Source organism: Streptomyces sp. SDr-06 (assembly GCF_003324565.1).
Classification (GTDB): domain Bacteria; phylum Actinomycetota; class Actinomycetes; order Streptomycetales; family Streptomycetaceae; genus Streptomyces.
Genome location: NZ_QOLA01000004.1, coordinates 285,003 through 342,359 on the forward strand (window position 1 = coordinate 285,003; position 57,357 = coordinate 342,359).

The 57,357-nt window shown below is 72.7% G+C and carries 49 protein-coding genes and 1 tRNA gene (2 of these 50 running past the window's edge); 21 read left to right on the forward strand and 29 right to left on the reverse strand.

What is annotated here, in order from left to right; all coding sequences use genetic code 11:
• The 9 genes from DT019_RS12165 to DT019_RS12205 all read left to right on the forward strand — a co-directional run.
• On the forward strand, positions 1-318 hold the final stretch of the coding sequence (locus tag DT019_RS12165; RefSeq protein ID WP_114036913.1) for a 5-dehydro-2-deoxygluconokinase. Its footprint begins 684 nt before the window's first position; only the last 318 of its 1,002 coding nucleotides appear in the window; its start codon lies beyond the left edge, outside the window; it ends in the stop codon at positions 316-318.
• Positions 315-1,202 carry a deoxyribose-phosphate aldolase gene (locus DT019_RS12170; protein ID WP_114036770.1) on the forward strand — a complete coding sequence of 296 codons (888 nt, stop codon included), beginning with the start codon at positions 315-317 and terminating at the stop codon, positions 1,200-1,202. The genes DT019_RS12165 and DT019_RS12170 overlap by 4 nt, the downstream gene beginning before the upstream one ends.
• A gap of 16 nt (positions 1,203-1,218) precedes the next feature.
• The gene (gene iolB, locus DT019_RS12175) at positions 1,219-2,034 is read left to right on the forward strand and encodes a 5-deoxy-glucuronate isomerase (RefSeq protein WP_114036771.1); all 816 of its coding nucleotides are present in this window, start codon (positions 1,219-1,221) and stop codon (positions 2,032-2,034) included.
• On the forward strand, positions 2,031-3,914 hold the full coding sequence (gene iolD / locus DT019_RS12180; RefSeq protein WP_223279430.1) for a 3D-(3,5/4)-trihydroxycyclohexane-1,2-dione acylhydrolase (decyclizing): 1,884 nt from the start codon (positions 2,031-2,033) through the stop codon (positions 3,912-3,914). Before iolB ends, iolD begins: the two co-directional genes overlap by 4 nt.
• Positions 3,915-3,928: 14 nt before the next feature.
• Entirely contained in the window at positions 3,929-5,440 is a 1,512-nt protein-coding gene (locus DT019_RS12185; RefSeq protein WP_114036773.1) for a CoA-acylating methylmalonate-semialdehyde dehydrogenase, read from the forward strand.
• A 365-nt stretch (positions 5,441-5,805) separates the two neighbouring features.
• Positions 5,806-7,203 (forward strand): APC family permease, encoded by a 1,398-nt coding sequence (locus DT019_RS12190; RefSeq protein ID WP_114036914.1) that lies wholly within the window; start codon positions 5,806-5,808, stop codon positions 7,201-7,203.
• Between the two features lie 21 nt (positions 7,204-7,224).
• Complete coding sequence (locus DT019_RS12195; RefSeq protein ID WP_114036774.1) at positions 7,225-8,004, forward strand: maleylpyruvate isomerase family mycothiol-dependent enzyme; 780 nt, start codon at positions 7,225-7,227, stop codon at positions 8,002-8,004.
• A 139-nt stretch (positions 8,005-8,143) separates the two neighbouring features.
• Entirely contained in the window at positions 8,144-10,756 is a 2,613-nt protein-coding gene (locus DT019_RS12200; RefSeq protein WP_223279432.1) for an alpha/beta fold hydrolase, read from the forward strand.
• Positions 10,753-11,622 (forward strand): ABC transporter permease, encoded by an 870-nt coding sequence (locus tag DT019_RS12205; protein ID WP_114036776.1) that lies wholly within the window; start codon positions 10,753-10,755, stop codon positions 11,620-11,622. Before DT019_RS12200 ends, DT019_RS12205 begins: the two co-directional genes overlap by 4 nt.
• A 96-nt stretch (positions 11,623-11,718) precedes the next feature.
• Here the strand turns inward: DT019_RS12205 and DT019_RS12210 are convergent, their stop codons facing one another.
• Positions 11,719-12,990: an aminotransferase class I/II-fold pyridoxal phosphate-dependent enzyme gene (locus DT019_RS12210; RefSeq protein WP_114036777.1), complete on the reverse strand. Its 1,272-nt coding sequence runs from the start codon at positions 12,988-12,990 to the stop codon at positions 11,719-11,721.
• Positions 12,991-13,275: 285 nt separating this feature from the next.
• On the opposite strand from DT019_RS12210, the gene DT019_RS12215 reads away from it, so the two are divergent.
• From DT019_RS12215 to DT019_RS12225, 3 genes are all read left to right on the forward strand, one after another.
• A complete protein-coding gene (locus DT019_RS12215; protein ID WP_223279433.1) occupies positions 13,276-14,835 on the forward strand; it encodes a cytochrome b in 1,560 nt (519 codons plus the stop codon).
• Between the two features lie 14 nt (positions 14,836-14,849).
• Positions 14,850-15,278, forward strand: a complete 429-nt coding sequence (locus DT019_RS12220) for a hypothetical protein (protein ID WP_147267302.1) — start codon at positions 14,850-14,852, stop codon at positions 15,276-15,278.
• 119 nt (positions 15,279-15,397) lie between these two features.
• Complete coding sequence (locus DT019_RS12225) at positions 15,398-16,069, forward strand: TetR/AcrR family transcriptional regulator (RefSeq protein ID WP_114036779.1); 672 nt, start codon at positions 15,398-15,400, stop codon at positions 16,067-16,069.
• A 71-nt stretch (positions 16,070-16,140) separates the two neighbouring features.
• On the opposite strand, the gene DT019_RS12230 is transcribed toward DT019_RS12225, so the two are convergent.
• Positions 16,141-16,213: transfer RNA gene (locus DT019_RS12230), tRNA-Arg, on the reverse strand.
• Positions 16,214-16,576: 363 nt separating this feature from the next.
• Here DT019_RS12230 and DT019_RS12235 point away from each other — a divergent pair.
• The 4 genes from DT019_RS12235 (at position 16,577) to DT019_RS12250 (ending at position 22,379) form a co-directional block, all read left to right on the forward strand.
• Positions 16,577-18,181, forward strand: coding sequence for a dynamin family protein (locus DT019_RS12235; RefSeq protein WP_114036780.1), 1,605 nt, complete (start codon positions 16,577-16,579; stop codon positions 18,179-18,181).
• Positions 18,178-19,893, forward strand: a complete 1,716-nt coding sequence (locus tag DT019_RS12240) for a GTPase (RefSeq protein ID WP_114036781.1) — start codon at positions 18,178-18,180, stop codon at positions 19,891-19,893. Before DT019_RS12235 ends, DT019_RS12240 begins: the two co-directional genes overlap by 4 nt.
• Before the next feature lie 236 nt (positions 19,894-20,129).
• The gene (locus DT019_RS12245; protein WP_114036782.1) at positions 20,130-20,642 is read left to right on the forward strand and encodes a single-stranded DNA-binding protein; all 513 of its coding nucleotides are present in this window, start codon (positions 20,130-20,132) and stop codon (positions 20,640-20,642) included.
• 327 nt (positions 20,643-20,969) lie between these two features.
• Positions 20,970-22,379 carry a thioester domain-containing protein gene (locus DT019_RS12250; RefSeq protein WP_114036783.1) on the forward strand — a complete coding sequence of 470 codons (1,410 nt, stop codon included), beginning with the start codon at positions 20,970-20,972 and terminating at the stop codon, positions 22,377-22,379.
• 206 nt (positions 22,380-22,585) lie between these two features.
• Here DT019_RS12250 and DT019_RS12255 read toward each other — a convergent pair whose 3' ends face one another.
• From DT019_RS12255 to DT019_RS12325, 16 genes are all read right to left on the reverse strand, one after another.
• Complete coding sequence (locus tag DT019_RS12255; RefSeq protein ID WP_114036784.1) at positions 22,586-23,848, reverse strand: tyrosine-type recombinase/integrase; 1,263 nt, start codon at positions 23,846-23,848, stop codon at positions 22,586-22,588.
• Positions 23,849-23,916: 68 nt separating this feature from the next.
• A complete protein-coding gene (locus DT019_RS12260) occupies positions 23,917-24,153 on the reverse strand; it encodes a helix-turn-helix transcriptional regulator (protein WP_114036785.1) in 237 nt (78 codons plus the stop codon).
• A gap of 470 nt (positions 24,154-24,623) precedes the next feature.
• Positions 24,624-26,099 (reverse strand): ATP-binding protein, encoded by a 1,476-nt coding sequence (locus DT019_RS12265; protein WP_114036916.1) that lies wholly within the window; start codon positions 26,097-26,099, stop codon positions 24,624-24,626.
• A 5-nt stretch (positions 26,100-26,104) separates the two neighbouring features.
• The gene (locus DT019_RS12270; RefSeq protein ID WP_223279435.1) at positions 26,105-26,995 is read right to left on the reverse strand and encodes a bifunctional DNA primase/polymerase; all 891 of its coding nucleotides are present in this window, start codon (positions 26,993-26,995) and stop codon (positions 26,105-26,107) included.
• 92 nt (positions 26,996-27,087) lie between these two features.
• On the reverse strand, positions 27,088-27,555 hold the full coding sequence (locus tag DT019_RS12275; RefSeq protein WP_114036786.1) for a hypothetical protein: 468 nt from the start codon (positions 27,553-27,555) through the stop codon (positions 27,088-27,090).
• Between the two features lie 206 nt (positions 27,556-27,761).
• Complete coding sequence (locus DT019_RS12280; RefSeq protein ID WP_114036787.1) at positions 27,762-29,861, reverse strand: FtsK/SpoIIIE domain-containing protein; 2,100 nt, start codon at positions 29,859-29,861, stop codon at positions 27,762-27,764.
• A gap of 94 nt (positions 29,862-29,955) precedes the next feature.
• Positions 29,956-30,132: a hypothetical protein gene (locus tag DT019_RS39515; protein WP_189389469.1), complete on the reverse strand. Its 177-nt coding sequence runs from the start codon at positions 30,130-30,132 to the stop codon at positions 29,956-29,958.
• 64 nt (positions 30,133-30,196) lie between these two features.
• Entirely contained in the window at positions 30,197-30,367 is a 171-nt protein-coding gene (locus DT019_RS12285; protein ID WP_189389471.1) for a pRL2-8, read from the reverse strand.
• A gap of 2 nt (positions 30,368-30,369) precedes the next feature.
• Positions 30,370-30,687, reverse strand: coding sequence for a hypothetical protein (locus DT019_RS12290; protein WP_114036788.1), 318 nt, complete (start codon positions 30,685-30,687; stop codon positions 30,370-30,372).
• Entirely contained in the window at positions 30,687-31,076 is a 390-nt protein-coding gene (locus DT019_RS12295; protein ID WP_114036919.1) for an RRQRL motif-containing zinc-binding protein, read from the reverse strand. The genes DT019_RS12290 and DT019_RS12295 overlap by 1 nt, the downstream gene beginning before the upstream one ends.
• Positions 31,076-31,933, reverse strand: a complete 858-nt coding sequence (locus DT019_RS12300; RefSeq protein WP_114036789.1) for a DUF2637 domain-containing protein — start codon at positions 31,931-31,933, stop codon at positions 31,076-31,078. The genes DT019_RS12295 and DT019_RS12300 overlap by 1 nt, the downstream gene beginning before the upstream one ends.
• Positions 31,930-32,253 (reverse strand): hypothetical protein, encoded by a 324-nt coding sequence (locus DT019_RS12305; protein WP_223279437.1) that lies wholly within the window; start codon positions 32,251-32,253, stop codon positions 31,930-31,932. Before DT019_RS12305 ends, DT019_RS12300 begins: the two co-directional genes overlap by 4 nt.
• On the reverse strand, positions 32,250-32,516 hold the full coding sequence (locus DT019_RS12310) for a DUF6284 family protein (protein ID WP_114036790.1): 267 nt from the start codon (positions 32,514-32,516) through the stop codon (positions 32,250-32,252). The genes DT019_RS12305 and DT019_RS12310 overlap by 4 nt, the downstream gene beginning before the upstream one ends.
• 87 nt (positions 32,517-32,603) lie before the next feature.
• Positions 32,604-33,053 carry a DUF3307 domain-containing protein gene (locus DT019_RS12315; protein ID WP_114036791.1) on the reverse strand — a complete coding sequence of 150 codons (450 nt, stop codon included), beginning with the start codon at positions 33,051-33,053 and terminating at the stop codon, positions 32,604-32,606.
• Between the two features lie 98 nt (positions 33,054-33,151).
• Positions 33,152-33,349 (reverse strand): hypothetical protein, encoded by a 198-nt coding sequence (locus tag DT019_RS12320; protein WP_114036792.1) that lies wholly within the window; start codon positions 33,347-33,349, stop codon positions 33,152-33,154.
• 404 nt (positions 33,350-33,753) lie between these two features.
• Positions 33,754-34,533, reverse strand: coding sequence for a GntR family transcriptional regulator (locus DT019_RS12325; protein ID WP_114036793.1), 780 nt, complete (start codon positions 34,531-34,533; stop codon positions 33,754-33,756).
• A gap of 29 nt (positions 34,534-34,562) precedes the next feature.
• On the opposite strand from DT019_RS12325, the gene DT019_RS12330 reads away from it, so the two are divergent.
• From DT019_RS12330 to DT019_RS12345, 4 genes are all read left to right on the forward strand, one after another.
• The gene (locus DT019_RS12330; protein ID WP_114036794.1) at positions 34,563-35,018 is read left to right on the forward strand and encodes an NUDIX hydrolase; all 456 of its coding nucleotides are present in this window, start codon (positions 34,563-34,565) and stop codon (positions 35,016-35,018) included.
• A 203-nt stretch (positions 35,019-35,221) separates the two neighbouring features.
• The gene (ettA, locus tag DT019_RS12335) at positions 35,222-36,886 is read left to right on the forward strand and encodes an energy-dependent translational throttle protein EttA (protein ID WP_114036795.1); all 1,665 of its coding nucleotides are present in this window, start codon (positions 35,222-35,224) and stop codon (positions 36,884-36,886) included.
• A gap of 6 nt (positions 36,887-36,892) precedes the next feature.
• Complete coding sequence (locus DT019_RS12340) at positions 36,893-37,345, forward strand: acyl-CoA thioesterase (RefSeq protein ID WP_114036796.1); 453 nt, start codon at positions 36,893-36,895, stop codon at positions 37,343-37,345.
• The gene (locus DT019_RS12345; protein ID WP_114036797.1) at positions 37,342-38,034 is read left to right on the forward strand and encodes a hypothetical protein; all 693 of its coding nucleotides are present in this window, start codon (positions 37,342-37,344) and stop codon (positions 38,032-38,034) included. The genes DT019_RS12340 and DT019_RS12345 overlap by 4 nt, the downstream gene beginning before the upstream one ends.
• 73 nt (positions 38,035-38,107) lie before the next feature.
• Here the strand turns inward: DT019_RS12345 and DT019_RS12350 are convergent, their stop codons facing one another.
• The 4 genes from DT019_RS12350 to DT019_RS12365 form a co-directional block, all read right to left on the reverse strand.
• On the reverse strand, positions 38,108-39,046 hold the full coding sequence (locus DT019_RS12350) for an ABC transporter ATP-binding protein (protein WP_114036798.1): 939 nt from the start codon (positions 39,044-39,046) through the stop codon (positions 38,108-38,110).
• Complete coding sequence (locus tag DT019_RS12355) at positions 39,043-41,763, reverse strand: FtsX-like permease family protein (RefSeq protein WP_114036799.1); 2,721 nt, start codon at positions 41,761-41,763, stop codon at positions 39,043-39,045. Before DT019_RS12355 ends, DT019_RS12350 begins: the two co-directional genes overlap by 4 nt.
• Before the next feature lies 1 nt (position 41,764).
• On the reverse strand, positions 41,765-45,079 hold the full coding sequence (locus DT019_RS12360) for an FtsX-like permease family protein (protein WP_114036800.1): 3,315 nt from the start codon (positions 45,077-45,079) through the stop codon (positions 41,765-41,767).
• A 193-nt stretch (positions 45,080-45,272) separates the two neighbouring features.
• On the reverse strand, positions 45,273-45,677 hold the full coding sequence (locus DT019_RS12365) for a globin (protein WP_114036921.1): 405 nt from the start codon (positions 45,675-45,677) through the stop codon (positions 45,273-45,275).
• Between the two features lie 168 nt (positions 45,678-45,845).
• Between DT019_RS12365 and DT019_RS12370 the strand changes: the two genes are divergently transcribed.
• Entirely contained in the window at positions 45,846-46,820 is a 975-nt protein-coding gene (locus DT019_RS12370; protein WP_114036801.1) for a methyltransferase domain-containing protein, read from the forward strand.
• On the opposite strand, the gene DT019_RS12375 is transcribed toward DT019_RS12370, so the two are convergent.
• From DT019_RS12375 to DT019_RS12405, 7 genes are all read right to left on the reverse strand, one after another.
• The gene (locus tag DT019_RS12375) at positions 46,801-48,036 is read right to left on the reverse strand and encodes an FHA domain-containing protein (RefSeq protein ID WP_114036802.1); all 1,236 of its coding nucleotides are present in this window, start codon (positions 48,034-48,036) and stop codon (positions 46,801-46,803) included. The genes DT019_RS12370 and DT019_RS12375 overlap by 20 nt on opposite strands.
• Positions 48,037-48,190: 154 nt before the next feature.
• Positions 48,191-49,549, reverse strand: coding sequence for a vWA domain-containing protein (locus DT019_RS12380; protein ID WP_114036803.1), 1,359 nt, complete (start codon positions 49,547-49,549; stop codon positions 48,191-48,193).
• Positions 49,550-49,623: 74 nt separating this feature from the next.
• Positions 49,624-50,856, reverse strand: a complete 1,233-nt coding sequence (locus tag DT019_RS12385; protein ID WP_114036804.1) for a protein phosphatase 2C domain-containing protein — start codon at positions 50,854-50,856, stop codon at positions 49,624-49,626.
• Positions 50,853-53,405, reverse strand: a complete 2,553-nt coding sequence (locus DT019_RS12390) for a serine/threonine-protein kinase (RefSeq protein WP_114036922.1) — start codon at positions 53,403-53,405, stop codon at positions 50,853-50,855. The genes DT019_RS12385 and DT019_RS12390 overlap by 4 nt, the downstream gene beginning before the upstream one ends.
• Before the next feature lie 50 nt (positions 53,406-53,455).
• Entirely contained in the window at positions 53,456-54,793 is a 1,338-nt protein-coding gene (locus tag DT019_RS12395) for a hypothetical protein (protein ID WP_189389475.1), read from the reverse strand.
• Positions 54,794-54,837: 44 nt separating this feature from the next.
• Positions 54,838-55,899 (reverse strand): glutamate ABC transporter substrate-binding protein, encoded by a 1,062-nt coding sequence (locus DT019_RS12400; RefSeq protein WP_114036923.1) that lies wholly within the window; start codon positions 55,897-55,899, stop codon positions 54,838-54,840.
• 59 nt (positions 55,900-55,958) lie between these two features.
• Positions 55,959-57,357 carry the 3' portion of a hypothetical protein gene (locus tag DT019_RS12405; RefSeq protein ID WP_411292702.1) on the reverse strand. The gene runs 20 nt beyond the window's last position, so only the last 1,399 of its 1,419 coding nucleotides appear in the window; the start codon falls outside the window, past its right edge; the stop codon is at positions 55,959-55,961.

Genomic DNA, 57,357 nt, shown 5'->3' on the forward strand with positions numbered 1-57,357 from the left:
GCCGCCGCCGAGGCGCTGATCGGGGGTGGGGTCGAGCTCGCCGTCGTCAAGCAGGGGCCCAAGGGGGTGCTCGCCGTGCACCGGGACGGCACCGTCGCCGAGGTGGCGCCGGTGCCGGTCGAGGTGGTCAACGGGCTCGGCGCGGGCGACGCGTTCGGCGGGGCGCTCTGTCACGGGCTGCTCGCCGGGTGGGAGCTCGAACGCGTCATGCGGTACGCCAACGCCGCCGGAGCCATCGTCGCCTCCCGGCTCGCGTGCTCCTCCGCCATGCCGTTCCCCGCCGAGGTCGAGCGCGTCCTGGAAGGCGGCCGGGCGTGAGCACCGACTCCGGTCCCGCCGGGCTCGCGCGGATCCGGGCCCGCCACCCCGAGGCCGTCGCCGAGGCCGCCCGGCGCCGGGTGCGCAGACCGCTCCTGCGCGGCGACGGCGGGCGGCTCATGGTGATCGCCGCTGACCACCCGGCCCGGGGCGCGCTCGGCGTCGGCGCCCATGCCCTCGCCATGGCCGACCGGGGCGACCTGCTCGACCGGCTCCGCCTCGCCCTGTCGCGGCCCGGCGTCGACGGGGTGCTCGCCAGCGCCGACATCCTGGAGGACCTGCTGCTGCTCGGCGCCCTCGACGACAAGGTGGTCGTCGGCTCCATGAACCGCGGCGGCCTCGCCGGAGCCGCCTTCGAACTCGACGACCGGTTCACCGGCCACCGCGCGAAGGACCTGGCCCGGCTCGGCTTCGACGCGGGCAAGCTGCTGCTCAGGATCGACTACCAGGACCCGGGCTCGCTCGACACCCTGCACGCCGCGGCCCGTGCCATCGATGAGATGGCCGAACATCAACTCCCGGTATTTGTCGAGCCGTTCATCTGCCGCAGAATTCATGGCCGCGTCCACAACGACCTGTCGGCCGAGGCGGTCATCCGCTCCATCGCCATCGCCTCGGGCCTGGCCGGGACCTCGGCGTACACCTGGCTGAAGGTGCCGGTGACCGAGAACGCCGACGACATGGCCGAGGTCATGGCCACCAGCACGCTGCCCGCCGTGCTGCTCGGCGGGGACATAGGGGACGACCAGGAGGCCGCCTTCGAGAAGTGGCGCGGCGCGCTGCGACTGCCCACCGTGCAGGGCCTGGTCGCCGGGCGCTCGCTGCTCTATCCGGCCGACGGCGACGTGGCGGCGGCCGTCGACACCGCCGTCGGACTGCTGTAGGGGGTAGGACTCGCCCATGGACCACCAAGGACTGCTCGTACGGGCCGGGGAGAGTGCCCGGGACGCGTACGCGCTCGACATCGACCCGGAGCGGGCCGGCTGGGGCTACTCGGCTCTGCGGGTGCTCGACCTGCCGCCCGGCGGTTCGCATCCGCTGGCCGCAGGGGACAGCGAGTGGCTCGTCGTGCCGCTCGGCGGCGGCTGCACGGTACGCACCGAGGGGCTCGACCTCGAACTGCGCGGCCGCGCCGACGTGTTCGAGGGGCCCACCGACTTCGCCTACGTTCCGCGTGACGCGGATGCCCTGATCACCTCCGGCGCGGGAGGCCGCTTCGCCCTGGCAGGAGCGCGGTGCGAGCGACGACTCCCCGCTCGCCGCGGCCCCGCGCCGGAGGTACCCGTCGAGGCGCGGGGATCGGGAACCTGTGCGCGGACGGTGCGCAACTTCGCCGCCGCCGACGCCTTCGCCTGCGACCGGCTGATCGCCGTGGAGGTGATCACCCCCGGCGGCAACTGGTCCTCCTACCCGCCGCACAAGCACGACGAGCACCTCCCGGGCCGCGAGAGCGAGCTGGAGGAGATCTACTACTTCGCGTTCGAGCGCCCGGGCGGCTACGGCTACCAGCGGATCTCGCCGTCGCGCGACGGCGGCGCCGACCTCCTCGCCGAGGTGCGCGACGGCGACGCGGTCCTCGTGCCGGACGGCTGGCACGGACCGTCCATCGCCCAGCCCGGCAACGCCATGTACTACCTGAACGTGATGGCGGGCCCGGGCCGGGAACGGGAGTGGAAGATCTCCTTCCATCCCGGCCATCGGGAGGGATACCAGTGACCGGTACGACGCGTCGACTCACCACCGCCCAGGCGCTGATCGCCTTCCTGGCCCGCCAGTACACCGCCCGCGACGGGGTCAACCACCGCTTGATCGCGGCCACTTGGGGCATCTTCGGGCACGGCAACGTCGCCGGTATCGGTCAGGCGCTCCTCGAATCGGGTCCGGACGCCATGCCCTTCCACCAGGGCCGCAACGAGCAGGCCATGGTGCACGCCGCCGTCGGCTACGCCCGCCAGTCGGGCCGGCTCTCCGCGCACGCCGTCACCACCTCCATCGGGCCGGGCGCGACCAACCTGGTCACGGGCGCGGCGCTGGCCACCGTCAACCACCTGCCGGTGCTCCTGCTGCCCGGCGACACCTTCGCCTCCCGCCCCGCCGACCCGGTGCTCCAGCAGCTCGAAGTCCCGTACGCGGGCGATGTGTCGGTCAACGACTGCCTGCGCCCGGTCTCGCGCCACTTCGACCGGATCGCCCGGCCCGAGGCGCTGATCCCGGCCGCCCTCAACGCGATGAGCGTCCTCGCCGACCCGGCGAACACGGGCGCGGTCACCCTCGCGCTGCCCCAGGACGTCCAGGCCGAGGCGTACGACTGGCCCGAGGAGTTCTTCCGGGAGCGGGTGTGGCAGGTGCGGGCCCCGGCCGTCGACCCGGACGAACTGGACGGCGCGGTGGGGGAGTTGAGGCAGGCGCGGCGGCCGCTGATCGTCGTGGGCGGCGGGGTGCGCCACGCCGGGGCCCAGGACGTGCTCGCCCGGTTCGCCGAGGACACCGGCATCCCGGTCGCGAGCACCCAGGCGGGCAAGGGCGCGCTGGTGCACGACGACCCCCGCGACGTCGGGGGCATCGGCCACACCGGTACGGCCGCCGCCGACGCGCTGGCCCGCACCGCCGACGTGGTGCTCGGCGTCGGCACCCGCTGGACCGACTTCACCACCGCCTCCGCCACGCTCTTCCAGCATCCCGGCGTCCGCTTCGTCAACCTCAACGTCCGGCCCGCCGACGCCCACAAGATGGGCGGGCGCCAGCTGGTCGGCGACGCCCGCACGGGCCTGGCCGCGCTGCACGAGGCGCTGAAGGGGCATCGCGTACCGGCCGGATACGAGGCCGAGTACACCCGGCTCAAGGCGGACTGGGAGCGCCGGGTCACCGCCGCGTACACCCCGGCCTCCGACGGGCTGCGCCCCACCCAGGCCCAAGTCCTCGGCGCGCTCGACACGTTGGTCACCGGGGACGACATCCTGATCAACGCGGCGGGCTCGCTCCCCGGCGACCTGCACCAGCTGTGGCGGACCCGCTCGCACGACCAGTACCACGTCGAATACGGCTACTCCTGCATGGGCTACGAGATCCCCGCCGCCATCGGTGTGGCCCTCGCGGCGCCCGGGCGGCCGGTCTGGGCGCTGGTCGGCGACGGTACGTATCTGATGAACCCGACCGAAATCGTCACCGCGGTGCAGGAGAACATCCCCATCAAGGTGGTGATCCTCCAGAACCATGGGTACGCCTCGATCGGCGGTCTCTCGGACGCGGTGGGGGGTGAGCGGTTCGGCACGGCGTACCGGTTCCGCGCACCGGACGGGACGTACGGCGGCGAGGTGCTGCCGGTCGACCTGGCGGCCAACGCGGCCTCGCTCGGGATGCGGGTGCTTCGCGCCGAAACCGTTCGTGACCTGCGGGAAGCCCTCGCCGAAGCACGCCGGTCCGACGTTCCCACATGTGTCTACGTGGAGACCGAAAGGCCCGACACAGTGTCGGGCCCGCCCCCGGCCCAGGCGTGGTGGGATGTGCCCGTGGCCGAGACCGCGACCCGCACGTCGGCGGTCACGGCCCGCGAGGAGTACGAACGGCACGTCACCGCCCGACGCCGTCATCTGTGAAGGAGCACTTGGACATGACGAAGACCGTCCACCACTGGATCGGTGGCAAGCCCTTCGAAGGGACCGCGGGCACGTCGGGCAGCTTCGGCCCGGTGACCGACCCGGCGACCGGCGCGGTGACCACCCGGGTCGCCTTCGCGTCGGTGGCGGAGGTCGACCAGGCGGTGGCCGCGGCCAAGGCGGCGTACGCGACCTGGGGCACGTCCTCGCTCGCCCAGCGCACCACCGTCCTTTTCAAGTTCCGGGCGCTGCTCGACGCCAACCGGGACACCATCGCCGAGCTGATCACCGCCGAACACGGCAAGGTGCACTCGGACGCGCTCGGCGAGGTCGCCCGCGGCCTGGAGATCGTCGACCTGGCCTGCGGCATCACCACCCAGCTCAAGGGCGAGCTGTCCACGCAGGTCTCCAGCCGGGTGGACGTGGCCTCCATCCGCCAGCCGCTCGGCGTCGTCGCGGGCATCACGCCGTTCAACTTCCCGGCGATGGTGCCGATGTGGATGTTCCCGCTCGCCATCGCGTGCGGCAACACCTTCGTCCTCAAGCCCTCGGAGAAGGACCCCTCGGCGTCGATGAAGATCGCCGAACTGCTCGCGGAGGCCGGTCTGCCCGACGGCGTCTTCAACGTGGTGCACGGTGACAAGGTCGCCGTCGACGCGCTGCTCGCGCACCCCGACGTGGCCGCCGTCTCCTTCGTCGGCTCCACCCCCATCGCCCGGTACATCCACACCACGGCCGCCGCCAACGGCAAGCGGGTGCAGGCGCTCGGTGGCGCCAAGAACCACATGCTGGTCCTGCCGGACGCGGACCTGGACGCGGCGGCCGACGCCGCGGTCTCGGCGGCCTACGGCTCGGCGGGCGAGCGCTGCATGGCGATCTCCGCGGTCGTCGCGGTGGGCTCGATCGGCGACGAGCTGGTGGAGAAGATCCGCGAGCGCGCCGAGAAGATCAAGATCGGCCCCGGCAACGACCCGGCCTCCGAGATGGGCCCGCTGATCACCGCGGCCCACCGCGACAAGGTCGCCTCGTACGTGAAGGGTGCCGCGGCCCAGGGCTCCACCGTCGTCCTGGACGGCACCGGCTACACCGTGCCCGGCTTCGAGGACGGCCACTGGATCGGCCTGTCCCTCCTGGACCACGTGCCGACCTCGTCCGACGCCTACCGCGACGAGATCTTCGGCCCGGTCCTGTGCGTGCTGCGCGCCGAGACGTACGAGGAGGGCCTGGCGCTGATCAACGCCTCGCCCTTCGGCAACGGCACCGCGATCTTCACCCGCGACGGCGGCGCGGCCCGCCGCTTCCAGCTGGAGGTCGAGGCCGGCATGGTCGGCGTGAACGTGCCGATCCCGGTGCCGGTGGGCTACCACTCCTTCGGTGGCTGGAAGGACTCGCTCTTCGGCGACCACCACATCTACGGCAACGACGGCACGCACTTCTACACCCGCGGCAAGGTCGTCACCACCCGCTGGCCGGACCCGTCCGAGGCCCCCGCGGGCGTCGACCTGGGCTTCCCCCGCAACCACTGAGCCGCCCCGCTCCGCGACGGCCGCCGCCCGCCCCCGACCCGGGGAGCGGGCGGCGGCCGTCGTCCGTGGGCCGCGCGGCGGGCCCGAGGTGTCCGTACCGCGGAAAGTTGGGGACGAACTTCGGCGCGGGCGCTGCGGTTCCCGCACCGGGCGATCGTGCTGCCTTGACACGTTCTTAACGCCGGAAACCGGTGTCCAGCCGTGTCGGATCTTCGGATTCCGCAGGTAACCAGCTATTGACCTGCGGTTCTCCGAAGGATTGCATGTCGGCAACCCGGGAGCCGACGAACCACTTCACCACCCCGCCCATGGAGGCGATACCGCTCCCGCGCATCAAAGCCGCCCCAGTCGATCGGAACCGCACGATGACGGAAACGCTCAGCGCCCCCCAGGCGCTCGCCCCCGCGACCGGCCCCACCCCGCACAAGCTCAAGCGGTCCATCGGCGTCGTGGGCGGCACGCTGCTCACGCTGTCCTGCGTGACACCCGCCTCCACTCTGTTCGTCGTCGTGCCCGACCTGTTCGCCACGCTCGGCACCTACACCGCCCTCACCATCGCGATCGGCTCGCTGCTCTGTATCGCCGTCGCCTTCTGCTACTCGGAGCTGGGCACCCTCATCCCGAGCGCGGGCGGCGAGTACGCCATGGTGTCGACGATGGCGGGACGGCTCGCGGGCTGGCTGGTGTTCGTGCTCTCGCTGCTCGTCGTGATGATCGTGCCGCCCGTGATCGCGATGGGCACCGCCGACTACCTCGCGCCGATCGTCCACATACCGGCCCCCGTGGCGGGCGCCGGGGTCATGCTGCTCGCCACCCTGGCCGGCCTGCTGGACCTGCGCGCCAACGCCTGGATCACCGGCATCTTCCTCGTCCTCGAGGTCATCGCGGCCGGACTGGTCGCGGTGCTCGGCTTCGCCCACAGCGAGCGCGGCGCCTCGGCCCTGGTCCACGGCTCGGTCGCGGGCGACGGGGGCGCGCCTTCGACGGTCACCGCGATGATGGTGATCTCCGGCCTGGCCATCGCCCTCTTCATCACCCAGGGCTTCTCCACCGCCGTATACCTGTCGGAGGAGCTGGAGCACCCGCGGCGCAACGTGGCCCGCACCGTGCTCGCCACCCTCGCCATCTCCACCGCCGTGATCCTGGTGCCCGTCGTGGCCATCACGCTCGGCGCACCCGACCTCGCGGCCCTCACCAGCGGCAACCTCAGCGAGATGGTCACCGCCTGGTCGAACTCCGCGGTCGGCACCTTCGTCAGCCTCTGCGTCGCGCTCGCCATCATCAACGCGGGCATCGTCATGGTCATCCAGAACTCCCGCGTCCTGTTCGCCTCAGCCCGCGACAAGGCCTGGCCCGAGCCCGTCAACCGGGGCCTGTCCCGGCTCGGCCGGTTCGGCTCCCCGTGGGTGGCCACCCTCCTCGTCGGCGTCCCCGGCGCGGCCCTGTGCTTCGTCAAGCTCGACACCCTCTACGGCGTCACCGGGGTCTCCGTCACCGGCATGTACCTCTTGGTCGCCGTCGCCGCCCTGCTGTGCCGGCGCGGTTCGCACAAGGACGTCCCGGCCTGGCGGATGCCGCTGTGGCCCGCGGTGCCGGTGCTGCTCATCGCCGTCCTCGCCTACATCCTGACCCAGCAGGAGACCGAGTACCTGCTGTGGACGGGCGGCATCACCGCGGTCGCCACCCTGTACTGGGCGCTGTACCTGCGGCCCCGCCGCGAGACCCGCTGGCTCGTCAGCATCCCTGAGGACGCCCAGGTCTGAGGCCCTGCCTAGGGTGGGCGCATGACTCTTGAGCACGCGAGATACTGCGACGAACTCATCCGCCAGACCGCCGAGTTGAGGTCCCACCTGAGCGGTGCGGACCTCTCGGCGAAGGTGCCGACCTGTCCCGACTGGACCCTGCGCGACCTCGTCGTGCACGTGGGCGGGGCGCACCGCTGGGTCCACCACATCGTGAGCACCCGGTCCCTCGAACCCGTCCCGCCGAAGCGGGTGGACGGGCACGGCGGACCCGCGAGCGACGACGCGGCCGCCCTGGACGCGTGGCTGGCCGAGGGCGCCGAACTCTGCGCCGCGGCGCTGCGGGACGCCGGGGCCGACACGAGGATCTGGTCCTGGGTGGGGGAGACCACCACCGCGTTCTGGTCGCGCCGGATGACCCACGAGACCCTGGTGCACCGCGCGGACGCGGCCGGGGCGGTGGGCGCCGCGTACACGCTGCCCGCCGACGTGGCGGCCGACGCCCTCGACGAATGGCTCGACATCGTCACCTTCTTCATCCAGCGGGTCCGGCCCGACGACGAGGGCACGCTCGGCGAGCCCGGCCGGACCCTGCACCTGCACGCGACGGACGCGCCCGGCGCCGAGTGGCTGATCGAGATCGGCGACAAGGGCTTCACCTGGCGCCGCGCCCACGACAAGGCGACGGTCGCGGTGCGCGGCCCCCTCGCGGACGTCCTGCGCGTCTTCTACCGCCGCCTCCCCACCGACACCCCGGGCATCGAGGTCCTCGGCGAGGCGGCCGTGCTCGACCGCTGGCTGAGCGCCGCGTCCTTCGGCTGACCCCTCGCCCGCGACGGCGCGTACTCCCGCCGCGGTAGGGGACGGCGCGGCCGTACTCCCCGGGCAGAGCAGGGACTTCCACCCAGGGGCAGCTTCGGTTGTCGGTGCGGGCGCATACCGTGGAGGGATGGAGATCAGCATGCGCAGACGCCGATGGCGGGTGGCCGCGGGCGCGGCCGCCCTCGTCGCCCTGGCCGGGGCCGGCGTCTGGAGCGCCGCCGGCGCCTCGGGCGCCCCCGCCGTGCACCGGCAGGACCAGGTGCTCGACCTGCCCGGAGCGAAGATCGACACCTCGTTCTTCACGGCGGGCGCCGCCCGGGACAAGCGGCCCGCCGTGCTGATCGGGCACGGCTTCGGCGGCAGCAAGGCCGAGGTGAGGAGCCAGGCCGAACAGCTCGCGCGCGACGGGTACGCGGTCATGACCTGGTCCGCGCGCGGCTTCGGCGCCTCCACCGGCCAGATCGGGCTCAACGACCCGCAGTTCGAGGTCAAGGACGTCTCGCGGCTCATCGACTGGCTCGCCGAGCGCCCCGAGGTGCGGCTCGACGGGCCGGGTGATCCGCGCGTCGGCGTGACCGGGGTGTCCTACGGCGGCGCGATCTCGCTGCTCGCCGCCGGGTACGACCAGCGGGTCGACGCCATCGCCCCGGAGATGACGTACTGGAACCTGTCGGACGTCTTCTTCCCGCAGGGCGTCTACAAGAAGCTCTGGGCGGGGATCTTCGTCTCCACGGCGGGCGGCTGCCAGAAGTTCGAGCCGCGGGTGTGCGCCATGTACAACCGGGTCGCGACCGCCGGCAAGCCGGACGAGGAGGCCCAGAAACTCCTGGAGTCCAAGAGCCCCTCCGCGGTCGGCGACCGGATCAAGGTGCCCGCGCTGATCATGCAGGGCCAGACCGACTCGCTGTTCCCGCTCGGCCAGGCCGACGCCATGGCGAAGCGGATCGCCGCCAACGGCGCCCCGGTCTCCGTCGACTGGGTCGCGGGCGGCCACGACGGCGGCGACCGCGAGACCGGCCGCACCCAGGCCCGCGTCACCCAGTGGTTCGACCGGTATCTGAAGGGCGACCAGGGTGCCGACACCGGCCCCGCCTTCCGCGTCACCCGCACCGGGGGCCTCAACACCACCGACGGCGCGGCCCAGTTGAGGGGTGCGAGCAGCGAAAGCTACCCCGGCCTGGAGAGCGGGCGGCAGACGATCGCGCTCACCGGCCGCGAGCAGAGCTTCGACAATCCGCCGGGCGGCGCCCCGCCCGCGATCTCGGCGGTGCCCGGCCTCGGCGGCGCGGGCCTGTCGGGCCTGTCCTCGCTCGGCGTCGGCCTCTCCCTCGACTTCCCCGGCCAGTACGCGCGGTTCGACTCGGCGCCCCTGAGCACCGGCGTCCACGTCACCGGCTCACCCACCGTCAAGCTCAAGGTCAGATCGAGCGGCGACGACGCGGTGCTCTTCGGGAAGGTCTACGACGTCGGCCCCGACGGCAAGCAGCAGGTGCTGCCCGCCCAGCTCGTCGCCCCGGTCCGGGTCGACGGCGCGAAGGACGGCAGGACCGTCGAGCTGACGCTGCCCGCCGTCGACCACAACATCGAGGCGGGGCACCGGCTGCGCCTGGTGGTGGCCGCCACCGACCTCGGCTTCGCCTCACCGGCGACGCCCGCCACGTACACCGTGTCGCTGGCGGGCGGCGGGCTGAGCGTCCCCACCGTGCCCGCCGCGCGCACCGCGTCGGCGGGGCTGTCCTGGTGGGTGTGGGGCCTGCCGCTCGCCGGTGCGCTCGTCGGCGCGGCGCTGCTCGTCACCCGCCGCACCCACACCCCGGACCCGGACCCGGAGCTGGCCGAAGTGCCGCTCCAGATCACCGGCTTGACGAAGAAGTACGCCAGGTCCAGCGACCGGTACGCGGTCCGCGAGCTCTCCTTCCGGGTGGAGAAGGGCCAGGTGCTCGGTCTGCTCGGGCCCAACGGCGCGGGCAAGACCACCACCCTGCGCATGCTCATGGGCCTCATCCGGCCCGACGGCGGCGAGATCCGCGTGTTCGGCCACGCCATCCGGCCGGGTTCGCCCGTCCTGTCGCGGGTCGGCGCGTTCGTCGAGGGCGCGGGCTTCCTGCCGCACCTGTCGGGCCGCGAGAACCTGGAGCTGTACTGGGCGGCGACCGGCCGCCCCGCCGGGGACTCCCGCATCGAGGAGGCCCTGGAGATCGCGGGCCTGGGCGACGCCCTGCAACGCGCGGTGCGCACCTACTCGCAGGGCATGCGCCAGCGGCTCGCCATCGCCCAGGCCATGCTCGGCATGCCGGACCTGCTGATCCTCGACGAGCCGACCAACGGGCTCGACCCGCCCCAGATCCGCGAGATGCGGGACGTGATGATCCGGTACGCGGAGGGCGGCCGCACCGTGATCGTCTCCAGCCACCTCCTGTCGGAGGTCGAGCAGTCCTGCACGCACCTGGTCGTGATGGACCGGGGTCGGCTCGTCCAGGCGGGCCCCGTCGCGGAGATCACCGGGGCGAGCGACACGCTGCTCGTCACGACCGCCGAACCGGTCGCCGACGCCGTCGTCGACAAGGTGGCCGCGCTGCCCGGCATCGGCTCGGCGCTGCGCACCGACGAGGGCCTCCTGATCCGCCTCGAAGGGGCGAGCACCACCGCGCTCCTCACCGAACTGCTGCGCCTGGACGTGCCGGTGACGGGCGTCGGCCCGCACCGCCGCCTGGAGGACGCGTTCCTCACCCTCATCGGAGGTTCCGCATGACCACGCTGATGGAGCCGTCGGCGGGCGGGACGGCGCCGGGCTACCGGGCCCGGCGCACCCTGCCGCTGCGTGTCGAGGCCGTACGGCAGCTGAAGCGCCGGCGCACCCTGGTCATGGGGGCGGTGCTCGGGGCGCTGCCCTTCGTGCTGATCGTCGCCTTCGCCATCGGCGGCAGCCCGAGCAGCCGCAACGGCCGCATCACGCTGATGGACACGGCGACGGCCTCCGGCGCCAACTTCGCCGCGACCTGCCTGTTCGTGTCGGCGGGCTTCCTGCTCGTGGTGCCCGTCGCGCTGTTCTGCGGGGACACGGTGGCCTCCGAGGCGAGCTGGTCCTCGCTGCGCTATCTGCTCGCGGCGCCGGTGCCCCGGGCGCGGCTGCTGTGGTCCAAGCTGGCGGTGGCGCTCGCCTTCAGCGCGGCGGCGATCGTGCTGCTGCCCGTGGTGGCCCTCGCGGCGGGCACGGCGGTGTACGGCTGGGGGCCGCTCCAGATCCCGACCGGCGGCTCGCTGGGCTCGGGCGAGGCCCTGCCTCGGCTGGCCGTCGCGGTGGCCTTCGTCTTCGTGTCCCAACTGGTCACCGCGGCGCTCGCGTTCTGGCTCTCCACGAGGACGGACGCGCCGCTCGGCGCGGTCGGCGGCGCCGTGGGCCTGACCATCGTGGGCAACGTCCTGGACGCGGTGACGGCGCTCGGCGACTGGCGGGACTTCCTGCCCGCGCACTGGCAGTTCGCCTGGGCCGACGCGCTCCAGCCGCACCTGGAGTGGAGCGGCATGGTGAAGGGCTCGGCGGTCTCGGTCGCCTACGCGCTGGTGCTGTTCGCGCTGGCCTTCCGCGGGTTCGCCCGCAAGGACATCGTGTCGTAGCGCCCCGAGCCGGGGCGGTACGCGAAGTGGCCGCCTTCGGACCCCCGGACACGGGAGGTTCGAAGGCGGCCACCGCCATGCGGGGCGCGGCCCGGATCAGGCCGCGAGGAGCTTCTCGTACCCGACCAGGCGCACACAGGCCGTCAGGCCGAGGATCGCCTGCTCCAGCTCGGCCGGGCCCGGGTAGCTGGGCGCGATCCGGATGGTGGCGTCCTGGGGGTCGTTGCCGTACGGGTGCGTCGCACCGGCCGGGGTCAGCACGACGCCCGCCTGACCGGCCCGCGCCACGACCTCCTTCGCACAGCCCTGAGGCACTTCGAGGGTGACGAAGTAGCCGCCCTTGGGGACCGTCCAGCTCGCGAGGCCGGTGCCGCCGAGCTCGCGCTCCAGAATCCGCTGCACGGTCTCGAACTTCGGCTGGAGCAGGGCGCGCTGGCGCTCCATGTGGGCCGCGACGCCCTCCGCGTCCCGCAGGAACAGGACGTGGCGCAGCTGGTTGACCTTGTCGGGGCCGATCGAGCGCTTGGAGTTGTTGGCGAGCAGCCACTGCACGTTGGCGGGCGAGGAGCCGAAGAAGGCGACGCCCGCGCCCGCGGCGGTGATCTTGGAGGTGGAGCCGAAGACGAAGGCGCGGTCCGCGTGACCGGCGTCCGCGCAGGCGCCCAGCAGGTCGGCGATCTCGACGGGCTCGTCGGTCAGGTGGTGGGCCGCGTACGCGTTGTCCCAGAAGATCCGGAAGTCGGGGGCCGCGGTCTCCATCCGGGCGAGGCGCGCCACCGTCTCGTCGCTGTAGCTGACGCCGCTCGGGTTGCTGTACTTCGGCACGCACCAGATGCCCTTGATGCCCGCGTCCTCGGCGACCAGGCGCTCCACCACGTCCATGTCCGGACCGGCGTCGGTCATCGGCACCGGGATCATCTCGATGCCGAACCGCTCGCACAGCGCGAAGTGCCGGTCGTAGCCGGGCACCGGGCACAGGAACGCGAGGCGCTCCTGGTCGACCCAGTGGGACTCGGCGCCCGGGACGACGCTCAGCATCGCGTGCACCAGGCAGTCGTGCATGAGCTCCAGGCTGGAGTTGCCCGCGGCGAGCAGCTGCCCGGCCGGGACCTGGAGCACCTCGGCGAAGATCTCCCGGAGTTCGAGCAGGCCCTGGAGGCCGCCGTAGTTGCGCACGTCCGTGCCGTCGGCGGAGGTGTAGCGGCCGCCGGGCAGGCTGAGCAGCTCCTCGGAGAGGTCGAGCTGCTCGGGTGCGGGCTTGCCCCGGGTGAGGTCGAGCTTGAGGCCGCGAGCCGCCAGCGCCGCGTAGTCCTGCCGGGCCTGGTCGAGCAGCCCGGCCAGGGCGTCGGAGCTCAACTCGGTGGTCATGGTGTTTCCTCTCGCGGGGCCGCGCGTGTCTGGAACGGCATGGGTGGGTGCGCCCTGTCGAGCTTACAAAGACCCCCCTGAGGACCGGACGACCGGCTTCCCCGCCCGGCGCCGACGCCCCGCGCGGCCGGGCGGAGTGCGGCGTGGACCAGCGGGAGGAGCGGGGGCGTCACTAAGTGGGGAGTACTCCCCAGTTAGTATGCGGAGGTCGGCAGGGAGTGGTCCTCCGCTGCCGTTCCGACGCGCGCGCCGTCCCGACGGCGTGCTGGAGCGAGGGGGTAAGCGGTGGCTGGGCGTGGAGAGCGCGTCGCCGACTGGGGGGACGGGCGGGTGGGCCTCTACCGGCTCGCCAGGAGCAACATGCGGAAGATCTTTCCGGACCACTGGTCGTTCATGCTGGGCGAGATCTGCCTGTACAGCTTCGTGATCATCATCCTGACCGGCGTCTATCTGACGCTGTTCTTCAAACCGAGCATGGCCGAGGTCGTCTACGACGGCTCGTACGTCCCGCTCGACGGCCAGAAGGTCTCCGAGGCCTTCGACTCCACCATGCACATCAGCTTCGAGGTGCGCGGCGGGCTGCTGATCCGGCAGATCCACCACTGGGCCGCGCTGATCTTCATCGCGGCGATGTTCGTGCACATGATGCGGGTGTTCTTCACCGGCGCCTTCCGCAAGCCCCGCGAGGTCAACTGGCTGTTCGGCTTCTGTCTGCTGTTCCTCGGCATGCTGGACGGCTTCTTCGGCTACTCGCTCCCCGACGACCTGCTCTCGGGCACCGGAATCCGCTTCCTGGAGGGCGTCATCCTGTCCGTGCCCGTGGTCGGGACGTACCTCCAGATGTTCCTGTTCGGCGGCGAGTTCCCGGGCACGGACATCATTCCGCGCTTCTACAGCCTCCATGTGCTGCTCATCCCGGGCGTCATGCTCGGCCTGCTGGTGGCCCACCTCATCCTGGTCTTCTTCCACAAGCACACCCAGTTCGCGGGTCCGGGGCGTACGAACGAGAACGTCGTCGGCATGCCGCTCCTGCCGGTCTACCTGGCGAAGGCGGGCGGGTTCTTCTTCCTGGTCTTCGGGGTCACGGCGGTCGTCGCCGCGGTCGCCTCGATCAACCCGATGTGGGCGTTCGGCCCGTACCGGCCCGACCACGTCTCGACCGGCGCCCAGCCCGACTGGTACATGGGCTTCGCCGAGGGTCTGGTGCGGGTGATGCCCGGCTGGGAGATCAACGTCTGGGGCCACACCCTGGTCCTCGGGGTGCTCATCCCCATCCTGCTCTTCCCCGCCGTCCTCGGGCTGATCGCGCTCTATCCCTTCGTCGAGGGGTGGATCACCAGGGACCGGCGCGAGCACCACCTCCTGGACCGGCCGCGCAACGCCCCGGTGCGCACCGCGCTCGGCGCCGCCTGGATCAGCCTGTACCTGACCAGCCTGGCGGGCGGCGGCAACGACCTGATCGCCACCCACTTCCACCTCTCGCTCAACGCGATCACCTGGACGGTGCGGATCGGCTTCTTCGTGGTGCCGGTGCTGGTCTTCGAGGTCACCCGGCGCTGGTGCCTGGGCCTCCAGCGGCGCGACCGTGACCTGGTGCTGCACGGCCGGGAGACCGGCCGCGTCAAGAAGCTGCCGCACGGGGAGTACGTCGAGGTGCACGAGCCGCTGCCCGCGGAGCGGCTGCACACCCTCACCGCGCACGAGCAGCCCCGGCCGGCCGCCGGGGGCACCTCGCTGCGGGCCCGGCTCTCGCGCGCGTACTTCGGCGAGGGCGGGCAGGTCCGCAAGGCGACGGCCGAGGAGCGCGAGAGCCTCGCCGCCGGGCACGGAAGCGCCGGGCATTGAACGGGGTGCGCAGGGTGCCGCGCACCCGCGCGGGCCAACTCGCCGCCGCCAGGCACCTGTTGATCACCACGTACGGAGCCGACGGCGCCGCGCGGACCGACCGGACCTGGGTGATCCAGGACGGCCCCGCGCCCGGCCTCCTGCTGCCGACCGCCTCACCGCTCGCGGCCCGGCTGCGCGCGGGGTCCCGGATCGAGATCGCGGACGGGCCGGGGGCCGCCCCGCTGCGGGCGCGGGCCGCCTTCCTCGACGCCGAGGGCAGCGTGCGCTACCGGACCGCCCTCATCGACAAGTACGGCATGGCCGCGGTGCTCCGGCTGGCCCGCAGCCGTCTGCGGCACGGCCTGGCGGGCACGGTGGGCGTACGCCTGGTGATCGGCGCCGGCGACCGGGGCCTGTTCGGCCCGGCCTGGCAGCCGAGTTGGTCCTACAGCGTGAACTAGGGGTGCGGGGCGGGGTGCGGCGTGCCGGGCGCGAGCGCGTCCTGGCTGGTCAGCCCGCCCTTTCCGGGCGGGTCGGCGACCGAGTAGGGGCCTCGTGCGCTGTTGTAGGGTCTGGCCCCATGGTCCCGCCGGAGAGCACGAAGAACCCCCCGCAGCTGCGGCGCGACGCCCTGCGCAACCGGGACCTGCTCGTCGCCGCGGCGCGGCAGCTCTTCGCCGAGCAGGGGCTCAACGTCCCGCTCGACGAGATCGCCAAGCGCGCGGGGGTGGGCAACGCCACGCTCTACCGGCGCTTCCCCGCCCGCGGCGACCTGGTCGAGGCGGTCTTCCACGACGACCTGGCCGCGGTGATGGCCTCCGGCGAGCGGGCGCGCCTCGCCGAGGACGCGTGGGGCGCGCTCACCACGTATCTGGAGGACGTCTGCGCGCTGCTCGCCCGGGACCGGGGCGTCGGCGACCTGATGACCACGGCCATCGAGGGCGTCCCCACCCTGGACGCGATCCACGTCCACAACCACGCGACGCTGAGCGGACTGATGCGGCGGGCCACCGCCGACGGGGAACTGCGCACCGACGTCGTCCCGGAGGACCTCCTCTTCGCCCTCAGCGCGCTCGGCACGTCGCTGCCCGCGGTCGAACGGGTCCGCCCCGGCTCCTGGCGCCGCCACCTCGCCCTCCTCCTGGACGGCTTCCGCGCCCCCGCCCAACGCCCGCTGCCCGAGCGGCCCCTGACGGCCGAGGAGACGGACCGGGTCTACCGCGAAATGGGCGGCGAGGCCCCCCGCCCCTGACCAGCCACTCGGTAGCTCCGACCAGCAAAAAGGCCCTCCCGAAGGAGGGCCGGACCAGCATGGCGCGGATGCGCCCCCGGCAGGACTCGAACCTGCGGCCAAGCGCTTAGAAGGCGCCTGCTCTATCCACTGAGCTACGGGGGCCGATGGGGCCTCGGTGGCCTGGAGCCCCGGGCTGGCGAGGGTGTCGTCCGGGACGGGTCCCGGGCCGATGACCTTGCCGGGGACAAGGATAGGGCTCCTGTCACCTCGTCCCGGTTGCTTCACCTGCGTGGCACGATGTGGAGGTTCGGTGAAGCGAACCGATAATCGCAGGCAGGTGCGAATCATGCAGCGCTTTTGACGCTCGCGGCGCAGGGTGTTGTGCACTCGTTATGCCTGCGTCCCACTCGTCCCGTCTGTCCCGTGTGTCCGTTCGGCCCGTCTCGGCTGCGTACGGACGCGCGCGGAAGTGGCCATACGCTTCAAAAAGCCGCCAAAGTTGGGCATTCTTCGCATGTGGTGACCTTGGACGTACGGCCTCAGCTCATCGACGCACTCTCCGCCCTGCGCGACAGTGTCGCCGCCGTGCGTCTGCCGCTGCCCCTGCCGGGGGCGCCCCGCGCCCGGCAGACGCGCAGCGAGCTGCTCGCACAGCTCGACGACTATCTGCTGCCCCGGCTGCGAGATCCCGAAGCCCCGCTCCTGGCCGTCATCGGCGGCTCCACGGGCGCGGGGAAGTCCACGCTCGTCAACTCCCTTGTGGGCCGCCGGGTCAGCGAGGCGGGGGTGCTGCGCCCCACCACCCGTACGCCCGTGCTCGTGTGCCACCCCGACGACAAGGAGTGGTTCGCCGGAGAGCGGGTGCTGCCCGAACTCACCCGTGTCTGGCTGCCGCAGCAGCACGAGGACGCCGAGGGCGAGGAGCTGCCCGGCGGGGGCGACGAGGGATCGGTACGCGTCGAGACCGCCACCACGCTGCCGCGCGGGCTCGCGCTCCTGGACGCGCCGGACATCGACTCACTGGTCGTCAGCAACCGCATCCTGGCGGCCGAACTCATCTGCGCCGCCGACGTATGGGTCATGGTCACCACCGCCTCCCGGTACGCCGACGCGGTGCCGTGGCACCTGTTGCGTACCGCGAAGGAGTACGACGCCACCCTCGTCACGGTGCTCGACCGGGTGCCGCACCAGGTGCTCGCCGAAGTGTCGCGGCAGTACGGGGCGTTGCTCACCAAGGCCGGACTCGGGGACGTGCCGCGGTTCACCGTGCCCGAGCTGCCCGAGTCCGCCGGGGCCTCGCACGGACTGCTCCCCTCCACCGCGGTGGCCGCGCTGCGGACCTGGCTCACCCACCGCAGCCAGGACCCGGCCGCCCGGCAGCAGGCCGTGGCCCGTACCGCGTCGGGCGCCATCGAATCGCTCAACGCCCGGATGCCGGAGCTCGCTTCGGCCGTCGCCGCCCAGTACGCCGCCGCCGTACGCCTCACCGGCGCCGTCGAGGACGCGTACGCCAAGGAGGGCGCCCGGGTGCGGCGCCGGCTGCGGGCCGGTGAGGTGCTCGCCGGGGACGCGCTCACCCGGTGGCGCGCCCACCCCGGCGGGGCCACCTCCGCCGAACTCCTCGACGCGCTCGTGGACAGCCTCGCCGAACTGCTGCGGTGCGCGGCCGCCGCCGCCGACGAGCGGGTCAGGGAGGCGTGGGCGCGCGAACCGGCGGCGGGGCGGTTCGCCGGAGAGGTGCGCCACGAGGACCCGGAGGACCGCATCGGGCTCGCGGTACGGCGCTGGCGCCGGGTGCTGGAAGAGCTGGCCGAGGAGGAGGTGCGGGAGATGGAACGCTCCCTCGCGCCCGACCCCGAGACCGTGGCGGCGCTGCTCGCCGCCGCGCTGCTCGGCGGGCGGCGGGCCCGCCGGGCGGGCGAGCGGCTCGCCGAGCGCATCGGCGCCCACGGCGCGCTGCGGCTGCGCGACAAGGGCGGCGAACTCGTCGCCACCTACATCGACCAGGTGCTCGGCGCCGAACGCGAGCGCCGGCTGGCTCCGTTGGACGCGCTGGAGGTGACGCCCGAGCCGCAGGCCGGGCTGATCGCCGCGCTGTCCGTAGTGCAGAAGGAGAGGAAAGCGGCATGACGCAGGAGGCCGACGACCGCTGGGACGACGGGCTGATCGCGCGGCGCGCCGCCGAGCCCGGCGAGATGACAGCCGTGCTTGAGGAGGGCGAACAGGACCCGCAGGACATCGCGTTCGAGCCCATCGGCGGCCCGTACGTCGGCGCGGTGCGCGGGCGCCTGGACGCGCTGCGCGAACTGGTCGGGCTCTCCCGCACCCGGCTCGAGACCCAGGCGCTCGCCGAGGCCGGGCGGGTGCTCGACGAGGCGTCCGCGCGCCAGCGGCTCTCCGCGCGGCACACCGTCGTCGCCATCGCGGGCGCCACCGGAAGCGGCAAGTCCACCCTGTTCAACTCCCTGGCCGGGAGCCAGATCTCGGACACCGGCCTGCGCCGCCCGACGACCGGGGCGCCCATCGCGTGCAGCTGGACCGACGGCGCGGCCGGGCTGCTCGACCGGCTCTGCATCCCGGGCCGGCTGCGCCGTCGGCCGCTCGACGGCGGGGGCGGTGACCTGGAAGGCCTCGTCCTCGTCGACCTGCCCGACCTGGACTCGGCGGTCGTCTCGCACCGTCACGCGGCCGACCGGGTCCTCGCCCTGGTGGACGCGATCGTGTGGGTCGTGGACCCCGAGAAGTACGCCGACGCCGTACTCCACGAGCGCTATCTGCGGCCCCTGGCCGGGCACGCCGAGGTCAGCTTCGTGGTGCTCAACCAGGTGGACCGGCTGCCCGGCGAGGCCGCGGACCAGGTGCTCGACGACCTGCGCCGGCTGCTCGACGAGGACGGCATGGCGCTCGGCGAACACGGCGAGCCCGGCGCCACGGTGCTCGCCGTGTCCGCGCTGACCGGGCAGGGCGTGGGAGAACTGCGCGAACAGCTCGGCACGTTCGTGCAGGAGCGCGGGGCGGCCGCCCGGCGGCTCGGCGCCGACGTGGACGCGGCCGCCGCCGAACTGCGTCCGCTGTACGTGGCGGACGGCCGGCCCGGGCTCGGCGAGCGGGCCCGCCAGGACTTCGCGGACCGGCTCGCCGCGGCGGTCGGGGCCGCGGCCGCGGGCGAGGCCGCCGAACGCGAGTGGCAGCGCAACGCCCAGCGCGCGTGCGGCACCCCGTGGCTGCGGCTGTGGCGCTGGTACGACCGGATCCGCGTCCCGGCCCTGCAACGCCCGCGCTCCGACGCCCCGGCCGAGGAGCAGGTCACCGCCCGCCAGCGGGTCGAGCAGGCGGTCCGCACGGTCGCCGACGAGGCCGCGGCGGGGCTGCCCGCACCCTGGGCGCAGGCGGTCCGCGAGGCCGCGGTGCGCGGCGCCGAGGGGCTGCCCGAGGCACTGGACGAACTCGCGGTACGGGAGGAGCTGGAGCGCGGCGCCTCGCCCCGGCCCCCGTGGTGGCCGGCCGCCGTGCTGGCCCAGATGGTCATGACGGGCATTCAGATCGTGGGCGGCCTCTGGCTGCTCGGCCAGATCGTCGGGGTGCTGCGGCCGGGGCTCATCGTTCCCGCGCTCGTGATGCTGGGCGGCGTGGTCGGCGGGCCCCTGATCGAGTGGGCCTGCGCGGTCGCGGCCCGCGGCCCCGGCCGGCGCTACGGCCAGGAGGCCGAACGCAGGCTCCGGGAGGCCGCGGCGGCCTGCGGACGGGCCAAGGTCCTGGATCCGGTGGCCGCGGAACTGCTGCGCTACCGCGAGGTGCGTGAGCAGTACGCGGCGGTGGTGGGGGCCGGGGCGGGGCGGTAGACGCGGGGGCTCATCGCGCGGGCCCGGGGGCGGGGTACCTCGTCCGGGTGAGCGGGTTGTCCACAGGGCGCCGGTGGTCCACAGGCCCCGGCACGGACTCCCCGTCCGGTCCAGCATGGAGATCGACAGCGCAAGGGTTCGATCGAGTGCCGGGCCGGGCGGGGCTTTTCCTCAACCGCCCCGTGTTCCGGCCCGATCGGGCCCACGGGTTCTACGCGGTACGGGGGCTGAGGGCAGTGAACGAGACGATGGTGACGCTGGTCGGGAATGTGGCCACGCAGGTGGAGTGGCGGGAATCGGCGACGGGCGGGGCGGCCAGGTTCCGGCTCGCGGTGACCGCCCGCCGTTTCGACCGGGAGAAGCAGTCCTGGGTCGACGGGGCCACCAGTTTCTACACGGTGTGGGCGGCGCGGGCGCTCGGGATGAATCTGACCGGCTCGGTCGCCATCGGCGAACCGTTGGTGGTGCACGGCCGGTTGAAGGTGCGCGACGAGGAGCGCGGCGACGGGCCGCGCTGGTTCTCGGCGGACGTGGACGCGGTGGCGATCGGGCACGACATGTCACGCGGGACCACGGCGTTCCGCCGGGTCTTCAAGGGCGAGGCCGGACCGGTCGAACGGGCCGCCGTCCAGGGGGCGGAGGGCGGCCCGGCGCCGGGGCGCGAGGGGGCTCCGCCGGGCGCGGGTCGGCCGGTTTCGGCCAAGGAGGCCCCGGCAGTGGTATGGGAATCGGCCAAGGTCACGACGTAGACGAGTGCACTGACGGGCTTGTGGGCGGCCGCACTTGAGGAATGCCGGAGAGGGAGCCGCGAGATGGTTGAGCATGCAAGCTGTCCCGAAACTCCCCTTCTGTTCCGGGGATTTGTCGATAAGGCCAGGTGACACACGTGTTTTGGGATAACGATTTCGAATCGGAATGGTTATCTGATGTCATCATTGCGGATCGTCGACTTCCGTATCCCTAGGATTCCCGCGTACTCACGGGGCACTTGAGTCTGCCGGCGAGGCACTTCCCCCACGCGCACCCCTCGTGCACGCGCACCACATGCGAAAGAGCCTCGCCCGAAGGGGAATTCTGTGTTTTCAGCCGTTCACGGGCGTAGCGCCCGCAAGCGGGGTGCTCTGCGCCTCGCCACCGCCACAGCCGTCACGGGACTCGTCGCGGCCGGTGCGATAGCCGGCGCGGGTGCGGCCGTCGCGGACACGCCTGACCAGCAGGGCCAGGGCGGCGCGACCGCCACCATCCAGGGCCTGGAGCCCGGATCGTTCGCCGGCGCCGTCATCACGGGCGACAACGGCCACAAGGAAAAGGTCGAAGCCGGCCTGTTCCGGATGAACGTCGACGGCGGCGGCACGCTGCGCACGTACTGCATCGACATCCACAACCCGACGCAGCGCGAGGCGCAGTACCGCGAGACGCCGTGGAGCGGCACCTCGCTGGCCAACAACAAGGACGCCGGGAAGATCCGCTGGATCCTCGAGCACTCCTACCCGCAGAAGAACGACCTCGGCCAGCTGGCCTCGGACGCGGGTGTCTCCGGCAAGCTCACCAACGGTGAGGCCGCTGCGGCGACCCAGGTCGCGATCTGGCGCTACTCGGACCACGTCAAGGTCGACGCGGTCGACAAGGACGCCCAGACCCTGGCGGACTGGCTGTTCAAGAACGCCGAGGCCAAGGCGGAGCCCGCGGCCTCGCTGACGCTGGACAACGCCTCGGTGGCGGGCAAGGCCGGCCAGAAGCTCGGCCCGGTCACGGTGCACACCAACGCCGGCAAGGTGACGGTCGCCCCGTCCGCGGAGCTCTCCTCCGCCGGGGTCAAGATCGTCGACAAGGCGGGGAAGGCCGTGACCTCCGCCGCCAACAACAGCCAGCTCTTCTTCGACGTGCCCGCGGGCGCGCAGCCGGGTGCCGGCTCGGTGCGCCTGTCGGCCACCACCCAGGTGCCGGTCGGCCGCGCGTTCGCGAGCGACTCCAAGAGCCAGACGCAGATCCTGGCCGGCTCCAGCGACTCGACGGTCAACGCCGAGGCCAAGGTGGTCTGGGCCAAGCAGGGTGCCATCCCGGCCGTGACCGTCAAGAAGGACTGCGTCAAGGGCGGCGTGGACATCACCGTCACCAACAAGGGCGACGAGGCCTTCCCGGTGACGGTGGGCGGCAAGACCCTCGCGTCGGTCAAGCCGGGCGAGTCGAAGACCGTGCTGTTCCCGGTCGCCGAGGACCAGAAGTACGACTTCACCATCGCCGGCCAGCACTTCTCCGGCGTCCTGGACTGCAAGACGGCCGGCAGCGGTACGCCCACCCCGTCCTCGCAGCCCAGCCCGGCCTCGGCCGGCGGCAGCTCCACCGGCACCACCGGTGGCACCAACCTGGCCGAGACCGGTAGCTCCAGCGCCACCCCGATGATCGCCGGTGCGGCGGTCGTCCTGGTGCTGCTCGGCGGCGGCGCGGTGTTCTTCCTCCGCAAGAAGAAGGCCGCCGGTCAGTAAGCGGGACCAGTAGAGAGCTCAGAGTGAGCGCCCGGTGACGGGCAGCGGCCCCGGTACGCATCGCGTACCGGGGCCGTTTCCGTCCGGGGGTGGGCGACTGGCAAGATGGGGTGTTTTTGGCGAGTCCGACCACGGAATGGGCCCCTGACCAGCGACGGAACCGCTCACCAGGGGCCGTGACGGGGCCGTGGGCCGCCTGGGGGCCGTCAGGCCGCTTCCGGGAGGCCCGGAGGTGCGCCGGGGCGGATGCGCTGGAAGACAGCCGACACGGCCTTACGCGTCCTCTCCTCGCTGCTCGGCATCAAGTGCGTATAGATCCGCAGCGTGAAGCCGGGGTCCGAGTGTCCCAGATAGATGCTCAACGCCTTGATGCTCTCCCCGCCGTCCAGGAGCACCGACGCGTAGAAGTGCCTGAGCGCGTGCATGCCGTCGTCCGGCGCAGCGGCGTAGCGCTGGCCCCGCACCTTGGGCGGGATGACACCAGCGGACGCCAGGGCGGGCTTCCACACGGAGTCATCAAAGTAGCTGCGCCAGATAGCCTTGCCCACGCCGCTCGTGAAGACCAACTGCCGGGAGACCAAGGGCCCGTCCGGCGTCTTCCACGGCAGCTTGACCTCAACCGGCGGGAAGCGGCGCATGTGGTCGCGAAAGGCGTCCGCCACCACAGGGCTGAGTGGCACGTCCCGCAGCTTGCCCCTCTTGGGTGGCGCGAACACGAGCGTTCCGCGCACGCGCTTGACCTGCTGCCGCACATACACCCACCCGGTACCGAAGCCGAGGTTGTCCGCATCCAGGCCCAACACCTCACCCTGGCGCAGACCGCAGCCACCGGCCGCATCAACGGTGGCCGCGTACCGACCGGGCAGCCCGGCACGCACCGCGAGAACGCGAGACTCCGGCCACGGCTGAATGAGCCGGGGGTCAGGGTCCGGGGCCTTGACCGACTGGGCATGGCAAGGGTTTTTCTTGAGCACCCCGTCGTCCACGGCCGCGTTGAACAGGGACGACACGGAGTCGTAGATGGCGCGCCGGTAGGTGGCGTTCGGTACGGCGGACTGGAGTGTGCTCAACCAGGTGCGCACGTGCTCAGGCTTGAACGACCCCATGGGGCGCCTACCGAGGTAGGGGACCGCGTGAAGCCGGATGCGCCGGTCTACAGTCTCCTGACTCCCCAGGTCGGTTGTCAGACCGCCGAGCCACTTCGCTGCGTACTCGCGGAACGTGATCTGTCCGGCCTTGGGGTCGATGTAGTCGCCCGCGTCCATGTCCGCCTGGATCTTCGTGAGCCACTTCTCGGCGCGCCCCTTCTGGCGATCCGGGAAGCTCTTGGACTGCTCGGTGCCGTCGGGGCCGACGTACCGGGCGCGATAGCGCAACCCGATGCCGTACCGGTCGCTCTTGACGCGCTGAGGCTTGCCGTCGACGGCGGTCTCGGTCTTGTACCAGCGGTCTTGGATGTGGCCTGCCACTTCGGTACTCCTCGGGAACGTGGACAGGGACGCGACCGGTGGTCGCGTCCCTGTTGGGGTGGTGGGGTTCAGTCGTCGTCGTGGTCGGAGCGGCTGTCGACCCAGGCACGGACAGCGGCAGGGTCGTAGCGCACGTGCCTGCCGACGCGGAAGCCGGGCGGCCCTATGCGTTTCTTGCGCCAGGTGTAGAGCGTTTCGACGCTCTCCAGGGCGAACAGGGTCACCAGGTCTTCGGGGGTGAGGTAGCGGTCCGGGAGTCCGGCCCGCAGGGTGGCGCGCGGATCGCCAGACGTTGGCGTGGCCATGCGGCGGGTCTCCTCATCTCGGGGACGAGCTGCGCGGGCGGTTCTCAGGCGTTCGTGGCAGTGCTGTCCGAAGCGGGGATTTCTGCGTCATCGCGTCACCTGCGTCAATCAGGCTTCTGACCTGCGGGTTTTGGTGACGCAGCGCGGCGGGGGTTGCGTCACCGGTGACACGGGCTGGCGTCACCGGGGTGACGCGGATGACGCGGGATGACGCACGGTTTGGTGTCTGCGTCACCCCCTGTTGCCGCAGGTCAGGGGCCGTCTGCCGGGCCGGTGGTGACGTAGTGACGCAGGCCTTTCCTTCTTAGGACAAAGAAGGGGTGGTTTCTGTGGTCTTGCGTCGCCCCTCAGAGCTTGAAGAACGAGCCGCTTCGCGGCGCGACCCTTGCCGGGCGGCTGCCGCCGCCGGACAAGCAAGAGGAGCACTCCGGGCGCGGCGTGCTCCTCTTGCTTGTCGGCTTGGCGGGCGGTCAGAACGCGGCCTGTTGCTCCGGCTCCGGCGGCGGGGCCTGGCGGGTGATCTCGATGTAGCGGGCGGCGCTGGTGCGGCCCCAGTCAACCAGGACGCCCCGGGCGGCCAGGGTGGGCTGGATGCGGCGCAGCCGGTCGGACAGCACCTTGCCGGTGGTCGGCCACCCCTTGGGCAGCGGACGGCACTCCTCACCGCTGTAGAGGGCGGTCAGGGCGTGGAGCCATTCCGCCGACGTCATCCGCATGTCCTGGCCCGGGGCGAGTTCGGCGGCGTGCTTGAGGACCGTCTGCGCGAGCAGGTCACCTTCGATGACGTCGTCGTTCAGGTCGTCGAGACTGGCCCGGTAGGCGGCCAGCGTTCCGAACCCGGTGGCCGCGTCGAGCTGGGCGCACAGGTGGGCGAAGTCGGCCATCCGCAGGTCGGTCGGCGTTTCCGCCTGCACCGCCCGGACCTTGACGGTCAGGTCGAGCAGGGAGCCGAGCACGACCGGCAGGATCTCGGCGTACTCCGCCCACAGCTCCGCTTCGGTGCGGCGCACCGTGGGGCGCTCCAGACGCAGGGTCAGGAGGCGTTCGGCAAGGTCGGGGCGGATGACGCCGACGTCGATGCCGGTCAGCAGCATCGGCCGCCGGTAGCGGGAGCGCACGACGTCCCCGTCGGTGAACAGCGCGCGCTTGATGCTCTCGGCGCCCGTGATGACGCAGCACATCAGGTCGGACAGGTCCGGGGGCAGGTGCGAGAGGTTGTCCAGGGCAGTGATCCATCCGGCGGCGACGGCCGTGATCATGTTCTCTTCGTCCTTCGGTGCGCGGCGCAGGTCGCCGGTCATGCCCTCGATGATTCGTACGAGCATCCGTCCGCCGGTCGACTTGCCCGCCCCCTGGGGACCGGTGAGGAACGGCGCGGGGACGGGGGCGGACGGTCCGAGGCAGCCGATGAGCCAGGCCAGGGCGAGGGCCTCGGTCTTGGCGTCGGCGAAGTTGCACAGCCTCAGCAGCAGGTCGAGTCCCTTGCCGTTGGTGTCCTTGGCGGGCAGGGGGAGTTCGCCGGTGAGCTGGGTGCGTCGCCAGCAGACCTCTTCGGGGTCGGGCACTTGGATGTCCCAGCCGGTGGGGTGGATGCGGACGGACTGGCCGTCGTCGCGGCCCAGGTCGAGCCAGGTGGCTCCGTCGAAGCCGGGGGCGACGCGGATGTGGGTGGGCTGTACCGGCTCGGTCAGGGCGAGTGCTTCGATCAAGTCCAACGCCTCCTTGAGGGCGGTTCCGTTGAAGACGCCGACCCCGTCACGGAAGAGGCCGACCATGAGTTCCTGGCGGTGGCTCCCGCTGGTGCCCTGGGAGCGGATGGGCCGGGCCACGGGGTGGCCGGTGCGCTGGGCGTAGACGGTGCCGTCGATGGTGCGGAAGTACCGGAAGTGCGCTTGCGCGTAGTCGGTGATGATCTGCCGGGCCGGGCTCTTCTCGTCCTCGGACACGGCGCTCACATCCCCAGGGCGGTGAGGGCGTTGGTCCACGCGTCCGCGCAGTGCCGGGCCGTCTCGCCCCTGGCCTGCGCGGCGGTGAACAGGCGGGCGGTGTGGGTGTCGGTGAGGCAACCGCACCGGCCGTGCGTGGACAGCACCGCCAGGAACGTCCGATAGACCGTCGCGTGGACCGCGCTGCGGGCGTCGGTGATGCGCTGCTCGGCCATGGCGATCCCGCGTTCCAGGTAGGCGGGCGTGCGGTGCCGGCACTCCCCGCCTCCGGCCAGTGCGGCCACGGAGACAGCTTGCGGGCGCCGGGCCGGGGACGGCTTCGCGGCGAGCGCGCGCACGGCGTCCGGCAGGGGCGTGAGGGTGCCGGTTCCGTGGCCGCGCCATCGGGCGTAGGCCATGGTCGACTTGATGTCGATACCGGCCCGGACGCCGTTCACGGAGCGGATGGCGCCCTGGTAGATCCAGTGCTCCCCGCGTGTGGTGGCCACGGTCCGGGTGCCCGGCAGGCTCTGCCGGGCCCATGCCACGGCGGCCGGGGAGTCCAGGTCGACCACGGTGAGACCGGCGCCGCCGGGGTGGTAGCCGACCCCGCCCGCCCGACGCCACGCCCTGACCCAGGTCGGGGAGTTGATGACGTTCGGGTCGGTGGTGGCGGCGGCCCACGCGTGGCACACGTCGGGGCACAGGCACGGTCCCGCGTTCTTCATGTTCGGGCGCCCACCGCACGCGTTGTATGCGCAGGTGGGGCAGTTACCGAACGGGACCTTGCCCGCCCGCAGGGGCAGCACCGGCAGGCCCGCACGGGCCAGTTCGAGCGCGACGGTCAGCAGATCACTCGCGGCGGGGGTAGAGGGGCTCTGAGTGCCCTCTCGCCGGTTGTCGGTGGGTTGCGTCATGCTGGGAGACCTCCACTGTTCAGTTGAGCTGTGCTGGTGGACAAGGGCGGCCCCGGTTCTTTGGCGAGATGCGGGGGCCGCCCTTGGCGTAGCTAGCTGTGGAAGTGGTTGCGCTTGAAGATCGCTTTGCGGATGTTGACGACCGTGCCTCCATCCCCGTGGCGGGGGCCGAGGATCTGCACGGCGATGAAGCCGCCGAAGATGACGGCCGCCAGGATGATGAGCTGCTGGATCAGGGCCGCGAGGGCGGCGATGAACGTGGTGAGCAGGAGCAGTCCGCCGCACACGGCGGCGAAGCCGATTCCCCCGAGTGCGACGTTCACGGCCGTGCGGGATACGGCGGGTTTGGCGGTGACGGGTTCGGGCTTGGCGGGGTCGATGGCGTAGCCGGTGACGACCCGGCCGTCAGGAAGGACCACGCTCGCCACGGCCGGGATCGCGCCCGGCTGCACCGGCACGAGCGGCGCCGCAACGGCGGATGCAACGGGGTGGATCGGGGTGGGGTGGTGGACTTCCACGGCCCGTTCAGCGGGCGCGTGGCCGGGGTGTTCGGGATACATGCGGAATCCCTTCCGGGGATGGGCAGGGAGGCAGGGGGCACCCCCTGCCGGGTGCGTGGTGGAGGGGGTTTCGGGGGTGCTGACCTGCGGGCCTCCCTGACTCCCTGGCAGATCATTTGCGCAGCTCAGGGCAAGGGAGGCGGGTCAGGGAGGGGGTCAGGGAGTTCTCCCTGTCTCCCTGGCCCGCCGGGGTTCGGCTCCCTGCGTTATGCGGCGGAAGCGGAACCGTCGCCATTGCGGTTGGCGAGCGCGCGGGCAACACGGTCACGGGCCACGACCATGACGCCATCGGACTTGTACGGCTCGCCCCCGGTGCCGTCGAGGACGCGCTTGAGGTCGAGGAACGACCAGCCGCCGTAGGCGTCCGCGTTCAGCGCAGCGAGCCGGGCAAGAACATCCTTCGTGCGCACCCGGTCCGCTGTGCCGACCACCGAAGCGATGTCGGTGAGCGGGTCACGCTGCTCGCCCTTGTCGATGACGTGCAGGGTGGTGACCCCATCGCGCAGCGCCTTGGCCCGGTCGGTGATGGATACGGCCGCGTCGTCGTCGATGTAGTGCGTGCGCACCGTGATGGAGGCCTGCCCGGCGGGGATGGTGATGCCGTCGGACGCGACGACCAGCGTTCCCCTGTCCAGGCCGGGACGCAGCAGGTTCGGGGCGGCGCCGCCGTCGACGGCCTTGTCCCCGAGCGCCATGCGGGCCTGCGACTCGGTGCCGAGCGCGAGGGAGGCGCGGGTGTGGGCGCCTTCGCGAACGAGCTTGGGAAGGTTTTCGTTGGTCGGGTCCTGGGTGCCCTGCCACATCAGGACGTTCACGGCCCGACCCTGGTTGTGGATCTTCCGGACGGCCATGAAGTACCGGGAGTTAGCCTTGGAGCCGCCGTAGGGGCGCTTCTGGTCGTCCTTGGCCGGGCACATGAACGCCACCTGTGCTTCGTCCACGAGCACGATGAGCGGCGGGAACACGGTTCCTTGGGGGGCCTGGATGCGGCGGTTCATCTCGTCGACCGCGCCCTCAACCATCTCGGTGACCTGGATGACGTGGTCATCGGTCGGGCCCTGGATCAGGGTCTGAGCGAGGCCGTCGAACATGGCCCAGTCGCCCACGCCCTTGAGGTCGCCCATGAGGAACTGCACCGACTTGTCCAGCGCCAGCCACAGCGCCAACGAGCGGAGCGCCACGGTCTTGCCCTGGTTCGAGAGACCTGTGATCAGCAGGTGGCGCTGATAGAGGCTGATGGCCGCAGCGTCGCCGCGCAGGTCCTGGCCCCAGGGGGCGCGGCCCTTGGCGTAGTCGGCGGTCATCGTCTCGTCCGTGACCAGCGGGGACGGGCCGATCGGCTCGTCCAGCGCACCCGAGTCGGCCACCCACAGACGGACCGTGCGGGCGGCTTGCGGGATGGTGATGAACACTTCGTGCTCATGCCGGGACAGGTTCTCGGCAAGCTTGCGCCGCCGGTTCTGCACCTCGTTCGTCGACACCCCGGAAGGCAACGTGACGTCGACTTCCACGCCGCATCCGGCGATCCGGATCGGGCCGAGCATCGCGGCCCCGGCGTCGCCCATCTCCTTGATGGCCCGCCCCAGTGCGGGCACGCCGAGATCGCGCAGGGCCTTGACGACGATGGACGGGGTGATCGGCTCACCCTCACCGTTGCGCACCGCTGCGGGGAGGGCCCAGTTCGGGGCGGCCTGCTGGTGGCGGCCGACGCCCCACAGGGCGAGCAGCGCGAGGAACGGGCCGACCGTGACGGCCGGACCCCACACCACAGTCGCCACCGTGATGAGGAGGTTGATGAACTCCACCGTCGCCATGAGCGGGGTGACGACCTGGGTGACGTCCTTCGTCGCCACGGCCATGACGACTCCGAGCGCGACGAGGGAGCCGACGCCCATGCCGGCACTTACGGCCATGCCCTTGGCGGCGTCGAGCGGGGAGTGGAGCAGGTCCATGCGGCGGCGGTGGCGCGCCTCGCGGAAGCGCTGTCCGCGCTCCTCCCACTCGGCCGCGACCTCGTAGTTCCCGGCCGCCTCAGCAGCGCGGAGCATGCGTTCGTAGCGGGTGGCGGTGCGGCCCTCCCATGTGCGCTTGGCGACGATGCGGGTGCCGCCGACGACGTACATGCTGTGCCGGACCGCGAGGCGGGCGGCGGTGCGGGTGTGTTCGTGGGTGACCGCGCCGCGCACGGCCCGCCCGGAGCGCACCCACAGCGGAACGGGTGGCTTCTCCGTGCCCGTACTGGCTCCAGGGGTTACCGCGGGAACGGGTGCGGGGCCTTTGGCGAGGCGAACGATGTTCTCGGACATGCTGGAGGTGCTCCTGTCTTGCTCGCGAGAGGGGAGAGGGGCTTCGGGGCGGCCCGTTTCCTTGGCCGGGAGGGCCGCCCCGGGTGCGAGAACGTCAGTGCCGGTTGGCGGTGCGGACGTGCGTGCCGACCTTGTTGAACGCGCTGGTGTAGTCCGAACAGGTCACGGTGAAGCCGCACGAGCAGGAGGCGACGAACTTGCCCCTCAGGTCGCGGCCGACGCGCGAGGTGTGCCGGAAACCGAACTTCTGGGTCTTGGTCTTGCCGAACACGTGATGCCTCCACGGGTGGTGGGTGTGGCCGGGTGTGCGGGTCAGGACGCCGAAGGGCGGCAGGTCACCACCACTTGGACGGCTTCTTGGGCACGATGTAGGGGCAGCCGTTGACCATGTGGTCGACGCACTGCGGGCAGTCCTCACGCGGCTTGAGGTGGCGGTGAACACGCCGGTCGTAGGCGTGCTGCCAGCACTGCGGGCACTCACCAGGAGGCGTCTCACGCACGGCCATGGTCACCACCACCCCGACGACTTCTTCGCGGCCTTGGCGCGGGCGGCTTCCGTCACGACCCGCTGCCGCTCCATCTGCAACGCGGTGATCTCGGCGGTCAGGCGGGTCTCAGCGCTCCGCCACGCGGTGACGATGCGCCGGTCTCCGTGATCGGTGCCCGTGCCACGGTGCAGACCGCGCGCGCCGGACACGACCCCGCCCAGCACGGCCCGGCGCTCACGGCCGTTCAGCGGCCACAGCTCCCGGTTCTGGACCGCCTCCAACTTGCGTTCGTTCTGCTGGATCTCCCGGTCAAGACGCCGGGTGTCGGGCTTGCCCATCACGCACTCCTGGGTGAGGTAGAAGGGGAAGCGCAGAGCACGCACGTGCCGAGCGAGCGCGGGATGCAGTAGCTGAAGACCACGCGGCACTTCGGGCAGGTGCGGCGGGCAAGCATCGCCAACGCGAGCGCGCCCCACTTGCGCGACGTCATCGGCCGCACCGGCAACGCGAGTTCGACCCGGTACAGGTGCGCGACACTGACGCCGGACGTGCAGCGCCGCGAGCGGCGCATGACCTGAGCCGCAACCGGCTGACCACCCGGCCGCAGGCCCTGGGCGCGCAGTTGGCGGCGGGTGGCGTAGCCGTCCGGGGCGAACTTCCACGGGAAGGTCGGTATCCCGTAGCGGGCGCCGGACGGGTCGAAGCACATGGCGTAGGCGGTGGCCATCACGCGGCCCGCTCAGCACGCAGGGCATCCCGCAGTCCCCGGGCCTTCTCCGCTGACGTGTGGACCGTCTTACGAAGGCGGTCGGCCGTCAGTTGGGTGTCGGGCCAGTCGGCCGACGCGGCCCGTGCCTGCTCCAGAAGTTCGGCCGGGGTGCGCTTGGGTCGGGCTGACCGTGCGACGTCGGGGACCCGACCGGTTGCCCGGCGGGGCCGGGACGAGTCGGCCGCGACCGTGGACGCGGGCCTAACCGGTGCGGGCGCGATGGCGGGCAGCGGCTTGAGCGCAATGGTCGGCTTGAGGAAGCCGACCTGTACCGGACGCGGGATCGGTACCGCGTTCACCACGCGGGGCTCCGGGGTGGGTTCGCCCTGGTCAGCCATCGACCGATTACTCACGCTCTCAACCGTTTTCTCCGCATTCGGGGCGGGGGCCGGTTGGTGGTGGAGGACCTTGGCAACCAGGTCCGACCCGAAGTAGATCGAGCCGACCGGAAGCGACGTGGCCAGCAGCACGAGCGCCCAGTTCGCCGGGTTCCAGTCGGCCAACCGGCCCCAGTCGACCGACGCCCGGTGCAGCGCCGGGACCAGACCGTGGACGTAGTTGAGGACCAGGGACGCGGCGGTGTAGGTGCCCAGCACCCGCAGCGCGAACCGACGGGCGTCGGCGGTCAGGACGAGCGTGGCGACCAGCGCCAGCGCCATCAGTCCGTCGACCACGAACGGGTAGAGCGTCGCGGCCGTGTGGTCGGCGCCGATCGCACGGGCCACGTCCCGTAGCGCATTCCACGACACCCGGAACGCCATGCCGACCACAGCGACCAGCGCGGCCACCAGCAGGACCCTGCCCCGGCGCCTCATACGGCACCCGCCAGAGTGCGGACGGGCGTCTTGGCGAAACCGGTCAGCCGCAGCCGGGCGCCCGCGAACTCGCACTCGGCCTCAAGCACTCGCGTCCGGCCGTCGCCCTGTTCGTGGTAGTCCACACGGCCGCTCTCAATGCCCAGCGCCTCACGCCACGCCTCGAACACGGCAAGGTCACCGTGGAAGGTCAGTTCCAGCAGGTCGGGGTAGACGGTGGACACCGCCACACACCCGGCCGGAAGGTCCGCAAGGTCTGTGGCCAGCAGCCGCAGCGCCACCAGCGGGGCACCAAGCTCCCGCATCGTCAGCGTGCTCACGCGCCCACCCCCGAAACCTCCGGGACGGGCAGGTTGGCCAGCGTCCGGCGGGCCGCCAGCACCTTGCGCCGGGCCCGCCGGATCCGGCGGGCGTCCAGCTCGTTCGGGGTGCGGTCGAGCGTGATGATCTGCGCGTCCAGCAGCTCGACTTCCGCCAGGATCAGCGGCATCTCCACGTCGATCGCGTCCAGCTCGGCCGCCGACGGTTCAGCGTCGGGCAAGGCGCCGGTAACAACCTTCTGAAGTGCAGCGATGTTCTTCATGAGTCGTGGTCTCCCTAGCAGGTGAAACGGCTCGAACAGCGGCCCCGGAGTTGCACCTCCGGGGCCGCGCGCCGTTTGGGGTGGGGTTCAGACGGTGGCGATGATCAGCGAGGCGATCAGGAGCCACAGATGGTGGAAGGACTGGTCCAGCGCGTAGGCGCCGGTCCCGATGCTCGGGTTGTCGCCCATGCCGGGGCGCGGGGCGCCGAGCCGGTAGAACTCGCCCTTGCCGGTGACCTTGGCCAGCCACGCGAGCGTGCTGCGACGGTCGGCCCACCAGTGCGAAACCGCATCCACACCGAGTCCGGCCACGATGCCGGGCACCGACAGGCGCAGGTCCAGCAGCAGCGCGACGGGCAGAAGCAGGACGACCTTGGTGAGCGTCAGGGTGGCGACGTGCCGGGTGTCGGCGAGGCGGCCGACCCAGCCGGGACGGCCCTTGTTCGCGGACTGGTTCGAGGACTGCACCCAGTGATCACCCACGCTGTGAGCGACGTACAGGGCGACGAACACAGCAGCGAAGGTGGCAGCGTTCATGAGTCGTGGTCTCCCTAGCGGGTGTACGGCTCGAACAGCGGCCCCCGAGGTGCCACCCCGGGGGCCGCTGTTCGAGCCGAGAAGCGGCGGGTGGTCGGTCAGCCCAGCGGGGCCAAGACGACGTGCCGCCCGTCCGTGTACGTGATGTCGTATCGGCCGGAGTCCTCGGAGATGATCCGGACGTGCGCCCGGACGGTGACCCGGTCCAACATCGCCGCGCGGCCCTCTTCCAGGGCCTCGTCAGCGGTCACGCGGGTGGTGATGCCGTCCTCGATGCGCTTGTAGAGCTTGGACATCTTGAGCTCCTAGGTCGAAGGGGTGTTCCGGCTCCCCTCAGCCCCGCCCGTACGACCACACGGGCCGGACGGGCAGAGGAGGCAACCGGCCCGCAGCAGGCTGCGGAGGGTTGGGGTAGCGCTATACGTCACGCGGGAGGCCCGCGTGGCCGCCTACTTGGCCGAGGAGAGGCGGCGTGATCCCCATTCAGTTGTCAAGGAACGACCAGCTCAGGGCCCGCAGCGCGCGACCGAAGCCGCCTTCAAACGAGCAATCCCGAACCGGCATAAGTGCTGCGCGAAGCAACACCTGCGCTCGTGCACTCATGTATATGAGTGACACTTAGAGAATGCCCAACTCATGTACATGAGTCAACCCGCCGCGCGAAATTGCTGCGGCGGGTCGGCGGGAAGGGTGGGCCCCGTCAGTCCCCGGCGGGGATGCGGTAGTCCAAAACGAACTGGTCAGCGGCCATGTAGGTGTCGCAGACCTCGACGACCCGCCCCGCTTCCGTTTGGGCGTCACGGGTCAGGTGGATGATGGGCGACCCCGGACTGAGGCTGAGCGCCACGACCTCCGCCTTGGTTGCCAGTCGGACGCGGATCGTCTCCGTGAACTCCGTCAGGGTGTGGCCGTTCTCCTCCAGGCGGGCGTAGATGCCGCCACCGCCGGGGTTCTCTTCGAGTAGCTGCGGGATCTCCTGGGCGATGTCCCACGGCAGGTAGGACGTGGCCTCTTCCGTTGGGATCCCGTCGCTGAAGTACAGCCGTCGGCGGGCGAGTACCTGCGTGCCTGCCGGGACGGATAGTCGTTCCGCGATCTCCGGCGGGGCGTCGACCGGTCCGACGTAAAGCACGCTCACGCTGGGCTTGCTCCCAGCTTGTTCGGCCTCGGCCAGGTATGCGGCTTTGCCTGCCATGCGGTGCGACCGGCGGAACCGGTCTGATGACTTCCGGCGCACTGGAGGGCGCCGCTTCACGTGAGAGCCCTTGCCGTGATGGGTCTCAATGAGCCCTGTTGTCCGTAGCTGAGCGATGGCTTTGCGGACGGTCCCCACAGAAGTGGAGTACCTCTCCATGAGCTGGGATTCGCTGGGTACCTGCTCGCCGGGGCCCAGTACCTTCGCCTCGATCTGCTGAGCCAGGTCGTCGGCGATCTGTAGGTACCGTGGTTTCCCGGAATCCCTTGAGGGCGTGGTCCCCATGTCCTTTTGTTCCTCCTAAGCTCCTGTACATGAGTAACGCTACCCAGGAGGGCGCGTCAATGTCGCTTCACTCGGTCTCGGTCGCTGGCGTAGTTGTGCGTGACGACGGCCGTGTCCTTGCCATCCGGCGCGCGGACAACGGGACCTGGGAGCCTCCTGGCGGGGTGCTCGAACTCGATGAGCGCCCGGAGGACGGCGCCATGCGTGAGGTTCTGGAAGAGACAGGCATTCACGTCTCTGTGGAGCGGCTGACCGGCGTCTACAAGAACATGAGCCGGGGCATCGTCGCTCTCGTCTTCCTGTGTAGGCCGGTCGCCGGGGCGGAACGCACGTCAAGCGAGTCGACGGCTGTGGAGTGGCTGACCCCCGAGGAAGTCGAGAAGTGGATGGGGGAGGTCTACTCCGTGCGCGTTCTGGACGCCTTGGATGCGTCGGCGCCTCACGTGCGTGCCCATGACGGCCGTCACCTGCTGAAATCCGCGTAGCTGACTCCGGCGCCGGGCCGTCTGTGGGCCGTCAGGGGGCCACCAACGCTGACCGTGGCCGACCAACGACGACCGGTCGGCCACGGCGGGCAGTGATCGGAGCCCAGGTCAGCGGCCCCTGACCTACCCATTCGCTCGCAGGGGTGGCGGTACGGCAAGATGGGGTGTATCTGCCCACCCATCGATCTGCCGGACGGTTTCTCTTGGCTGAGTTCATCTACACCATGCGCAAGACGCGCAAGGCGCACGGCGACAAGGTGATCCTTGATGACGTCACCCTGAACTTCCTTCCCGGCGCGAAGATCGGTGTGGTCGGCCCGAACGGTGCCGGTAAGTCCACCGTTCTCAAGATCATGGCTGGGCTCGAGCAGCCCTCCAACGGTGACGCCTTCCTGTCGCCCGGGTACAGCGTCGGCATCCTCATGCAGGAGCCCCAGCTCGACGAGTCCAAGACCGTGCTGGAGAACGTCCAGGACGGCGCTGCCGAGCTCATGGGCAAGCTGAAGCGCTTCAACGAGGTCGCCGAGCTCATGGCGACCGACTACTCGGACGCGCTCATGGAGGAGATGGGCAAGCTCCAGGAGGACCTGGACCACGCCAACGCCTGGGACCTCGACGCCCAGCTGGAGCAGGCCATGGACGCCCTGGGCTGCCCGCCCGGCGACTGGCCGGTCACCAACCTGTCCGGTGGCGAGAAGCGCCGCGTGGCGCTCTGCAAGCTGCTCATCGAGGCCCCGGACCTGCTCCTCCTCGACGAGCCCACCAACCACCTCGACGCCGAGTCGGTGAACTGGCTGGAGCAGCACCTCTCGAAGTACGCGGGCGCCGTGGTGGCCGTCACCCACGACCGGTACTTCCTGAACAACGTCGCCGAGTGGATCCTGGAGCTCGACCGCGGCCGCGCCCTGCCGTACGAGGGCAACTACTCCACGTACCTGGACAAGAAGGCCGCGCGCCTGAAGGTCGAGGGCCGCAAGGACGAGAAGCGCGCCAAGCGCCTCAAGGAAGAGCTGGAGTGGGTGCGGTCGAACGCCAAGGGGCGCCAGACCAAGTCCAAGGCCCGTCTCGCCCGTTACGAGGAGATGGCGGCCGAGGCCGACAAGATGCGGAAGCTGGACTTCGAGGAGATCCAGATCCCGCCGGGCCCGCGGCTCGGCTCCATCGTCGTCGAGGTCAACAACCTCTCGAAGGCCTTCGGCGACAAGGTCCTCATCGACGACCTCAGCTTCACCCTGCCGCGCAACGGCATCGTGGGCGTCATCGGCCCCAACGGTGCCGGCAAGACCACGCTCTTCAAGATGATCCAGGGCCTGGAGACGCCGGACAACGGCTCGATCAAGGTCGGCGAGACCGTCAAGATCTCGTACGTCGACCAGAGCCGCGCCAACATCGACCCCAAGAAGACGCTGTGGGCCGTCGTCTCCGACGAGCTCGACTACATCAACGTCGGCCAGGTCGAGATGCCGTCCCGCGCCTACGTCAGCGCCTTCGGCTTCAAGGGACCGGACCAGCAGAAGCCCGCGGGCGTGCTGTCCGGTGGTGAGCGCAACCGCCTCAACCTGGCGCTCACGCTCAAGGAGGGCGGCAACCTGCTGCTCCTCGACGAGCCCACCAACGACCTCGACGTCGAGACGCTCTCCTCGCTGGAGAACGCGCTCCTGGAGTTCCCCGGTGCCGCCGTCGTGATCTCCCACGACCGCTGGTTCCTGGACCGCGTTGCCACCCACATCCTCGCCTACGAGGGCGAGTCCAAGTGGTACTGGTTCGAGGGCAACTTCGAGTCGTACGAGAAGAACAAGATCGAGCGCCTGGGTGCGGACGCGGCCCGCCCGCACCGCGCCACGTACAAGAAGCTCACCCGGGGCTGATCGTCGGTGAGCCGTCACATCTACCGCTGCCCGCTGCGCTGGTCGGACATGGATGCCTTCGGGCACGTCAACAACGCGGTCTTCGTCCGGTACCTGGAGGAAGCCCGTATCGACTTCATGTTCCGGCTGGCGCCGGGCGACGGGTCGCCGTCGTTCCAGGGCGGGTCCGTCGTGGCCCGGCACGAGATCGACTACAAGCGGCCCCTGGTGCACCGGCACGAGCCGGTCATCATCGAGTCGTGGGTGACGAAGATCGGCGCGGCGTCCCTGACCATCGGCTACGAGATCAAGGAGCCCGGCGAGGGCGGCGCGGTGTACGTCGCGGCGTCCACCGTCGTCGTGCCCTACGACCTGGCGGCGGGCCGCCCGCGGCGGATCACCCCCGAGGAGAAGGCCTTCCTGCGGGAGTACCTCGACGACGGCTCGCGGGCCGACGGACAGGAGCGGGCCGCGGCATGAGCGCCGCACTGCGGTTCGACGACGCCCGGGAGGCGGCGGATCTCGCCGCCTTCCTCGGCCGCCTGATCCACTACGACCGCGCCGCCGCGGTCCGCCTCCAGGCGGGCGGCGGCGCGCTGGCCGTCTTCGGGCGGCCGCCCTCCTTCGAGGTGCTCGCGATCCGCACGGCCCGGCTCGCGGACGACACCGTCACGCTGGACGTGACCGTCTCGGCCGGTGAACTCCTCGAATCCCTCGACGAGTTGAGCGCTACGACGCACGTTCCGCAGGCCGTCACCGGGCCGCCGTGGGCCGGGGTGCTGCCGCCGCGCGGCGGCTGGCAGCCGGTCGAGGGACTGCCCGCGGCCGAGCGGATGCGGGGCGCGGTCGCGGCCGCCGTCGCCGAGTTCCGCTCGCGGGACGAGGCGCTGCCCGAGGAGTTGCGCACGCGCGCCGAGCGGGAGCGGATCGGACGCGAGATCTGGTCGCGCACGCTCGGCTCGACGGACCTTCCGCTGCGTGCCGTGCACGCGGCCCAGTCCCTCGGCTTCCTGCGGCCCGTGCGCGCGCTCGCCTCGGCGGGCGCGCCGACGGCGCCCGAGCCGGTGGCGCTGTTCGCCTCCGGCCCGTGGCTGCGCCTGCGCACGCCGTACGGATCCGTCGCGGTCCGCACGGCCGGGACCGGCGGCCTGAGCGTCACCCCGGCCTAGGCGCCACCACACTCCCGAAGACAGCGGGCCCGCCCCGGCCTCAACGGGCGTCCCCCGAGCCCCACTTCGGGGGTCACTGCTCGTCCGGCCAGATCTGGATGTGGTCCGGCTCCAGTTCCAGGGCCACCCGGTGCTCCATGTTCAGGGCGCGGGTGTACTCGGCGGGGAGTTGCAGGCGTCCGGCCCGGTCGAGCATCGCGTACTCCCGGGCCACCAAGGACTCCTCGCCGGTCGCCGCGTCCACCTGGGTGCGGCGCAGGACCTCGGTCGAGGTGCGGCCGTCGCGGATGGCCACCGTGCGGCGGACCTCGTTCGCCACGGCCTGGTCGTGGGTGACGATCACGATGGTCGTGCCCAGCTCCTCGTTGGCGGTGCGGAACGCCTGGAAGATCTGCTCGCCCGTCGCCGAGTCCAGCTCGCCGGTCGGCTCGTCGGCGAGCAGTACGGACGGACTGTTGGCCAGCGCGACCGCGATCGCCACGCGCTGCTGCTCGCCGCCCGACATCTGGTGGGGGCGCCGGTCGCGGCAGTGCGCGACCTCCAGCATCGTCAGGAGCGCGTCGGCCCGCTCGGCCTTGCGGCGCTTGGACCGCCCGCCCTTGAGCTGCATCGGCAGGGCCACGTTCTGGACCGCCGTCAGATACGGGAGCAGATTGCGGGCGGTCTGCTGCCACACGAAGCCCACCACGTCGCGGCGGTAGCCGAGGCGGGCCCCGGCATCCATCGCGAGCAGATCGCGGCCCGCCACCCGGGCGGCGCCGGCCGTCGGCACGTCCAGGCCCGCCAGGATGTTCATCAGCGTCGACTTGCCGCTGCCCGACGCCCCGACCAGAGCCATCAACTCGCCCTCGGTGACCAGGAGATCGAGCCCCTGGAGGGCCTGCACCTCCACGCCGTCCGTCGTGAAGACCCGTACGAGCCGGTCGCAGGCGATCAGCGCGTCATGGCCGTAGGCGGGGCGGTCGCGGTGGGCGGTCGCCCGGCGCTCCAGGTCTTCGAGCGATGTGGTCATCGAGCGTCTCCTGCCCTGAGTTCGGTAATGGATCCGCGGCGCCCGCTCCACCAGGCCTGCGCCGTGGCCGCGCCGGTCGCGAGCAGCACCACGCACCCGGCGGGCAGCAGCAGCGACACCGGGTCGGCGCGCAGTTCGGAGCCGACCGGGGCCAGGCCGCTGGTGGTGGCGAGCGCCAGGCCCGCGAGGTCGATGCCCGGCGCGAGCAGCGCGATCGACGCCCAGCCGGTGAGCGCGCCGCCCACCGCCGCGAGCAGCGCCGACGGCAGCGCCTCCAGGATCAGCAGGGTGCGGCCCTGGCGGCGGGTGAGGCCCATGGTGCGCAGCCGGGCGAGCAGCGCGGAGCGTTCGGGGGCGCCGCGCAGCAGCGAGAGGAACAGCGCGAGCGCGGCCAGGCCCGCACCCGCCGCCACGGCCGCGCCGTAGATGCGTCCCGCGCCGGTCTGCAACGGGGAGTCGGCGAACTCGCGCCGCGCCTCGGAGCGCAGCCGCACGGTCGCGTGGCCGCTCTCGGCGCTCTGGCGCAGTGCCTTGCCGTCGACGGAAGCACCGCCGACGAGCAGCGCGGTCGGGTCCTTGGCGCCGAGGCCCGCGGTGTCCACCAGGATGAAGTCGCTCTGCGGCACGGCCGCCGAGCGCTCCCGGGCGGCGACCACCCTGATCGTCAGGTCGTAGCCCGCCACGCGCAGCTTCACCGGCTGCGTGCCGAGGCGTTCGGCCACCGAGGGCGAGGCCACGGCGGGCAGGACCGCCCTGCCCGGCGCTCCGGGCGGTGCCTTGAGGCGGTCCGCGGGGAGGCTGAGCGCGGTGGTGGCCGTCAGGGCGGCGTACGAGGCGGGGTCCACGCCCGCGACCACGGTCGTGTCGTCGTCCGGCAGCCGGACCGCGTACTCGATGTGGACCGGCGACACCCCCCGCACCCCGGCAATCCCGGCCACCCGGTCCGGCAGGTCCTTGGGCAGGGGCAGATCGCTGTCGACGCGGGCGTCGGTGCCGGTCGCGTACAGCGCGGCCCGGTCGCGCGCGTCGTCGGCGCCCGCCAGGACGGAACCGCCGAACGCGGCCGTGGTCAGCGCGGTGAGCAGGGCGAGCAGCGGCAGCGCGCCGCCGCCCGAGGCGCGTCCGGCGCGGGCCAGCGACAGGAAGCCCACCGTGCTGCGCAGCCGGGCGGCCGGGCGGGCGGCCCAGCGCAGCGGCAGCGGGTACAGCCGGACCAGGACCAGCGCCGCGATCACCCCGACGAGCACCGGGGCCGCGCTGATCAGCGAGTCGGCGGAGCCGCCGGTGGTGCCGCGGCGGCGCAGCGCGAACACCGCGCCCACCGCGAGGACGAGCAGCGTCAGCTCGGCCACCGTGCGCCGCGCGGACGGCTTCTCCCGTACCAGGTCGGTGCGTTCGGCGGCCGAGCGGACCGTGCGGTGGGTCAGCGCCGCGCGGACCGGCAGGGCGAGGCAGCCGAGCGCCGCGACCCCGGCCGCCGCCGCGAGCGCGGGGCCGAGCCGGCCGTGCGGGACCGCGAGCACGGCGAGCAGCAGGCCGAGGGCCGCGGCCGGGACCACGACGACCGCGCTCTCCGCGCACAGCCGGCCCGCGATCTGGAGCAGGGAGCCGCCGCGGGCGCGCAGCAGGGCGAGTTCGGCGGTGCGGCGGGCGGCCGCGAGGCCGCCCGCCATCAGCAGCACCACGGCCGCCACGGTCGCGGTGCCGAAGCCCGCGACCGCGACCACCGGGGTGATCGAGTCGCGCACCGTCGCGTAGGACAGGAACACCTTGTCCAGCTCGGTGTAGACGCCGGTCGTGACCGAGAAGGAGGTACGGATCTTCGTGAGCGCGGGGCCGCTCTGCACGGCCGCGACCGCCGACTTCAGGCCGTCGAACCGACGGGCATTCAAGATGCTGGTGTCCGGGGCGAGTTGTGCGTACATCTGCGGTTTGCCGGGCGTCGCGAGCAGGGCGGGTGCGGCGTCCGGGGCGAGCAGCAGGCCGCCGTGCCAGTACTTCGGGCGCTCGGGGTCGGTGCCCGGCACCTGGAGCAGCTGCGGGGTGCGCAGGACCGGCAGGACCGACCAGTAGCCCGCCTGCGGGAGCAGGGGCTCGACGATGCCGGTCACCGTCAGGGCCAGTCGCGGACGGCCCAGCCCGTCCACGTGCAGCACCGCGCCGGCCTTGATGTCCAAGGTCTTGGCGGTGGCCGCGGTGACGGCGGCCTCGGCCCCGGCCGACTTCTGGTCGGCGCGCCCGGCGGGCAGCCGGCCGGACACGAGGCGTACGTGGGAGGCCAGGTCCGAGGGGGTGGCCACGGTGAACCGAGGCGGCAGTTTCTCGGGCCGCGGCAGGAACGGCTCGTCGGACTCCAGCTGCTGGGTGGTGCGCAGCCCGTACGCCGACTGGGACAGGTCCGCTCTCAGCGGGGCGGGCACGTCCGTGACGACCGAGTCGAAGCGGGCCTTCATCGCCGCGGGCGAGACCAGCGCGGCCCGCTGTTCGTCGCCCAGGTCGAGCCCCGGCGCGCCCGCGCTGAACTGGAGCGCGGTGCGGCCGGGCGCGGCCGCGGCCACGGTGCGGCGCAGCCCGTCGTTCTCGTACGTGTCGATCCCGCGCGGGTAGGCGGCGGCCAGCCACGCGGTCAGCAGGATCAGGAGGGCGAGCGCGCCCGCGGCGCCCGGCGCGGTCCGCAGCCGGGTGCGCACCCAGGGCGCAACAGCCTTGCCGGACATGTCAGTTGCCCCCTTGGTGCCGCAGCGTGACGGCCGGATCGGTGCGGCGCAGCGCGATCGCCGCGACGATGAGCAGCGGCACCGCGGCGACCCCGGCGAGCAGCAGCGCCACCCGCCCGGCCGGCAGCTCCACCAGGACGGCCGGGACCGGCTGCGCGGCCTGGTCGGTCAGCACGATCAGCGGCACCACCGCCCGGGTGAGCACCTCGCCCAGGGCGAGCCCGGCCAGCAGCGCGATCCCGATCAGGACGCCCTGTTCGGCCGCGATCAGCCGGGCGAGCCGGCGGCGCGGGGTGCCGAGCGCGCGCAGCACGGCGAACTCCTGGCCGCGTTCGCGCAGCGACCCGGCGGCGCTCACCGCGAAGCCGACCGCCGCGAGTGCCGCCGCCACGATCGACACGGCCGCGAGCGCGGACTGCGGTCCCGCGCCCAGCGGATCGTCGCTGAGCTGCCGGGCGATCTCCGCGCGGGACACGACCTGCGCGGGGTCGGTGTCGGGGCGGGCCTTCAGCGCCGCCGTGGCGTCGGCCGAGCGGCCCGGCGCGGTGGTCAGCCACCACTCGGTGGCGGCCAGACCGCCCGCGGGGGTCTCCTGGAGCACCCGGTTGACGGCGCGCAGATCCAGCAGCAGGGCCCCGCCGTCCATGTCGTTCGCGGTCGCGGCGCTCCCGCCCGGACCGACCGCCGAGCCGCCCGTGGTGGGCAGTTGCTTCAGCCGCTCCACGATCCTCACCTTGACGCTCTGGCCCGCGAGCGGCACCTCGATGACCTGGCCCACCTTGCTGCCGCTGGACGCGAGGAAGCGGTCGTCGGCGATGGCGGCGGGCATCGGGGGAGCGGCGTGTGCCCCGGTGAGCCGCACGGTGCGGGTGGGGGCGTCGTCCAGCCAGTCGGCGGGCGCCGCCACTCCCGTCTCGTACGCCACGGTCAGCGCCGTGTCCCGGGTGGCCGGGGTCAGGCTCTGCCCGGTCTCGGAGCGGCCGCCGCGCACCGAGGCGGTCCACCGGTCCGCGGCGGGTACGGCGACGGCGCTCTCCTTGCCGTCCCGGCCGGCCGCGTGCAGTCCCTCCAGGGCGAGCCGCTGCTGTTCGCCGGTCGTGGTGGGCGTCGGGAACCGCAGGTCGAGGCCGGTCAGGAGCAGGGGCCCGGCCGAGCGGCCGGTGGGCGCGCCCGCGTCGGCGGCCAGATCGACGGCGAGGGGGTGGCGCTGCCCGTCCGCGGGCAGCCTGCCGAGCCCGAGCCGGAACTGCATGCCGAAGCGGTCCTCCAGGGTCGCCGCCACCTCGCCGGTCAGCCCGCCGGGCGAGGCGCCGCCGGGGGAGGCGTCACTGCTGAGCCGCAGATCGAGCCGGATCCGCTCGGTGCCCCGGGGCAGTACGGCGCCGGCCGGGGCGTCCTGCTTCGGGGTGAGCGGGGCGAGCACCTTCCCGCCCGAGCGGCCCGCGAGGTCCTCGCGCAGCAGGAAGCCGTCGGTGTGCGCGGTGTCCAGGGCGAGCAGGGTGCCCGAGCGCCCGGCGCTCAGCGCCATCGAGCCGCGGGCGGCGGGGGCGACCGTGCGGACCCCGGGGACGGCGTCGTACGAACCGGCCTGGCCGAAGGGGCTGACGGTGGAGCCGAGCACCCGGATGTCGGTGCCCGCACGGAAGTCGGCCTGGTCGCGCTGGGAACGGTTCCAGGTCGCCGACTGGCCGAGGGTTAGCAGGCCCATCGCGACCGCGAGGACCAGGAGCAGCACCGGGCCCGCGCCGCGCAGCGGACGGCGGCTGAACTGCCAGCCCGCCAGCGCGGTCGACAGCCCCCGCCCGCCGGCCGCCCGCCGCTCGGCGAGCCGGGCCGCGGGCGGCAGCAGCCGCAGCACCAGGACGGTCCCGGCGAGCAGCGCGAGCGCGGGGGCCGTCACGAGCAGCGGGTCGATGCCGAGCCCGCCCGAGGCGTCGGCGTTGATCGCGCCGGAGCCCGAGGTCTGCCGGTCGAGCTGCCAGTAGGCGACCCCGGCGATCACCAGGAGCCCGATGTCGGCGCCCGCCCGGACCGGCGCGGGCAGCGCTCCGGCGCGGCCGCCGCGGCGCAGCGAGCCCGCCGGGAGCGCGGGTGCCACCACCGCGAGGGCGCAGCCGAGCGCCACCAGCGCGGCGACCAGCCACACGGTGGCGGTGGTGGAGGTGTCCAGGTGCAGCCCGGCCCGGGCGAGCGCGCCCTGCCCGGCGATCAGGCGGGTCAGCGGGCCCGCGAGCAGCGGGGCGACCAGCGCGGCCGGCGCCGCGAGCAGCAGCGCCTCGGCGGCCGCGAGCCAGGTGATCTGGCGCCGCGATCCGCCCCGGGCGCGCAGGAGTTCGGTCTCGCCGGACCGTTCGCTGCTGAGCAGCCGGGCGACCAGGAGCAGCGCGTACCCGGCGAGCAGAACCAGTTGGAGCGCCACGATCAGCAGGGTCGAACGGGACACGAGCAGGGAGCGGTCGGCCCGGTCGAGGATCTCGGGCAGCGAGGTGACGGCGGTGGCGTTGCCGCCGAACGCGGGCTGTTTCGCCAGGGACTTGGGGCCGTCGGTGGCGGCCGAGCGGAGGCGGCCGATCCGGTCGACGTCGACGGTGGAGAAGTCGGCGGAGGCGAGCCAGGCGCTCTGGCCCGGGCTGACCCGGCCGCCCGCGAGCACCGACGGGTCGGCGAGCAGCGGGCCGTAGGTGGTGAAGTCGAGCTTGCGCACGCCCCGGCCGCCGAGCTCGTCGAGGCGCCAGTACGCGTCGGAGACGTCAACGGCCCGGTAGACGCCGGTGATCCGGACGGAGACGGCCGGGCCGTCGAGCCGGTCGGCGAGCGCGAGCGTGGCTCCCGGGCGCAGGCCGAGCCGTCCCGCGGCGGACTCGGGCAGGGCCACCTGGATCTCCGGGCCGGAGACCGCCGCGGGCCAGCCGCCCGCGGTGAGGCGGACGCGCGAACGGTCCACCGCGGCGAACAGGGTGAGGTCGGGGTCGCCGCCCCGGGCGTCCGGGGGTTGCAGGGAGCGCGGCAGGGCGTAGGGCCCGGACTGCGTCAACTCCCTTGTGGTGACCGGGAGTCCGTCGAACACCGCACCGGCTCCGGCGCGTACGGCGGCCGCCGCGGCCTGCCGGTGGTCCGGCTTGACGTCGGCCTTGACGACGAGGGCCGCGGGCGCGGCGGAGCGGGTGGCCAGCAGGTGGCGCAGGGCCGCGTCGGAGACCGATCCGGAGAACGCGGCGAGCGCGGCGAGCACCGAGGTCGTGAGCAGGACGGCGAGCAGCGCTGCGGCGAGCAGCAGCCGGTGTGCGCGGACGCGCAGAAAGACGAACCCCGGCACGCGGCCCCCTCGGCTTTTTCTGGCCATCCCCCTGAAATGTGTCCAGATGCTTTCAGAGGGCCTGGGCCAGGGAAACCGCTTGCCAACCGTTCTTGCCCGATCGTGATCGGAATGCGACCACGGACGACCGAATTCCGGTCGGGAGGGCAGACTTCAGGGTTCCTTCGGGCAGCCGAAGGGTGTCCCGGGTGGCTCAGCCCTCGGAGTTGACCATCGAGGCGGCCGCGTACGTCAGGTAGTTCCAGAGCGTCTGCTCGTGCTCGGGCGACAGGCCGAGCCCGTCGACGGCGGTGCGCATGTGACGCAGCCAGGCGTCGTGCGCGGCCCGGTCGACCGTGAACGGCGCGTGCCGCATCCGCAGCCGCGGGTGCCCCCGGCCGTCGCTGTAGGTGCGCGGGCCGCCCCAGTACTGCATCAGGAACAGGGCGAGCCGCTCCTCGGCCGGGCCCAGGTCCTCCTCCGGGTACATCGGCCGCAGCAGCGGGTCCTCGGCCACGCCCTCGTAGAAGAGGTGGACGAGCCGCCGGAAGGTCTGCTCGCCGCCGACCTGCTCGTAGAAGGTCTGCTCCTGCAGCGTGCCGCGCGGAATCTCGGTCACGTTGAACACCCTCGCAATGTCATTCGGGCCTGCCCCAGGACGCCGCCGGGGGTCCAGGGGCCGTCCCCCGGGAAAAGCAGCACGCTTCCATGGTCTCAGACCCGGTGGCCGAGGACCGGGGGCGTAGGACCACTCGCCTCCCGGCGCCCGGCGCAGCACAGTGGACGTATGAGCGCGGAGGTGGCACTGAGGCGGGCCCTGGTGCGCAAGATCGCGGCCGGCGGGGCGCTCGCCGACCCGGCCTGGCGGGCCGCGTTCGAGGACGTGCCGCGCCACCTCTTCGTGCCGTACTTCTACGAGGCCGGGCCCGGCGGCCCGGTCCGGCTCTGGGGCGAGGACCCCGACCCGGCCCGCCGCGAACGCTGGCTGACCGGGGTCTACGCGGACGTCCCGCTGGCCACCCGGATGCACGACGGCGACCTCGTCTCCTCCAGCAGCCAGCCCTCGCTCATGGCGGGCATGCTGGAGGCCCTGGAGATCCGGGACGGCGACCGGGTCCTGGAGATCGGGGCGGGCACGGGATACAACGCGGCGCTGCTGTGCCACCGGCTCGGCGAGGCCAAGGTGACCACCGTCGACCTCGATCCCGAGATCACTGACGCCGCCCGGGCGCACCTGGCCGCGGCCGGGTACCACCCCGCCGTGATCACCGGGGACGGGGCACGCGGCGCTCCCGCCCGGGCCCCCTTCGACAAGATCGTGGCGACCTGCTCGGTCGGCTCGGTGCCGCACGACTGGCCCGCCCAGTGCCGCACCGGCGCGCTGATCCTGGCCCCGCTGGCCACCGGCCTCATCCTGCTGCGGGTGACCGGCCCGGACCACGCCGAGGGACGCTTCCTGCACACCCCGGCCTACTTCGTGCCGCTGCGCGGTACGGGCGTCAGCGACCGGCCCACCCCGTACGCGGGCGGACTGCCGCGCGAGACCGTGACGAACGAGCTGTTCCGCTTCCTGCTCGAACTGACCGCGGGCAGCCTCGACCCGTACGAGGCGTACGCGCTGTGGCGCCGCGAGCGTCGGCCGGGGCGGGAGCGGTTCGGGGTGACCGTGGACGCCGGTGCCCAGTGGGCGTGGCTGGACGATCCGCAGGGGCCCTGCACCTGGCCCCTGCGGGAGTGGCCGGTCAGCCCCGGCGCACCGTGATCGTCGTCCAGGCGCCCACGTGCACCCGGTCGCCGTCCTGGAGCGGCACCGGCACGTACGGCTGGATCGGCTCGCTGGCGCCGTTGACCGTGGTGCCGTTCGTCGAGTTCTGGTCGACGACCGCCCAGGTGCCGTCCGGCTGCTGCACGAGCACCGCGTGCTGGTGCGAGACGCCCGGGTCCTCCGGCGGCACCGACAGGTCGATGTCGGGTGCTTCACCGGTGGAGTGCCGGCGGCGGCCGATGGTGATCTGGTTGCCGGACAGCGGGCGCTGCTGCTCGGGCGAGTAGGCGGGCAGATTGAGCCCGGCGGCCTCGGGGCCGCTGCGCTGCATCATCGCCAGGAAGTAGTCCCGGTCCGGCCCGATCGTGATGGACCAGGCGGCGGGCGCGGGCGGCGGCACCGCCTGCGGCCAGTCGTCGCCCCGGTCCGGAGCGGGCTGCGGCCAGTCGTCACCGCGGTCGGGCGTGGCCTGCGGCCAGTCGTCGCCGCGGTCGGGGCCCGACGGGCGGCCGGTGCCCTGGGGCTGGGAGGGCGGCGGCAGCATCCAGTCGTCGTCGGCCTGCGGCTGCTGGACCTGCGGCGGCACCGGCGCCGCCTGCTGCTGGAACGCGGGCGGCGGCGGGGGCGGCCCGCCCTGCGCGCCGTTGAAGGCCGGCGGAGGCGGAGGCGGCTGCTGCTGGAACGGGTTCGGCGGCAGTTGCTGCGCGGAGCGCCCCGAGGGCTCGGCGGCCAGCGGCTCGGCGGGCCGGTTCACCTGCGAGGGCCGCGAGCTCTGGTACTCGTACGGGTCGCGCGGCGCGGGCGGCGGGCCCTGCTGGAAGGCGGGCGGCAGATTCAGTCCGGGACCGGGGCCGGCACCCGGGCCGGGGCCCTGGTTCGGGCCGGCACCCGGGCCGGGGCCCTGGTTCGGGCCGGAGCCGGGGCCGGGGCCCTGCGGGGGCATCGGCTGTTGCGGGGCCAGCGGGGTGTACGAGGTCGCCGTATTGGTGAGGAAGTTCCAGCGGCACTCCTCGCAGAAGGGCGCACCGGGCTCACGCGGGGTGCGGCACTGCGGGCAGAGCTCGGCCTGGGCGGTGGCGTTCGGATCCCCGGGGCCCGGGAAGCCGTACGCGGGCGGAGGCGGGGGAGGCGGCGGCACGGCACCCATGCGATGGCCGCAGATCTCGCACCAGTCGTCGGAACCCGACTGGTGTCCGTTCGGGCAGGTCGGCATGGAGTCGCTTCCCCCTCTCGTCGTCCGGCCCGATGGGCCGCGGTATTTCGGTGGTTCTGTACGTGTTGCTGTGTGCTGGTACTCGGTGGTGCTCGGCGCCCGTCGGGCGTGGCCGCGTGGTGCTCGGGTGCGGCCGGTCCTTGTGCGCTTTCTGCTACTTCTTGACGCGAACGGTCTTGGTCGAGCGCGTTTCGAGGGTCATCTCGTCCGCTTCCGCGACCTTCGCCTTCAGTCGCACAGTACCCGTCGCCTCGTCGACGACGTCCACCACCTTCGCGAGCAGTTTCGCAGTATCGGCGTTCCCCGAGGCCGCGGCCAACTGCACCGCCCGGCCCAGCTTCGCGGTCGCGCCGTCGACATCGCCCGACTTGCGCGCATCGAGACCCTGTTGGATGACTTGTGCCAGTTCGGCCTGGCCCGTGTAGTGCGCGACCTGGGGGTTGATGGAGGTGGAGGCCGCCATGTCGTCGGTCCACACCGCCCGCACCAGACCCTGCGACAGCACCTGGGGCGCGCCGCCCTCGCGGTCGGGCACGATCAGCGAGACGCGGGCGGCGAGCATCTCCTGGCCCACCCCGGCCTCGGGCACCCGCACGCACACGTGGTAATCGCGGGACTCGTCGCCCCAGGAGCCGGTCGGGTAGTCCCCGGCGCGCGGGCCCGCCTCGGTGCGGCGGTCCGTCAACTCCTCGACGGTCGGCGCCACTTGCTTGACAAACATGATCTCCACGCCCACCGGGGTCCACAGGCGCAGGGCCACGTCCGCGACCTCCTTGCCCATCGCGTTCTCCATCATCTGCGTGAAGTCCGCGGCCAGGTTGGCCGGGTCGGCGACGATGTCGGCGGTACCGAGCAGGGCGGAGGCGATCGAGGTGACCTCCTTGACCTCCCAGTCGGTCCCCACGCCCCGGGCGTCACAGGTGAACCGCCCCGCGCAGGCCGTCAGGGCGGAGCGCAGGTCCTCCGGGCTCTCGTGCTCGTTGCGTCCGTCGGTCAGCAGGATGCCGTGCCGGATGGGCACGTCGGCGGCGGCGAGCAGCCGGTCGGCGAGCCGCAGCCAGGTGCCGATGGCGGTACCGCCGCCCGCGCTCAGCTTGCGCAGCGCCTCCTTCGCCTGGGCGCGCGTCCCGCTGTCGGCGGTGGCCAGGCGGCCGTTGCCCGGGTAGACCTCACGGGCGATGTGCGTGCCGCCGACGACCGCGAAGGCGACCCCGTCGCGCAGGGTGTCGATGGCGGCGGCCGTCGCGTCCCGGGCGTTGCGCATCTTGGTCGGCGGGTAGTCCATCGAACCCGAGCAGTCCACCATGATCACCACGGCGGCGGCCGGCGGCTGCCCGGGTATCAGGCCCGGCGAGGCCGCGGCCGCCGTGAAGGGGGCGCCGCCCAGGGTGCCGCCGCCGGTGGAGGCCACGGTGACGATCGCGTTGACCTCGCGCCCGCCCTCCGGCAGGAACTCGTTCTGGTACACCTCGACGGAGAACTGCGGCACGTTCGACTTGGAGAAGTTGGCCATCGGACAAGGCTCCTTGAGGCTCCATGGACCTGAGGTGAAAGAAGTGAACCAAGTGGCGCGATAGGGACGGAGGCCTAGTGGTAGGCGGATCCTGCCCCTTGCTGCTCCACCGCGAACGGCAGCACCGCCACTGTTACGTTGTCGTGGCCGCCGCCGTCGAGGGCGTGGCCGACGAGCACCTGGGCGCTGTGCAGGGGCCGTTCGGCGGCGTCCGCCGGGATGACGCGGGCCATCTCCTCGGCGGCCTCCGCGTAGTTCCACAGTCCGTCCGTGCAGACCACCACCACGCCGGAGCGGTCCGGCTTGAACGAGGCGGTGTGCGGGTCCAGTTCGTACGCGTCGGCCCCCAGCCACCCCGTGATGGCGTGCGCCCGCTCGTCGGCGTAGGCGTCGGCCTCGCTCATCAGCCGGGCCGCCACCATCTGCGCGGCCCAGGAGTCGTCCTCGGTGAGCCGCGCCGGAGCGATGGTGCGGTCGTCGGGCACCCAGTACGCACGGCTGTCGCCGACCCAGCCCACCACCAGGAGGCCGCCCGCCGAGACCGCCCCCACCAGGGTGCAGGCCGGGGCGTTCTGGTGCCGGTGCGGATCGTGCTGCGGGGCCTGACCGGGGTCGGTGGCCAGGGAGTTGACGGCATCGGCGGCCGCGAGGATCGCGTCGTGCATGGCCTGCTGGGGGTGCGTGCCCTGGGGCAGCGCCGCGAGCAGCGACTCGTTGGCGGCGGTGGCCGCGGCCGCGGACGCCTCGTCGGGACGGGTCGCCGACGACACCCCGTCGCAGACGATCGCCACGACGGCGGGCGAGCCGTCGGGCAGCGCGGTCGAGGACACCGCGAAGGAGTCCTCGTTGCGGTGGTGACGGAGCCCGCGGTCGCTCACCGCGGAGACCGCTTCGAGCTCCTCCTCCATGTGGTCGCGCTCGCGCGGCTGGGCGTGCCCGCAGTTCTCGCAGTAGCCGTCGTCGTCGACCCGCCCGGCCCGGCACGCCACGCACACCTTGGCGCCCGGCACCGGGGGCCGTGCGACATGGGTGTCGGGGTCGGGCTCGGCGGCACGCGGGTCGGGCGCCGGGATCGGGTACTCCTCCGCGTCGGCCGCCTCGCCGGCCTCGTCCCGCTGTGGCGGGCTGGGGAGTTGGGGCTCGCGACCGGCGGCCGGGGAGGCCAGCTCGACCGTCGGATGGTCGAGCGGCGGCTCGGGCACGGCCGACAGGTCGTACCCGCAGGCCCCGCAGAAACGGTCCCCCGTCTCCAGCGGCTCTTCGCAGCCGGGGCAGGCGGCGAGCTGATGCGTCTGCGACATCGTCACACCCAGGTCCGGGGGCGGAATCGGTTGGCCCGTTCCACCAGGTCGATCCTTTCCTCGCCACGCTGTGCGAGCCGGGCGAGCACCCGGTACGAACGTTCCAGACCGAAGCGCAGGCCCCGCTCGTCGACTTCGCTGCCGAGCAGGGCGGTCTTCGCCTGCCCGTCGCCGGTGCCCCTCGACAGTACCCAGTCCAGGGCGGTGCCCAGGACCTCGGTCGTCAGCCGTTCGCGGCGTACCGCGTCGAGACCGAACGCGTCGAGCGCCTCGACCTGGGCCGCGGCCGCCGTCAGGTCCGCGATCGACAGGTCCTGCGGGGCCCGGCTGCGCAACCGCGCCCGGACCGCCGCGACCCGGGCCGCCGTGTAGTGGATCGAGGCCTCGGGCACCGACTCCAGGGTCCGTACCGCGCCGGTGCGGTCCCCGGCGGCGAGCTGCACCCGGGCCAGCCCGAACGCCGCGCTCACATAGCTCGGGTCGGTCGTCCACACCAGGCGGTAGTACTCGGCGGCGTTGTCGAGCTGGCCGAGCACCTCCGCGCACACGCCGAGGGCCAGCTTGGGGGCGGGCTCGCCGGGGAAGGCGTCGTAGATCGCGTCGAAGGACAGCGCCGCGTTCTCGTTGTCGCCCGCCGCGAGCGAGGCCAGGCCCCGGTACCAGACCACGCGCCAGTCGTCCGGATGGTCGGCCTCCAGGGCGTCCAGCGCCTTGGCCGCGGACACCTGCTCGTTCATGTCGAGCCGGGCCCGCAGCTCGCGCAGCCTGCGCTCGATGGAGTCGGCCGGGGCCGAGCGCAGCGCGGTGATCAGCTCGGCCGGCGCCGCCGCCATCAGGCCCGCCAGGAAACCCGCGTTGGGGTCGCCCGGGTCCACGTGCGGGACGGGCAGCGCGAGGGCGGTGCCGCGCGGGTCGAGCGGTGCGAGCGGCGGCGCGCCGTAGGGGCCGCCGGTGGCGCCCTCGGCGCGCGGCACCGGGATGGCGCCCTGGGTCGCCGGGTGCGGCGGGTTCCCGGTGCTCGGCGCGAGCGCGGGCACGGGCGGCGCGCCCACCGGAAGGGCCGCCGGGGCCGGGGCCGCCGCGGTGGCCGCGAGCGCCTTGCGGGCCCGTCTGCCGACCGGCGCCACCCGCGCCCCGAGCCGCGAGACGTCCCCGCTCAGCTCGGCGAACAACTTCGTGTCCGTGACGCGCAGTTCGGTGCCGAACAGTGTCGACAGGGCGGGCCGGGGCCGGCCCGTCTGGAGCGCCACGACCTCGCGGAGCACGCCCGTCAGCTGCTCCGCCATCTCCTGCGCGGAGGCGAACCTGCGCGCCGGATCCGGGTCGGTGGCCCGCACCAGGAAGCGGTAGAACGACTCGTACTTGCGGAACACCTCGATGTTGTCGGGGTCCGGCAGGCTGTCCACGTAGACGTTCGTGTAGCCCTGGAAGTCGAAGGTGAGGACGGCCAGGGTGCGCGCCACCGTGTACAGGTCGGAGGCGACCGAGGGGCCGAGCTCGGCGACCTCGGGCGCCTGGTAGCCGACCGTGCCGTAGATCGCCGACTCGTCGTCGTCCATGCGGCGCACCGCGCCCATGTCGATCAGCTTCAGCTGGTCCTCGGTCTGGATCGCGTTGTCGACCTTGAAGTCGCAGTACAGCAGGTTGCGGCTGTGCAGGTGGCCGAGCGCCTCCAGCGCCTCGATGCCGTACGCGCAGGCCTGCTCGACGGGGAGCGGGTCGCGCTTGCCCGCGGTCGTGCGGCGCTCGTTGGCGATCTCCTTCAGCGACTTGCCGCCGACGTACTCCATGACGATGTAGCCGTCGAGCGAGCCGGTCCGCTGGTCCAGGTGCTCCACGAAGTTGTAGATCCGCACGATGTTGGAGTGCTCGATCTCGGCGAGGAAGCGCCGCTCCGAGATCGCCGCCGCCATCGCGTCCTGGTCGCCGGTGTCGAGCAGGCCCTTGAGGACGACCCAGCGGTCGGAGACCGCGCGGTCGACGGCGAGGTAGACCCAGCCGAGGCCGCCGTGCGCCAGGCAGCCCACCACCTCGTACTGGCCGTGCACGATGTCGCCCGCGTGCAGCTTCGGCACGAAGGAGTACGGGTGGCCGCACTTGGTGCAGAAGCCCTCGGTGCGCCCGGGACGGTCGCCGCGCGAACGGCCCACCTGCGCGCCGCAGTCCGAACGCGAGCAGAATCGCTTCCGCTCGGGCACCTCGGGGTGCTCCATCACCGCCGAGCGCGGATCGGGGCGCGGCACCCCGGGCACCGACACCAGCCCCGCGCCCAGTCGGCTGCGCGCCGACGAACCGGCCGCCGAGCCCGAGCTGCGCACCGACACCGAACGCGAGGTGGAGGCGCCGCTCAGCGAGGAGAGCCGCCCGGAGACCGAGCGCCGCGAGGTCGAGGACCGCGAGGAGCGTGACGAACCGCGCGAGGACGAGCGCGAGGACTGCGAGGCCGAGCGGTGGCCGCCGCCGGTGATCCCGGTCGGCGGCGAGGACACCATGCCCGTCGGCGAGACGACGGGCGCGAGCCCGCACGTGTCGCAGTACAGCTCCCCGCCGCCCATGTCCTCGTACGAACCCGCGCAACCGGGGCGCTGGCACTGGGTGTTCTCGCTCACGATTCCCCCCTCTGGTCAACGGGCCCGGGATGTCTCGGGACCAGGACGTCCGCCGCCGCCCGCTGGTAGCGGAGCACGGCCTCCTCGGCGACGCGCAGGTCGCAGGGCGCGGACCACAGCATCCGGCGGGCCGCGTCGTACCGCTCGATCAGGAGCGGGTCCTCGGCCATGCCGTGCCGGGCGACCTTCGCCTTGTACGCGTCGAGCCGGCCGCGCAGCTCCGCGCGGACCGCGAGCGGCGCGGTGACCGCCGTCAACGACTCGCGGGCGCGCAGCAGTTCGTCCTCCGCCTCCCGCTCAAGGGATTCGAGCAGCGGCGAGAGCCGGTGCCACTGGGCGTGCCTGCGGTACTCGGCGGCGGTGGCCAGCTGCTCCTGGAGCGCGATGGAGGGGCCGCTCACGGCGGGCACCTCGCTCGCGGCGATCTTCGCGAGGACCTCGCCGCGCGCGGAGCGGGCCTCGGCCAGCGTGCGGTCCGCGCGCGACAGCACGTCACGCAGCCGTACGAGCCGCTGCTCGGCGTCCTGACGGACCGTCAGCACCGCGTCGATCTCGCGGCGCACATCCTCCAGGGCACGGGCCGCCCGGTCGTAGCGCCCGGTGTCGGGGCGGCCGCCGCCCGGCGCGGAACTGCCCGGCGCGGGCACCCAGAACGCGAGCGGGTCGGACACCACCTGGGCGCGCAGCTCGGTCAGCTCGGCCGTGATCGACTCCAGGTCGTCGCCCGAGGGGTGCTCGCCGGGGCGCACGCCCACCGAGTGCGCGAGCTGCCGGGTGCGGTGCAGCTCGGCGGCCAGGAGGTCTATCCGGGCGGGCAGCGCCGACCACACCACGTCGGCCGCCACCACCACGTCGAGCGCGTGCGCGTACAGCTCGTTCATCCGGTTCACCAGCTCGCCCAGGGTGAACCGCTCGGTCAGCCTGGCCGGGCCGCCCAGGGTCGGGGCGGCGTGCAGGGCGGCGCCCGAGAGCGTCACGGACTCGCCGCGCAGCCGCTCGGTCAGCTCCACCAGGTCGTCCCGGCCGGGCCAGCGCCGCCGGGCGCGCAGCTCACGCGCGGACTCCAGGGCCGCCGTGTACGCGTCGAAGTACGCCCAGAGCAGCGAGATCGACTGCTCGGTGGCCGCCCAGCGCTCCTTGGTGACACCGGTCAGGCCCGCGCCTTCGAGGAGCCGGCGCCCGGCATGGTCCTGGAGGGCGAGCAGCGAGGTCTCGACGGCCTCGTGCTCGGCGCCGAGGCGTGCCAGGGCACGGTCCACCTCGTCCCGGTCCATGACCGGCCCGACCGGCTCAGGGGGCCTTCCGGTGGAGCTGGGGGAGGGTCCCGCGCCCATCGATCACCTCTCCGCTCTGTGGTACGACGCCGCCGTCAACGCGCTCATCCTGTCCGGTACTTGGGTGCGGGGGGCCCGGATATGCCGGGCAGGTCCGCGGCGAGCCACTTGCGGTACGCCGTCATCCACGGGCTGCCGCTGCCGCCGTTGCGGTAGTCCACCAGAACCTGGTTGATGCGCTGCACCAGGTCGGTGTTGCCGAGCTTCACGGCGACGCCGTAGTACTCGGTGGTGAACGGGCTGCCCTTCAGCTGGACCGCCGGGTCCTGGGCGGCCTGTCCGGCGGCGAGCGCGTTGTCCGTGACGACCGCGTCCACCACGTTCTGCTGGAGGCGGACCAGGCAGTCCAGCTGGTTGGGGACCGTGAAGTCCTGGTAGTCCGCGCCGTGCGGGTCGGCCTTGAGCGCGTCGAAGGCGGTGGAGCCCGCGGCCACGCAGACCCGCTTGCCCTTCAGCGAGTCGTCGAAGCCCGTGATGGCGGAGGCCTTGGGGGCGAGCACCTGCTGGCCCGCCTCGAAGTACGCGGTCGAGAAGGACGCCTGCTTGATCCGGGTGCAGTTGACGGTCATGGTCCGCACGACCACGTCCACCGTGCCGTTCTGCAGGGCGGGGATGCGCTGGCTGGTGGGGATGGCGCGGTAGATGACCGCGTTCTCGTCGCCCAGGATGTTCTTCGCGATCGCCTTCACCAGGTCGATGTCGAAGCCTTCGAGGGTGCGCGTCGTGGGGTTGCGGTAGCCCCAGCGGAAGCTGTTCTGGTCGACGCCCGCGATCAGCTTGCCGCGCTGCTTGATGACGTCGATGTCGGGCCCGCCCACCGAGGCCGCGGGCAGGCTCGCCTCCGGGTCCTTGCAGTCGCCGGCCTTGGCCTGCACGACCTGCGCGGTCCCGGGGCCCACCACGCTCGCGGCGCCGCCGGCGGTGTGCCCGCTGAGCGGGATCAGGGCGCCCGCGGCGAGGGCCAGGGCCAGTCCCATGCCGGCCACGCCGCCCCAGCCGTGCAGCCGCCCGGCCGTGCGCCGGAGCGGGCCCCGGGCGCGGCCGGGCAGGTCGGTGCCGCGCGCGGCCGGGTGTGCCGGGCCCGCCGGGCTCTTCGCGCCGCTCATCTCGACCCCTCTCGCCCGTCCGCCGCCTCCGGCGCGTCCGTTGCCGCTGTCCATGCCGCTCACCTGTACTCCGCGAGCCGGCGGCTGATGCCGACAGCCGCGCCCGCCGCCGCGAGCACCGCGAGGACCGCCGCGCCCAGCGGGAGCCCGGTCAGGGCGCCCCTGCCGTCGGAGGCGGCCGTGGTGAACTCGTGCTGCTCGTGGGCGATCGCCGTGTCGAGGGCCTTGTCCACCTGGTCGAAGCACTCGCCGGTCGAGCCCTTCGCGCCGATGACCTGCGTCAGCGCGCCGTCGTAGTCACCGCTGTCGTCCGTCTTGCGGGCCGTGGCGTGGCGCTTTCGCCACTCGGCCATGTCGCCCTGTGCGCTCTGCACCGGCGTCCTGCCCGTACCGTCGTCCGCGAGCCTCACCGCGGCGTCGAGCCTGCCCGACAGGGAGGACATCTCCTTGGTGAACTCCGCCTCGTACAGGTCCTTGCCGTCCGGGGTGAGCACCGCGCCCCGGGCCACCAGCGTCAGGTTCTCGTTGGCGCGGGCCTGGAGCGAGCTGATCCGGGCGTCGTTGAGGACCTTCAGCGACTCCTGGCCGTGCGTGCGCGAGGTGGTCAGGTCGGACGAGGCCACCGCGTGCCCCACCACCAGCCACAGCAGCACCACCGTGGAGGCGGCGGTCGCGGCGAGCAGACCGTGGTTGAACACCCGGTTGGTACGGAGGTAGTTGCGCCGCTGGACCCACACGAGGCCGCCGAGCGCGACCACGCCCACGGCGGTCGCCGCGTACGGCCAGGCGTCCGCCTGGTCGTAGTCGTCGTAGAGCCGGCCCGTCTCGGCCTCGTACAGCTTCTGCGCCGCGGGCAGCAGGCTGGTGCTCATCTTCTGGTTGGCGAAGCGCAGATAGGCGCCGCCGACCGGGAAGCCCTGCCGGTTGTTGGCGCGCGCCTGCTCGACCAGCCCGTTGTAGAGCGGGAGCTGCTCGTTGAGGGTGGCGATCTGCTGGGCCGACTCCGCCGAACCCGACGTGTTGGCGGCCGCCTTGACCAGCAGCCGTGAGGCGGTCGCGATGTCCGTGTCGTACCGCCGGCGCACGTCGAGCGGCTCCTGGCCGCCCGCGAGGAACCCGCTCGCGGCGGCCGTGTCGGCGTCGGCGAGCGAGCGGTAGATGGACGCGGCGTCGGCGCTCAGCGGCTGGCTGCGGCTGACCACGTCGTCGGCGGCGGCCGAGCGGTCCGAGATCTCCCAGGCGGTGATGGAGCCGAAGGCCACCACCAGCACCGCCACGACCGTACCGATGATCCACAGGCGGCCGGGCTCGGTCGAGGCGGCGGCGCGCAGCCGTGCCCAGGGCCTCGGCTCCGCGAGGCCCAGGGACGCCCCGTCCCGGGACCCGGCCCAGCCCCGGCGCGTGCCGGATCGCTGCGCCGCGGCCCGGGCCGCGGACTCCCGCGCCTCCGGTTCGCGC

Coding starts and splice junctions, on each gene's coding strand:
- iolB (WP_114036771.1), top strand. CDS start 1,219: ATGGACCACCAAGGACTGCTCGTACGGGCCGGGGAGAGTGCCCGGGAC.
- DT019_RS12185 (WP_114036773.1), top strand. CDS start 3,929: ATGACGAAGACCGTCCACCACTGGATCGGTGGCAAGCCCTTCGAAGGG.
- DT019_RS12190 (WP_114036914.1), top strand. CDS start 5,806: ATGACGGAAACGCTCAGCGCCCCCCAGGCGCTCGCCCCCGCGACCGGC.
- DT019_RS12195 (WP_114036774.1), top strand. CDS start 7,225: ATGACTCTTGAGCACGCGAGATACTGCGACGAACTCATCCGCCAGACC.
- DT019_RS12200 (WP_223279432.1), top strand. CDS start 8,144: ATGCGCAGACGCCGATGGCGGGTGGCCGCGGGCGCGGCCGCCCTCGTC.
- DT019_RS12205 (WP_114036776.1), top strand. CDS start 10,753: ATGACCACGCTGATGGAGCCGTCGGCGGGCGGGACGGCGCCGGGCTAC.
- DT019_RS12210 (WP_114036777.1), bottom strand. CDS start 12,990: ATGACCACCGAGTTGAGCTCCGACGCCCTGGCCGGGCTGCTCGACCAG.
- DT019_RS12225 (WP_114036779.1), top strand. CDS start 15,398: ATGGTCCCGCCGGAGAGCACGAAGAACCCCCCGCAGCTGCGGCGCGAC.
- DT019_RS12240 (WP_114036781.1), top strand. CDS start 18,178: ATGACGCAGGAGGCCGACGACCGCTGGGACGACGGGCTGATCGCGCGG.
- DT019_RS12260 (WP_114036785.1), bottom strand. CDS start 24,153: ATGGCCACGCCAACGTCTGGCGATCCGCGCGCCACCCTGCGGGCCGGA.
- DT019_RS12270 (WP_223279435.1), bottom strand. CDS start 26,995: ATGACGCAACCCACCGACAACCGGCGAGAGGGCACTCAGAGCCCCTCT.
- DT019_RS12275 (WP_114036786.1), bottom strand. CDS start 27,555: ATGTATCCCGAACACCCCGGCCACGCGCCCGCTGAACGGGCCGTGGAA.
- DT019_RS12280 (WP_114036787.1), bottom strand. CDS start 29,861: ATGTCCGAGAACATCGTTCGCCTCGCCAAAGGCCCCGCACCCGTTCCC.
- DT019_RS12285 (WP_189389471.1), bottom strand. CDS start 30,367: ATGGCCGTGCGTGAGACGCCTCCTGGTGAGTGCCCGCAGTGCTGGCAG.
- DT019_RS12290 (WP_114036788.1), bottom strand. CDS start 30,687: ATGGGCAAGCCCGACACCCGGCGTCTTGACCGGGAGATCCAGCAGAAC.
- DT019_RS12295 (WP_114036919.1), bottom strand. CDS start 31,076: ATGGCCACCGCCTACGCCATGTGCTTCGACCCGTCCGGCGCCCGCTAC.
- DT019_RS12300 (WP_114036789.1), bottom strand. CDS start 31,933: ATGAGGCGCCGGGGCAGGGTCCTGCTGGTGGCCGCGCTGGTCGCTGTG.
- DT019_RS12310 (WP_114036790.1), bottom strand. CDS start 32,516: ATGAAGAACATCGCTGCACTTCAGAAGGTTGTTACCGGCGCCTTGCCC.
- DT019_RS12315 (WP_114036791.1), bottom strand. CDS start 33,053: ATGAACGCTGCCACCTTCGCTGCTGTGTTCGTCGCCCTGTACGTCGCT.
- DT019_RS12320 (WP_114036792.1), bottom strand. CDS start 33,349: ATGTCCAAGCTCTACAAGCGCATCGAGGACGGCATCACCACCCGCGTG.
- DT019_RS12325 (WP_114036793.1), bottom strand. CDS start 34,533: ATGGGGACCACGCCCTCAAGGGATTCCGGGAAACCACGGTACCTACAG.
- DT019_RS12330 (WP_114036794.1), top strand. CDS start 34,563: ATGAGTAACGCTACCCAGGAGGGCGCGTCAATGTCGCTTCACTCGGTC.
- DT019_RS12345 (WP_114036797.1), top strand. CDS start 37,342: ATGAGCGCCGCACTGCGGTTCGACGACGCCCGGGAGGCGGCGGATCTC.
- DT019_RS12350 (WP_114036798.1), bottom strand. CDS start 39,046: ATGACCACATCGCTCGAAGACCTGGAGCGCCGGGCGACCGCCCACCGC.
- DT019_RS12355 (WP_114036799.1), bottom strand. CDS start 41,763: ATGTCCGGCAAGGCTGTTGCGCCCTGGGTGCGCACCCGGCTGCGGACC.
- DT019_RS12370 (WP_114036801.1), top strand. CDS start 45,846: ATGAGCGCGGAGGTGGCACTGAGGCGGGCCCTGGTGCGCAAGATCGCG.
- DT019_RS12375 (WP_114036802.1), bottom strand. CDS start 48,036: ATGCCGACCTGCCCGAACGGACACCAGTCGGGTTCCGACGACTGGTGC.
- DT019_RS12380 (WP_114036803.1), bottom strand. CDS start 49,549: ATGGCCAACTTCTCCAAGTCGAACGTGCCGCAGTTCTCCGTCGAGGTG.
- DT019_RS12390 (WP_114036922.1), bottom strand. CDS start 53,405: ATGGGCGGCGGGGAGCTGTACTGCGACACGTGCGGGCTCGCGCCCGTC.
- DT019_RS12395 (WP_189389475.1), bottom strand. CDS start 54,793: ATGGGCGCGGGACCCTCCCCCAGCTCCACCGGAAGGCCCCCTGAGCCG.
- DT019_RS12400 (WP_114036923.1), bottom strand. CDS start 55,899: ATGAGCGGCGCGAAGAGCCCGGCGGGCCCGGCACACCCGGCCGCGCGC.